The sequence below is a fragment of the Streptosporangium canum genome (assembly GCF_900113865.1).
GTDB lineage: Bacteria > Actinomycetota > Actinomycetes > Streptosporangiales > Streptosporangiaceae > Streptosporangium > Streptosporangium canum.
Window position 1 is genome coordinate 1 of sequence record NZ_FOQY01000024.1, and the last position, 57391, is coordinate 57391.

Below are 57391 nucleotides of genomic sequence, written 5' to 3' on the forward strand. Positions count from 1 at the left end.
CCGGGCGTCCTGACCGGTGGTTCGGCGGGGGTGGAGGTGGGAGGCAGGGGAGGGGGTTCGACGACCTCGGGGGAGACCGAGGGCGACGCGGAGGGCGACGGCGGCGGTGAGAAGGCAGCCGGGCCGGACGGCTCGGGGGAGGGGGAGGGGGAGGTGGACGGTCCGGCGGCGGCGATCTCGATCCGCTGGACCTCCGGTGGCCGCGCACCGGCCAGCACGTACACGCTGACGCCGCCCGCGATCACCACCAGCCCCGCCCCGGCCGCGACCCCCGCGGCCCTCCTGCGCAGCGTGCCGAGGACGGTGCGGAACAGCGTGGTCCCGGCCGTCGGATCGGGGTCGCGGAGCCGGAACAGCAGCGGCAGCAGCGCGGCCAGCGCGACCAGTTTGCCCCTGCCCCGCTTCTCCCAGTCCTGGCCGTAGGCGGCGACGGCCACGGCCTCCAGCTCGGCCACGAACCCGGCGGCGGTGGCCGGCCGGTCCATCGGGTCCTTGGCCAGCCCCCTGGCCACCAGCTCCCTGAGCGGCTCCGGAACCTCTCCCACCGGGATCGGCGCACGGTGGTGCTGGTGCCGCAGCACGGCCGGATCGATCGCCCGGTACGGCCGGCGCCCGGTCAGGCACTCGAAGAAGACCGCCGTCGCGGCGTACACGTCCGTGGCCGGCGAGGCGGGGCCGCTGGCCCACTGCTCGGGCGCCATATAAGGAGGGGTGCCCGCGGGACGGTCCACCGCCCCGGCCGGCACGGCGATGCCGAAGTCGACCAGTTTGCTGGTGCCGTCCGCCTGGACGAGCACGTTCTCCGGCTTGTAGTCCCGGTGCACCAGGCCGGTCCGGTGGGCGGCGGACAGGCCCATGAGCGAGCCCTTGAGCACGAGGAGGGCCGCCTCGGGCCCGGTCGAGCCGTGCTCGCGGAGCAGCTCCCGCAGGGAGACGGCGTCGACGGCCTCCATGACGATGGCGGCGCCCCCCGCCGCCTCGACGTATTCGTAGAGCCGGACCACGTTGTCGTCGGCCAGCTCCACCAGGAGCCTGGCCTCGGCCCGGAACCGGGCGAGGAAGTCCGGATCCCGCCTGAGCCGCTCGGACAGGTATTTGATCGCGACCTGGACGCCCGACCCGTCGTGCCGGGCGAGGATCACCCGGCCGCCGCCGCCCGCGCCGAGCTCCCTCAGCTCGGTGTAGCCGGGGAGGTGCCATCCACTGACCGTCATCGCCGCCCTCCAGCGTTCCGAGTGAAGGTCCTCCCCATGAGACGTGCGCCCCGCGGTCCGGGTTGGCCGGATCGGGCTTACCGAATGGATATGGTTCGGGAGGCGATGTGCGGCGGTACGTCCAGGTCCATGATCGAGGCGGGGTCGGCCTCGGGGGCGCCCCAGGACGAGTGGAGCGGCAGGACCCCCGCCCAGACGGGCAGGGCGTAGTCCTCCTCCTCGTCGACCGGCGGCCCCTGCCGTATCTTCACCGACGCCTCGGCCAGGGAGAGGGCGAGCACGGCGGTCGCGGCGAGCTCCTTCCTGTTCGGCGGGCGCGCGGCGCTCCACTGGCCGGGGGCGAGCTGCTCGGTGATCGCGCGCAGACCGGCCAGGCGCTCCTCGTCGTCCTCGACGAGGCGGGGGCGGCCGTAGATCATGGCGGAGCGGTAGTTGACCGAGTGGTGGAAGACCGAGCGGGCCAGCACGACGCCGTCCACGTGGGTCACCGTGACGCAGACCTCGCCGGTGCCGCGCAGGGACCTGGAGCCGGTGGATCCGTGCAGGTAGAGGGTGTCGTCGATCCGGCCGTAGCCGGTGGGGACCACCATCGGGGAACCGCCGGCCACGACGCCCAGGTGGCAGATCAGCCCGGCGTCCAGCACCGCGTACAGGTCCTCGCGGTCGGTCCGGGCCCGTTCCTTCGAGCGGCGGAGAGTGGTGCGGGGAGTCGGAGAGAGCATGGCTCTAACCTAGGAAGAAGTGGACATCGAGCACACATCCACTTCCTGTCGCTTCCGGGGGACCACTTTGCCGCGCACCTACGTCGACCTGCCCGTCTCGCTCGACCGCGGGGCTCCCGTGGCCCTCACCGTCCAGCTCGGCGACCGGCTCCGTACCGCCATGCGCGACGGCACCCTCAAATCCGGCGAGCGCCTGCCCTCCACCCGCGCCCTGGCCCGCCAGCTCTCCATCAGCCGCACCGTCGTCACCGAGGCATACCAGCAGCTCTACGCCGAGGGCTGGCTCGACGGCCGCCACGGCTCCGGCACCTACGTGGCCGACCTGGTCATCCACGCCCCCGTCACGGCGCGGAGCGGCTCCGCCGTATCCGGTTCCGTGCCCGCCCTCGCCGGGGGCGGGTCCGCGCCGTCCGGCGGCCCGGCCGTACCGCTCCCGGCCGGCGCGTGCGGGCGCGGCGAGCGGGTGATCGATCTGCGGCCCGGACACCCCTGGGTCCGCGACTACGACCAGGCGGCCTGGCGCAGGGCGTGGCGGAAGGCCGCCGATCTGCCGCCGGGGGACAGGTCCGACCCCTACGGCGTCCCGAGGCTCCGCGAGGCCCTGGCCGAGCACCTCCGCAGGACCCGGGCGATCGCCGTCGGCCCGGAGGACATCATGGTCACCCGGGGCACCGGCAACGGCCTCGACCTCGTCGCCGCCACGCTGCTGAGCGCCGGGGACCGGGCGGGCGTCGAGGACCCCGGCTACCGGGTCGCCAGGAACGTCTTCGCCGCGCGAGGCGCCGAGATCGTGCCCTGCCCGGTCGACGAGGACGGTGTCGTCGTCGACGGGCTCCCCGACGACCTGCGCGTCCTCTACACCACCCCCGCCCACCAGTACCCCCTGGGGGGACGGCTGCCCATCTCGCGAAGGGAACGCCTTCTGGACTGGGCCCGCCGTACCGGGGCGATCATCGTGGAGGACGACTACGACGCCGAGTTCCGCTACGACGTCGCCCCGCTGCCCGCGCTCCACGGTCTCGACCCGGACCGGGTGGTCCTGCTCGGCACGCTGTCCAAGTCCCTCGCCCCCGACATCGGCGTCGGCTGGCTGGTCGCCGCGCCGGACCTGCTCACCGCCATCGTCGCAACCCGCCAGGATCTGAGCGACCGCACCAGCGGCCCGGCCCAGCAGGCGGTGGCCGTCATGATGGAACGGGGCGACCTGGACCGCCACCTGCGCCGCATGCGGCTGGAGTACGCCCGCCGCCGCGCCGCAGTCGTGGACGTCCTCGGCCCCCTGGTCACCGGCGACACCGCGGGGCTGCACGTCATGGTCGAGCTCCCCGGCGAGATCATCCCGTCCCTCCTGGAGGAGGCGAGGGAGCGCGGCGTGCTGCTGGATTCGACGTTGGACCGGCACCACCACGGAGAGGTGCGCAGGCACGGGCTGGTGATCGGATACGGCTCCGCCTCGCTGGCCGAGGTCAGGCAGGGGGTCGCGGTGGTCGCCGAGCTGATCGGTCCCCGGCTGGCGGATGAAAGCCGAGTGGCGTTCTAATGGTGGGCTATGAGCACGCCTGGTATCAACTGGTCCCGCCTGGTCGCCTGGATGGCGGCCAACGTCGCCGAGGTGGGGGAGCCCACCGGCGTCTCCCTCATCTCCGGAGGCAGGTCCAACCTGACCTACCGGATCGAAACGCAGGCCCGTCCCCTGGTGCTGCGCCGCCCCCCTCTCGGCCACGTCCTGCCCACCGCCCACGACATGCGCCGGGAGTGGCGGGTCATCTCGGCGCTGGCGGAGACGGAGGTGCCGGTGCCCGAGCCGGTGGCGCTCTGCACCGACGAGGACGTGATCGGCGCGCCCTTCTACCTGATGGGGCACGTCGAAGGCGCGGCCGTCCGCAGCCGTGACGAGACGGAGCTGTCACCGTCCCAGGCCAGGACGCTGTCGGAGCGGCTCGCCGAGGTGCTCGCGGCCGTCCACGCCGTGGACTACGGCGCGGTCGGCCTGGGCGACTTCGGCCGCCCCGACGGCTACATGGCCCGCCAGCTCGAACGCTGGGGCCAGCAGTGGACGCGTTCGAAGACCCGTGAGCTCCCCGAGTACGACCGGCTCGCCGCCCGCCTGCTGCGGCGCCTGCCCGACCGCTCCCCGGCCACCCTCCTGCACGGGGACTACCGGCTCGACAACACCCTGGTACGGCTGGCGCCGGGCGCCGACCCCGAGATCCGGGCGGTGGTCGACTGGGAGATGTCGACCCTGGGAGACCCGATCGCCGACCTGGGCCTCACCCTGACCTACTGGCAGGACCCGGGAGACGCCGAGCGCTCCTCCATCCCGCTGGCGGGCGACATCACGCTCACCCCGGGTTTCCTCGACACCGGGGAGTTCGCCGAGCACTACGCCCGGGTGTCCGGGGCGGACCTGACCGACCTGGACTTCTACGTGGCGTTCGGGAACTTCAAGCTGGCGGTCATCGTCGAGGGGATCCACGCCCGCTTCATGCAGGGCAAGACCGTCGGTGAGGGCTTCGAGCACGTCGGCGCCTCCGTGCCGACGCTGATCGCGAGGGCGCACCGGGCGCTCGACGGGCGCGGCTAGGCGCCCGGACCGGCCGGCCCGGGGAACCCACCGGCGGGCGGGGGCTCGGCGAAGGCGCCGGCGGACGCGGCGAGGGCGGCGGTCCTGGCCGCGTGGTCGGGCAGGTGCGGGTCGGGTGGCGTGCGGAGAAGCACCAGCTGGTGGTAGAGCGGCGCGGTGGCGGCGATGAGCAGTCGCCGCGCGTCGGTGCGCGGCGGCAGTTCGCCGCGCCGGACGGCTCGGCTGACGATGATCTCGCAGCGGGCGTACCGGTCCTCCCAGAGCCGCCGCTGGGCGCGGTCGGCCTGCTCGGAGCGGAACGAGGCGGCGATCAGGGCCGCGACGATCGGCGGCTGGGCGGTCAGGGCCGCCTGGATCTCATGGTTCAGCGCCGCCAGGTCGCCTTGCAGGGAGCCGGTGTCCGGGGGTTGCCAGTCGTCGTCGCCCGCCGCGTCGAGGACGTCGGCGAGCAGGCCGCCGACGTCGCCCCAGCGCCGGTACACCGTTGCGCGGTGCACGCCCGCGCGGGCCGCGACGGCCGCCCCGTCCTCGGCAGCAGCGCCCGCACTTCGAGGACGCCGGCGAAAAGACAGGGGTGGCCCCTGACTTTCGTCAGTGTCGACCGCCATGAACGGGTCAGTACGGTCCGATCATGACCAGAATCGCCCGCGGCGTCCTAGCCGCTCTGCTTGCCGCCACTCTGCCGATCAGCGCGGTGGCCACGACGTTCGCCGCGCCCGCGGCCGCCGAGAGATCCGCGCCCGTCGCCGGGACCCGGCTCGCGCTGCCCGTCCCGACGGGGCCGAACGCGGTGGGCCGCAGCACGCTGCATCTCGTTGACAAGGACCGCCGGGACCCCTGGGTGCCCAAGGCGGGTGCGCGGGAGCTGATGGTGTCGATGTTCTACCCGGCCCGCCGGGGATCGGGCCGAGCCGCGCCCTACATGGGCACCGAGGAGGCCCGGCTGCTGCTCAAGTTCCAGAAGCTGGACAGAGCGGTCCCCGCCGAGAAGGTGCACGCCGTCCGCACGAACGCGCGCGCCGACGCCCGGCCCGCCGTCGGCAGGCACCCGCTGGTCGTGCTGTCTCCCGGTTTCACGCTGCCGCGCGCCACCCTCACCCTGGTCGCCGAGGACCTGGCCAGCAGGGGATACGTCGTCGCGGCGGTCGACCATGCCTACGAGTCATCCGGTACGGCCTTCCCCGGCGGGCGGATGACCACCTGCGTCGCCTGTGAGCGGGTCGAGGACGACAACCGGGGCATCGGCACCGTCGCCACGGGCCGCGCCAAGGACGTGTCATTCGTCCTCGACGAGCTGACCGGCCGCCATCCGGCCTGGAAGCACGCCAAGATGATCGACCGCAACCGGATCGGCATGGCCGGGCACTCCATCGGCGGCAACAGCGCCGCGCGGACAATGGAGACCGATCGCCGGGTGCGGGCCGGGGTGAACATGGACGGCACGTTCTTCGCCCCCGTGCCCGCCTCCGGTCTGGACGGCCGCCCCTTCATGATGCTCGGTACCGATTCCCTGCACCGACCGGGCGGCAAGGACAAGTCCTGGGACCGGGACTGGGCGCGCCTGGACGGCTGGAAGCGCTGGCTGACCGTGGCCGATTCGGGGCACTTCACCTTCATCGATCTGCCGGTGCTCGGCGGCCAGCTCGGCCTGACCACTCCCGAGGCGCCGCTGTCCGGCCGGCGCTCGGGAGAGATCACGCGTGACTATGTCGGCGCCTTCTTCGACCTGCACCTGCGGGGTATCCCGCAGCCCCTGCTCGACGGGCCTTCGACGGCCAATCCCGAGGTCACGTTCCAGAACCCCTGACCGCGTTCATGCCCAGAGGGCCCGGCCTCGCCGGCCGGGTCAGCCGTTGTAGGGAGCGGTGACGTCCAGGACCCAGGTGACGCCGAAGCGGTCGGTGAGCATGCCGTACAGCGGCGCCCACTGTGCGGCCTCCAAGGGGCGCACCACCGTCGAGCCCTCCGACAGCGTCTGCCACAGGGCGCTGATCTCGTCGGCGTCGTCACCGCGCACAGAGACGAAGAAGGGGTTCTCGCCCTGGTTCCAGGGCAGATGGGAGGGCACGTCGTAGGCCATGACGTGGAATCCGTTGTCCCCGGCCACCTCGCCCCACATCACCCAGTCCGCCTCGTTCTCGTGCTGCGTGGTGCCTGCGTCCTTGTAGGTGACGGCCACGGTGTGTCCGCCGAAGACGGACTGGTAGAAGTCCAGCGCCTGACGCGCGTCGCCCCGGAAGTTCAGGTGGGTGGTGGTCGTGACGGGCATGACTGCTCCTTGCTTTCGGTTCGTCGAATGTGCGCCGCCGCGCTGAAACCCGGGCGCGGTGCGGCGGCGAGGCCACCGTGACCTGGGGCATTGCTCCCCGGTGGCATTGATCCCACCATCGCAGAGGTAGCGGACAGGTTGTGGCCTGTACTGCGGGCGGAATGATGGACACGCACAGAACGTCCTCGCGACCGCTCGCGCTGCTCTCACTGCTCCGGACGCGTCCTGACCGGTCCGGCGAGGACCTCGCCGAGCGGCAGGAGCCGACCGACGGAGTATCGGCGAAACCACCATCCGCCCGACCGTTCAGGGCCGGCTAGTGTGCGCGCCCGGTGGGGCCGCGCCGGGCGCGCCGCGCGGTGAGCAGCGCGGTGAGCAGCGCGCCCAGGGCCGCCGCCGAGGTGACGGCGGCCAGCGCCGTCACCGCCGCGGGCACGGTGAACGTGCCGCTCAGGAAGAACGCCTCGCTCACGATCACGCCCGCCGAGACGCTGAGCGCCACCGTCAGCGCCACGCTCTCCATGGCGTCCCCCGTGTGGTCGCGGCGGCCGAGCAGGGGGCGGGCCAGGGCCAGCAGGGCGGCGCCCGGACAGGTGAGCAGGAAGGCCACCGACACGGTGACGCGCAGCGGTCCGGCACCCGCGACCTGCGTCACGAGCAGCGCGAGCCACCCGGACGCGGCGAGCAGCAGCAGAGGCAGGCGTGAGGTGTTCATCGGGTCCCCGGGACGAGTTCGTAGACGACGCCGCCGGAGTTGCGCGCCAGCACCCTGAAACGGCCCGACGCGGCGACCTCCCGGCCCAGCCGGTCGACCGTCCCCGGCGGGAAGATCCCCGCGGTCTCGGTGGCGCTCCGCTGCGCGCGGTTGAGCACCAGGTACGACCTGGCCCCCGGCGGCACCTTCGACATGAGGCCGACCAGTGACGGCAGCGGATCGCGGACCAGCTCCGGCAGGGTGGGAACATGCCGCGGCAGACCCCGTACGGCGGTGCGCGACGGCGGCAGCTCGTCCAGCCAGGTGTGCTCGTAGCGCTCGTAGTAGTCGTAGGCCGCGGGGAGGAAGAACGTGGGCGCCACGATCAGCGAGCCGGACGGCGCCACCCGATGGACCTCCCGGACGAGCCGGACCTCGTCCGCGGTGAAGTAGTTCGACTGCTCCTTGCCGTAGTTGCCGAAGAAGAAGCCCGTGACCATGAGCAGCAGGACAGGGAGCAGGACCAGCGCGCGGACCCAGGCCCGGCGGGAGGGCAGGAAGAAAGCCGCGGCCAGGAACGCCGTCAGCGGCAGCGTGAAGAGGTAGACACGGAAGATGATCTCACCGCCGTAGCTCCCCGCGGCGAGGAACAGCAGGGGGCTCAGCCCGATCACGAGAAGGGGCAGTCCCGACCGCCTGAGCCACCCGCGGCGTACGGCGGCGCCGGCGAAGGCCAGCAGCCACACCCCGCCGGAGAGGGCGCGATCGGCGTAGGCGACGATCACCTGACCGGGGGAGACCGAGCCGAGGGTGATGAAACCGTCGTCCAGATTGCCGCCCGCGTCGCCGAGCGAGGCGACGATGTCGCCGAACCTGCTCTCCAGAAGCCGCCAGGCGGCGACGGCGTCCCAGGTCGCCACGGCGAGGCCGGTGACGAGCAGGATGCCCAGGTTCCGGTGCCGCCGCAGCAGGAACAGGGCGACGAGCCCGGCCGTCAGCACCAGCGGCGTGAGCTGGTGGGACGAGGCGATCGCGACGATCGGGACGACCAGCACGCACGTCCAGACCAGGCGGGTGAAGACGCCGGAGACGGGCGGGGGCTCCGCGGCCAGCCCTCGCGGATCGTCGCCCGTCCGGACCGGCCCCCGCCGGAAGCGCCGCACCACGACCGCGAGGACGGTCAGGTACAAAACCAGCGTGGTGGCCTGGGGGGAGAAGTAGTCCTGCCCGACCCAGGAACAGGAGAAGTAGACCCATACCGCGCCCCAGACCAGCTGGCGGTTGCGTGTCACCGTCCGGAAGAGCAGCAGCAGCGGCAGGAGGATCGCGGCGTTGAAGGCGGCCGGTCCCCAGACGGCGATGCCCAGCGCGTCGTCCAGCCCGGCCATCTCCGTCATCATGGAGAAGAAGGAGAAGAATCCGGGCCACTGGTGATAGGCGGACAGCGGCCCGACCTCCGGGTCGGTCGCGCCGTGCCGGATCAGGTAGTCGATGACCGAGACGTGTTTCCAGGCCCACGAGTAGCGCAGGGACGGATACAGCAGGGCGGGCGTCGCGTGCAGCACGGCGATCAGCGCCAGCACGTATCCCGCGTGCCAGAGTTCGAGGGCACGCCGGTCGCCGAGCAGGGCGACGAACCCGACGACCAGGACCACGACCGCGCCCCAGAAGGCGGCGGGCAGGACGGTGAGCAGCCCCAGATCGGTCATCCGGTCGAGGTCGACCTGACGCAGTGACAGCCCCCAGAGCACGACGGCGACCGGCAGCGCCGTACGGGAGAGGAACCACGTCCAGGCGCTCGCCCGCCGGGCCGTCCCGTCGGTCCGCGTCGCGCGCAGCCGCTCGGCCGCGTAGCCGGCGCGGGCCGCCACCAGGCCGAGGAGCATGACCAGCAGGGCCTTCCAGCCCTTGACGTCGACCGGCCCGGTGAAGGTGACCGCGCGGAACACGGCCCTGGGCAGCCCTTTCCTGACCGGGGACAGGTGGGCCCGCAGCCCCTCCCGCCCAGCGGCCCGCTGCGGGACGCCGGCCTGTGATCGGCCCTCGGCCGCGCACCGGGCCAGGAAACAGGACAGCCGGGCCTGGTGCGCGGGCACGTCCAGCCGCACGATCGCCGAGGGTTGGTGGAGCAGTTTCGCGTCGGGGCGCAGCTTCCGCAGCCGGGAGCGGAGCTCGGTCGCCGCCCCACCGGCGGGCCCGGTCACGACGCCGGGCCGCCGGCCGGGCCTCTCCGGGAAGCCGTCCGCGTTCTCCGGGAAGCCGCCCGCCTCGGCGAGCGCCGCACGGCGGAAGGACAGCGCGCCGCCGTACAGGTCGTCGATCTGGCCCGTCTCCGCGGGGGAGCCGGTGCACGGCACCCCCAGCACCCACGCCAGCTCGGCGGGGAACCAGTCGGGCTTGCCCGTGCTCCAGCGCACCGCGACCCGGCCGCGCACCCCGATCACGTCGTCGTCGGCGTAGGGCGCCAGCAGGGACTCCGTCCACCCGGGGCCGGGAGAGGAGTCGTCGTCGAGAAAGGCGACCACGTCGCCCCGCGCGCTCGCCAGCCCCAGGTTCCGCGCCGCGGCCGGGCCGGCGACCTCCTGGTTGTGCACGACCACGACGCCGTCGAGCGTGGCTTCGGCCCACGCGACCAGCTCGGGGCCGTCCTCGACGACCAGCACGATCTCCTCCGGCGCCGGCCGCTGGGCCCGTAACGCCTCGACGATGACGGGAAGGCGGGCACGTGAGCCGGGGGAACCGCCGACGATGACGACCGACAGGGACGGTCCGGCGGCCTTCCCGGCGGGAGGCGCCTCGTCGCGCATGGGGATGCGCCAGGTGATGACGGCCGAGATGTCCTCGACAGGCGGCGGGGCGGTCGTCGTGTCGTCGGCGATCGCGCTGTCCGCCGTCTTTTCCGCGGCGTCGGGCCGGACGCGTCGGATGGGCGTGGTGGGGGAGTCGTCGGCCTTCTCCTGGGGGGCCGCTCCGGCGGTTCTCCCGAGGCGCCCGGTCTCCTCGGAGCCGGCGGCCCCGGCGAGATCTTCGGGCGTCCCGGGGGCGACGGCCGGATCTTCGGGCGTCCCGGGGGCGACGGCCGGATCTTCGGGCGTCCCGGGGGCGACGGCCGGATCTTCGAGCGTCCCGGGGGCGGCGGCCGGATCTCCGGGATCGTGCGGCTCTCCCGAACCCTCGGGGACCCGGGGTCTCAGGGGGCGGTCGCCTCCGGGGAGCGGGGCCGGGGTGGAGGCCGGTCGTCTCATCGGGCGGGTGATCGATCCGTCGATCACCTCTTCGGCCTCCCTGCCCTCCACGCGCATCCTTTCCTGGTTTGGTCGATGCGAATGTCTGGCGCTGACTTTACTCCGCGGGATTCCTCCCCGCCCCCTGTCGGCTGAGGCCTTTGCCAGAGGGGGCCCGCACTGTTCCGCACTGTTCGGAACAGCAATGATCTTGCGGCCTCTTCCGTTTATCGCGCACTATCTATCTTGTTTCTCTCCATTCGGCGGCATGTCGCTCTTAGGGCATAAAGCGGAGGTTTCATCTGAAGGGATCGTCCACACGGGGGCGTGCCGGGGCTCTGCTCGCCGCCACCGTCGGCGCATGGGCGACGGCGGCGGTGCCGCAACCGGCGACTGCGGCGGTCACGGGGCCACCGCCGCAGGCGTCTTCGTTCGATCGGAGATGCCGGGCGCGGACCCCTGGCTTCGGCCATGGGGGTACGTCCGGTGCGGGAAGGCGCTCCAGCGCCTGAGCGTGCCTTGACCGGAACGGGCTGCGGCAGCGCACCATGCGCTGGTACGGTCGGTCGCGGTCGAACACGTGAGCGATAGCCAAGCTCGCGGCTTTGGCCGTTACTCACCGCCGGGAGGGCGGAGCCCGCGTCACTCGGAACGGGATCGTGGGCTGGGGCGTGGAAACCCGGGTAAACGGGGCCGGAAGGTGAATCGCCAAGCAACAGCGTCGCGACCGTGCGCAAAGCCGCACGGTTGGGACGGCTGGAATCCCCGGATTCATCCCTGGGGAGCGCTTCAAGATGAACATCGCCATGCACGATGCGGACTGGCCAGCCGCACCGAGGACCTGTCTGCCCAGGATCACGCAGCGGAATTCGAACGACTCGATCGAGGCGACCATGGACGCCGCCGCGCACGGCGTCCTGGAAAGCCTTTCCCCGACTCTGTTTCGCCCGGCTCTGCTTCTCCCGATTCCGCTTCTCCCGGCCCCGCTTCCTCCGGTCGTGATGCCGCCGGTCCGCCTTTTTCCGGTTCCGATCCATCCAAATTTCGGGCAGACCTGAATTCCCGCGACCTTGCCTCCGCCGGATCGGATTCCCGCATACGCGAATTCACCGGATCGAATTCCCGCGACCTTGACCCCGTCCCGGATCCCGCAGGTCCGGGTCCCGTCGTCCCGGCGGGGCGGCCGTGGTGGCGACGGCCCCCGGTGGCGGTGGTGGTCGCGGGGATCGCGGCGGTGCTGGTCGTGATCAGCGTCACGGTGGCGGCCCTGGAGGGCGCCCTGGCGACCGGTCCTCCGGCGGTGCGGACGCCGGACCCCGTATCGGCGGGATCCGTGCTCGCCGACGGCCGGTACCGCATGGTCCCCTCCCATGTCGCCGATCGCGACCTGTGCGTGGGAGAGGGACGTGAGCGCAACGGCCGTACCACCCGGGAGCTGGCCGTCCAGCGGCCCTGCCGAGGGGTTTCCCCCGACACCTACATGACGGCCGTCGGGCGCGACATCTACCAGATCGAGTGGCACCACCCCGTCCACGGCGTCGGCTGCCTGACGGTCGACCAGGCGGCCGGCGGTGCCGAGGCCCTGATCGGACCGGCGGACTGCACCGGGGCCGCCCACCAGCGCTTCCTCCTGGAGCGGGCCGGTCCGCGAGCGTCCGGCGGTTTCGTGCTCCGGCCGGTGCACAGCAGCCTGTGCGTCGGCGCCCTGTACGGCGTGGCCGACGTGGACGTCGGGGCCGAGCTGGCCCAGCAGACCTGCACCGGCCAGGCCGACCAGGTCTTCCTCTTCCGCCCCGCCCCGGAGCCGGGATCGGGCGGATAGGCGCCCGGTCCCGGCTCCTCTCCTCAGCCGGCCGGCTGCGAGGCCATGGGCTGCCGGAAGTAGGGATCCCTGCCCGCCTCGGCGAACGATTCCAGGACACCCGGGCCGGTGAGGGAGAAGTCGCAGTTGTCCGCGTCGGTGTTGTTCCACTGGACGATCGCCTTGAGGTTGGGCATCGCCTTCATCGCCTCGGGGATGTCGCGGTACCACTCGGCGCGCGCGGAGGTGTCGTTCTGGTGGCTCTCCGTGCCGTACTCGGCGAGGATCAGCGGCTTGGCGGCGAAGCCGTTCTGCTGGAACCACTCGTAGGTCGGCTGCACGGTCTCCTTGAAGTCCTGCCAGGCGGCGCCGCGGCAGATCGCGAAGTTGTAGGGGTCGTAGCTGATCCAGTCGACGTAGTCGTCACCCGGGTAGTAGGCCTTCCACCGGTCCCGGAACGGGTAGTAGCCGGTGACGCCCCAGACCCAGAGCGCGTTGGCCGCGCCCGCCTGCCGGAAACCGTCGACGATGCGCTTGTACGCCGCGATGTACTCGGCCGGGGTCTGGCCGCTCTCGTCGCGGTCCTTCTCCCCGTCGAAGCCGACCAGGACGGGTTTGCCGTACTCCCTCACCCGGGCGGCCTGGTCGGCGATCGCCCGGTCGTAGTGCCCGGCCGCGATGTCGCGCCAGGCGATGTCGACGTCCTCGTCCCAGATCCGCGACTCCCAGCCGAGGAACAGGATGCGGTCGGCGCCGAGATCGCTCTCGTCGTCGCGGAGGAACCGCCCGGCGTCGCTGTTGGACATGTCGTGGTAGCTGATGGTGATGTCGAGCCTGCGCCCGATCTTCTGCTCCATCGCGGTCACGTCGGGAACCAGCCTGCGGTCGCCGTCCGGCGGCACGTGCATGCCCCACCAGGCTCCGCAGGGCGGCACGAGCTTGGAGGTCGGGGCGCACGATCCGGGCGTGCTCCGGGCCCCCGGCACCACCGGCGCCCCGCTGCCCGAGGTCTGCCGTCCGGAGGAGGTGCACGCGTAGATGCTCGTCGTGGCCATGAGGGCGCCGGCCAGACCGATGAGAATCCATCGCGACACCGAGAGCTTCCCCGCCGTCCGGACGGGCCTTCTCTTACCGGGCAGAGTCATGTGATCATCCAGGCGTCTGGTGCCGGCAGACCGGTTATGGCCAACATGGGGCGCGACTTTCCGCTTGTTTGAATTTTAATTAATTTTTCTACCGGATCGTCGCTGCCGACGGCTATGGTTCGCATAAGGAGAAGCGTCGTCGTCACAGACGGATCACTGTCCGTGACCTTACGCGTTCCGTTCCGGTTCGGTGGCCGGACGGACATTCAGCCTGGTCAGCAGCGTGGCGACACGTTCGGCGCGGAGCGGGTCCACCGGGAGCACGTGGCCCGTCCACCAGCGCGCGATCTCGGGGGTGGGGCCGGGCGCGAGGAGGTCCAGATAGTCGTCCAGCGGCGGGTCGTAGATGAATCCGGGCACGACGCCGTACCGCTCCAGGCGGGCGACGACCTCGTCACGGTCCTCGACCATCAAGGGGACGCGCAGCAGCGGCTGGGGCGGCGCCTCACGCACGCCCCGCGCCGCCCAGGGCAGGCCGCGGAGCAGCTCGACGCCCGCGAGCCTCCGTTCCCGCTCCCGGTCGACCACCCGGAAGCGGGAACGGAGATAGCCGCGCAGCAGCGGCCCCTGCCGCACCCTCCAGTCGTCGAGGTCGATCCTCATCCAGTAGTCGAGCGCGGTGAGGCCCGCCGCCGGTTCCAGGGCGGCCCGCAGCTCCTCCTCCCGGGGAGCGTGGCGGTGTCCGGTCCACTCGATCACGCCGAGCGCCCGCAGCGTCCGCCACACCGGCCGGACCAGCCCGGTCCGGTAGACCGTCTCCCGCAGCATCGGGCGGAGCGTGCCGAGCACCTGCCCGCGCACCCCGCCGTCGAGCAGCAGCCCGTCACGCAGCCCGGCCAGCTCCGGCAGCTCGCAGGGATTCTCCACGGCGAGGAACCCGCCGGACATCGCCCTGCCGTGCTTGGCCAGGCTGAACACCCCCGCCGTGCCGAAGGTGCCCGCCGGGCGGCCGTCCACCGTCGTCAGCATGGCGTGCGCGGCGTCGTCGATCAGGATCAGTCCACGGCGGTCGCACTCGGCCCGTAGCTCGCCGACCCGGTCGGGCTGGCCGTACAGGTGCGTGGTGAGGACGCCGGACAGGCCGCTCCAGTCCACCCGGGACGGGTCGATGTTGCCGTCGAGGGCGGACACCGGCGCGATGACCGGCCGCAGGCCCGCCGCGAGCGCGACGAACAGCACGGTCTCGCAGTTGGTTGGGGCGATCAGCACCCGGTCGCCCGCCTCGAACCAGTGCCGCAGGGCGAGATAGAGCCCGAACCGGGCCGAGGGCACGTGAAGGCACGCGGCGCCGACGCGGTCACGCATGATCGACTCAAGCGCGGCGCTCATCGGGCACTCATCCGAGTGCGCTCAAACGCGGCGCTCATCGGGCCCTCATCCGGGTCCGCAGGCCGCCGTAGCGCTTCATGGCCCGGTCGGCCGCGCCGTACAGGGCCGGGGTGTCGAGGATGAACTGCCGTACCCGCCGGACCGGCGCGCTGCGCAGCCAGTGCGCCGCCGCGCCCGCCGACCGCCGCCGCACGCATCCCTCCGTCACCGGCTCGCCCCGGCTGCGCAGCGCCTCCTTGTACTCCGAACCGGTGCCGACCCCGAGGTCCATCGACCGGATCCCGGCCGCCGCGGCCGCCTCGGCCATCCTCAGGTGCTGGATCAGGCCGGGGGAGTATCTGGCGAAGGCCGGGTCGTAGGCGGGGAACCAGCCGACCAGGGTCGTGTCCGAGCGCAGGCCGAAGTGGCCCGCCACCGGCCTGCCGTCGCAGTAGAGCATCGACAGCGGGCCCGCGAAGTCGGCGGTGTCGATCGCGTGCAGCCGCTCGGCGAGCTCGACCACCCACGGCCTGCCGAACCGGTCCGGGCGGCCCATCCGCAGGTACTGCTCCGACTTCCAGCGGCGCAGCAGGCGGAACTGCTCCTCGTCGCGGACCGCGAAGCCGAAGGTGAGCTCGCCGGCGTCGCGGCCGAGCTTGCGCTCCTTGTAGAGGGTGGACTTGAGGAACTTGGGGGAACGCTCGCGCAGCCCTTCAAGGTAGGCCGGGTAGCCGCCGGCGAGGTCGAGGACGACCGCCTCCTGGCGCAGGACCTCGTACGGCTGGAACCACGGCTGCCCGGCGACCACGCAGCCGAACTCCCACACGTGCAGTCCGCAGCCCCTGAGCAGGGCCTGCGCGCCGAACTCCGCGCCGGGCGCGTGGACCACCCCCTGGCAGAGCGACACCCAGGCGCCCAGCGCGGCGCCCACCCCGCCGGAGTGCCGTTCGAAGGGGAAGAAACCGACCGGCCCGCTCCCCTCGGAGATCACCGCGACCCGCGCCCCGGTGCTGACCTCACCCATCGCGATCACGAAGTCGGGGCTGAGGAACGGGTTGGCCAGGCGCGGGGTGGCGCGCTGCATCGCGCGCCAGGCCGTGACCTCGGCCGGGCCGAGCTCCCCCGGCCGGATGACGTCGATCCTCATATGCCCCGGCCCATCCGGTGCAGCCGGCCGACGATCGCCCCGGCGGGCACCCCGGCGGTGACGGCCAGCGCCAGGTAGGCGCGGGGTTCCCAGGGACGTCGCCGCACGGTCCGGCCGATCCAGCGCAGGGCCTGCGAGCCGCGCCCCAGAGCGGCCTCGGCGAAGGCGATCTTCCCGGCCAGCTGGGCGTAGCCGCCCGGTGCCCCCGCGAACTCCGGATACCGCTCCAGCATCCAGCGCAGCGCCGAGGAGATCGTCTCGCTGGACTCGACGACGGAGAAGTGGGAGGCGTTGTGCAGCCTGACCCGCACCCCCGTCCCGGCCAGGTTGGTGATCGGTCCGTACCGGGCGGCCCGCAGCAGCAGCTCGTAGTCCTCGCCGTACCCGCCGGGCAGCTCCTCGCTGACCAGTCCGAAACCGTCGACCAGCGCCTCGCGGCGCATCAGGTAGGTGGAGGGATGCATCGAGGGGAGCTGCCCGCGCAGCAGGTCCCGCAGGGTCACCGTCGGCGCGGTCACGCATCTGGCGAAGGCGACCTCGTCGTTGAACAGCTCGATCCCGCAGGTCGCGAAGTGGCCGGCGCCGAGCGCGGTCACCTGTGACCGGAGCCTGTGCGGCAGCCACAGGTCGGTGTCGTCGCAGAAGGCGACCAGCTCGCCGTCGTCGAGGAGCACACCGGTGTTGCGGGCCCCGGCGATCCCCGGGCTCCGCGTGTTCGCGGTCACCACGACCCGGCGGCCCGGGGTGTCGAGGGCGAACGACCCGTCCGGCGGGCTCTGGTCGAAGACGGTGACACAGGTCAGATCGCCCGGATAGTCCTGGCCGAGGATCGAGTCGATCGTCTCCTGGAGCAGCCCGGTGCGGTTGCGGGTCGGGATCACCACGCTGATCGCCGGCCAGTCGTCCACGGCGGGTCCTTTCTCTCGTAAGCCGGAGCTCTCGGAAGCCGGAGCCCCCTCACAGGTCAGAGCCCTTGGAAGAAGTCGGGGCCCTGGGAAGATCGGTGCCCTCTCAGAAGTCGAAGCGCAGGCGCCGGACGCCGTTGTCGAAGTTGGAGGGCGGCTGTTCGGGCTCGCCCACGGCCCGGATGCCGGGGAGCCGGGTGAACAGCTCACGGAAGATCACGGTGATCTCCCGTCTGGCCAGGTGGGCGCCGAGGCAGAAATGCGGGCCCGGCCCGCCGAACCCCACGTGCGGGTTGGGCGAGCGGGTGATGTCGAAGGCGTCCGGGTCGGTGAAGACCGACCCGTCACGGTTGGCCGAGACGTAGAGCAGCGCGACCCGGTCCCCGCGCCGGAAGGCGTGGCCGTTCAGGTCGCAGTCCTCGGTCACCGTACGGCGGAACTGCATGATCGGCGTCGCGTGGCGGACGATCTCCTCGACCGCCGTGGGGATGAGCCGGTCGTAGTCGGACAGCAGCAGCTCACGCTGCCCGGGATGGACGGAGAGCAGGTGGAGCCCGTGCGCGATCGCGTTGCGGGTGGTCTCGTTGCCCGCCACGAGGAGCAGGGTGAAGAACGAGCCCAGCTCCCGCGCGGTCAGCCGCTCGCCGTCGACGTTCGCGTGGACCAGCGCGGAGATCAGGTCGTCGGACGGCTCGTCCCTGCGCCGCCGCCCGAGGCGGATCACCAGGCGCTGCAGGCTCATCAGGGCCGAGGCGTTCCGCACCCCCATGCGCAGCGCCCGCAGCACGTCGGAGCGGACCCCGGAGTATTCCGTGGAGGTGTCCACATGCCGGTGCACCTCGCTCCGGAGATCGCCGGGGATGCCCATCATGTCGCAGATGACGGTGATGGGCAGCCGGGCGGCCACGGCCGCGACGAAGTCGCGCGGACGGCGGGCGAGCACGTCGTCCACGATCTCGGTGGCGGTCCTGCGCAGGTCCTCCTCCGCCTTGGCCAGCATCCGGGGGGTGAACGCGCGGGCCACGATCCGCCGCAACCGGGCATGGCGCGGGTCGTCCATGTCGACCATCGCCTCGCCGAACACGTGCCGCACCCATCCGGGAGGCTGCGGGCTCGACACCGAGGGCTCGCTGCTGAAGATCGTGGGGCGCCTGCTCGCCTCCACCACGTCGGCGTGCCTCACCAGGGCGTGGAAACCGGTGCCCGAGCGGAGGAGCGGCACGCGGCGCTCGGCGAAGAACCTCGGTTCCGGCAGCTCGCGCAGCCGGGCGAAGGCCGCGAGCCGGACCTGCGAGGGCTGTGTCCAGAACGCCAGATCGGCCAGGTCGTCGGTGGTCGTGTTCATCTAGGCAGCCCTTCTCAGTGTCCGGTCGTCGTCCGCCGCCGCCTCGGACCGCCGTCGCCGGCCGCGCACCAGGGCCAGGAACAGGGCGAGGGCGCAGACGCCGAGCAGGCAGACCAGAGACGTCTGGATGCGCTCGGCGGGCGCGAGCCAGAGCCCGACCGTCACCAGCATCACCGCCGGCCACTGGACCCGCTCGTCGCGGAGGAGCGCTCCGGCGGCCAGCAGCGCGGGGGCGAGCGCTGCCACGGCGAAGGCGACGGGGGCCCACACCAGCAACGGGGTGGGATCGGTGAGCCCCATGGCGCGGGCGAAGAAGGCGGGCAGGGCCAGGAGCCGGTCCTCGCCGGTGGCCCGCCCGGTGGCCATGATCCGCGTCACCTTCCCGGCGAGGCTCCCGGCCGAGCCGGCCAGGGCCTCCATCCCGTGCAGGCACAGGGTCACGGCGACGAGCTGCGTCCACAGCACCGCCCGCCTGCGGCTCATGGCCAGCTCCGCGACGAAGGCCACGGCCACCAGCCCGGCACCGCCGAGAGCCGTCACGGCGGGCGGCAAGCCCGGCGGTCCGCCGGCCACGGAGGCGAGCGCGACGGCCGCCAGGCCCTCAGCGGTGATCAGCGGGGGCAGCCACCGCCTCGCCCGCACCGGCCACGGCACGCGGGGCCGCGCGGGCTCCGCCACCTCGGGAAGAGGTGTCCTGGCGGGGACGGAGGCCAGGGTGGGCTGCGCGTCGACGATCATCATCACCAGCGTCGGAGTCTCGTCCGGCGTCAGCCCGCCACCCGCCGTCCGCGCCCCTCGCACCACCTTGAGCAGGCCCGGGGCGACGACGGCCATGACGATCAGCTGGGCCGCGAGGGTGCCGAGGCCCACGCCGGTGATGCCGTAGAACTGGAACAGGACGAACGACAGCCCCACCACCAGGACGCACAGCAGCGCCTGGAGCACGAGCAGCGCCCGCGCCCTGCTGCGGACGCGGAGCACCCCCAGGTAGATCTCGATGACCGCGTGCGGGATGGACGCCAGGGCGAGCAGCCGCAGCACGTCCGCTCCGTGCTCGGCGAACGACGGGCCCCAGCCGATCCGGAGGACGAGCGGCGCGGCCAGCGCGGCCACCAGCACCACGGGGACCAGGAGCATCATGGTCCGCCGGAGCGCCAGCACGCACTTGCCGGCCAGCAGCGCAGGGTCTCCCGACCCCTCGATGGTCAGCGAGATGGCCATGTTGAGCGCCAGCATGTCGAAGACGCCGACCAGCGTGACCGCCGCGGCGTAGTAACCCGCCGTCCGCGCGTCCACTCCGGCGAACACCAGCACCGGCATGAGATAGACGCTGGCCAGGATGAACAGCGTGCCGGGGAAGTCTCCGGCGAGGAAGCGGCCTATCCGGCGGAGCCGGGGCGGGGCCCGGTGGGCGTCGCGGGCGGCGGCCCGGGGGACCAGTCTGCCGAAGATCGCGATGCTGACCGGGACGACGGTGAGGGCCACCGGGATCGTCCAGGCCAGGAAGATCCCCGCGCGGGGGAAGGCGGGCGCCAGCACGACCAGCAACCCGATTTTGACCACCCCGACGGCTATTCCGATCAGCGGCACCCAGGTGGCCTTGCCCAGCGCGGTGAGCACCACGTCCTGGACCGTGAACACGCACCACAGGAAGACCGACAGCAGGAACCAGCCGGCCATGCCGGGCCCGTTCAGCCCGCTGAAGTTGGCGCCCCACATGTCCAGTGTGGCCAGGAAGAACACGGTGGCGGCGGCCGCCGCGCCGCCGCCCACCAGGTAGGTGCAGCCGACCAGCCGCCCGGTGGCCCGGCCCCCCTCGGGGAGGAAGCGGGTCAGCGCGCCGACGAACCCGAACGCGGTCAGCGCCGCGAGCAGGCGCATCGCGGCGATCAGCGCGGAGGCGCGGCCGTAGTCGCCCTCGCTGTAGAACCGCACCGCGACCGTCCAGTAGGCCAGGCCGAGCGCGCCGGCGGCCCCGGCGTTGACGATCAGCGAGTAGGCGTTGCGCAGCAGGGGGTCGTTCAGGTCCCTGGGGAGGCGGTTCCACCGGGGCCGCGGCGTCCCCTGCCGCCGGCCGCGCCGGAGACTCCGCCGCCGCTCCCGCCGCCGTTCCGCCGTTCCGCCGGGGAGACCCGTGTCAGTCACCTCCCGGCATCCGTCCGGGCGCGTAGTGCGAGGAGATCCGCCGCAGCGCGTAACGCGTCCGCCGCACCAGCGCGTATCCCTTGGTGAGAGCCCGTTCCCTCATGTAGAGCACCGGCAGCCCCCGTCCGTCGATCGCTCCGCCGAACTTGACCATGGAGGTCTGCTCGGTAACCGTCAAGCGGGGCAGCGCCAGCATCTCGTCGCCCTCCCGGAACGCGTCGTTGGCCACCGCGCAGGCGGTCCAGTAGCCCGCCCTGCGCACCTCCCGGCGGACCCGCGCGCTGGAGTAGCCGTAGGGGTAGGCCATGGTGGCCACCGGGCGGCCGATCCGGTCTTCGAGCAGGGCCTTGTTCGTGCGCAGCTCGTTGCGGAGCTCCCGGTCCGGGAGCTGGTCGAGCTGCGGATGGCTGTGGCTGTGGCCGCCGATCTCCATGCCGCAGGAGACCGCCTCGCGCACCTGGCTCCAGGCCAGCATGGGAGCCGGTCGCCGGCCGGCCGACACGGGGCCGGAGTCCTGCACCCAGCCGCTGGTCACGAAGACCGTGGCCGGATAGCCGAACCGCTCCAGGATCGGCAGCGCCTGGCTGTGGAAGTCGGCGTATCCGTCGTCGAAGGTGATCGCCACGGGCCTGCCGGGCATCGTCGCCGTCCGGTGCATCCCCGCGACCAGGTCCGACAGCGTCATCGGGGTGAAGCCCCGGTCGCGGAGCACGCCGAGCTGCTCGGCGAACCGTCCCGGCGAGACCGCGAGCGGCCGTGTCTCGTCGTTCGGGTGGTCGCTCACCGAGTGGTACATCAGGATCGGGACACGGATCATGCCCGCCTCAGCTTCAGGCGGGCCGTACCCACCGCGTAGCCCCAGGTGGTCCAGGCCAGGCCGACGACGATGGCCGCGGCCCGGCCGAGGCCCGGCAGGTCGCCGCGGAGCGCCTCACCGACGCCGCGCAGCACTCCCAGGGGCAGGGCCCTCATCACGTGGGCCCGCTCGCTCGACAGTCCGGCGCCGGCGCCGACGCTCGACGCCACCAGGGCCTTGGACAGGCCCTCGGCGTAGCACCGGGATCTGAAGTAGGCGAAGCGCGCCCGCTGCGTGGAGACCTTGTGCCCGATCACCGCGCCCGGCTCGAACAGCATCACCGAGCCGGGGCGGCTCTGGGCCAGCCGGATGCAGAACTCCGTCTCCTCGCAGCCGAGGGGGCGGCTCCGGCGTCCTTGGACGCTGCGCCCCATCCCGGTGTGGAAGCCGCCGATCCCGCCGACGGCCTCCCTCCGGAAGGCCGCGTTCCCGCCCATGACATTGCGGATCCGCGCCCGTCGCGTGGGCATGCCCCGATAGGTGCAGCCCACGGTCCAGTCGAACTCGTGCGGGAACCACCGGGGGCGGCGCCCCCCGGCCCACAGCGGCCTGGTCAGCCCGCCCACCCCCACGATGGTCGGGTCCTGGAAGCCCTCCTCCAAAGCCTCCAGCCAGCCCGGCTCCGCCACCGCGTCATCGTCCAGATAGGCCACGATGTCGCCCGAGGCGGTCGCCGCGCCGGTGTTCTTGCCGCCGGACAGCCCTCGCTCGTGCGTGTTCTCCACCACGGTCGCGCCGGGATAGCGCTGCTTGAGCCGCAGGTGGAGGTCCGGGTTGTGGTCGACGACCAGGATGATCTCGTACGGCCTGCGCCGCTGGTTCTCGACCGATTCGACGGCCGCCTGGATGTCCTCCCAGCGTTCCTCGGTGTAAACACATATGACGACACTGCTGTTCATGGTCAGGCCGCGCCCTGGTCCGCCGCCGGGGCGGCGTGGGGTTCCGGCGCCGGGGCGTACGGCCGCTGGCGCCACTCCCGGATGATGGTCCTGAGCACGCGCAGGCCGTCGCGGACCGCGCGCAGGTTGCTCTCGCCGTGGATCCGGCACCGCTCGTGGCTGGGCACCTCGTGGACGCGGAGCCCGGCCTTGGCGGCGCGGATGTTCATCAACGTCTCGACTTCGAAGCCCTCGCAGTCGAGGTCGAGCGCTTTCAGGTGCCGGGCCCAGAAGGCGTTGTAGCCGTAGCACAGGTCGCTGTAGCGGGTGCCGTAGATCAGGTTCACCAGGGTGGTGAGGACCTTGTTGCCGGCCCGGCGGCTGAAGGTCAGGTCGTCGCTGCCCCCGCCGGCGGCGTAGCGGGACCCCTTGACGAAGTCCGCCCCGGTGACCAGGGCGCCCACGAACTGGATGATCTCGCGGCCGTCGGTGGACCCGTCGGCGTCGATCATCACGATGATGTCGCCGGTGCACGCGGCGAAGCCGGCGGCGAGCGCGTCGCCCTTGCCCCTGCCGCTCTGGGTGATGATCCGTACGTTGGGCCGCAGCCGCCTGGCGACGGCGACGGTGTCGTCCACCGAGTGGCCGTCGACGAGCACGATCTCGTCTATCCACTGCGGGAGTGTGGCGAAGACGTGCGGGAGGTTCTCCGCCTCGTTCATCGCGGGCACGACGACGCTGACGGTCGGGGAAATGGCCATGTGAGGGGTGAGCGGGATGAACCGCTCAAGTGGCGGCATGGAACGTAACATGCCGATCTGCTTACCGTTCTGCCTGACGGACTCGGGATTCATGATGGCGGATATTCCTTTTGTCCTTCCGTGCACTCGCCCCCGGCGTGCAATGGGAACGGCGCAACTGTGATCAAGAGAGGCCTTACGTCGGGAGTGAAGGATTATCGGAAGACGCGATCTGAGGGGTTGCGGTTACTGCTGTGAGGAAAGCGGCTACTGCGCCTTGGGTGATTGTTCTGCGGTGTGATGGGATATGGGGCGGGACAGAAGAGTGGATCTCGCTCTGCCGTAGCCCTTGAGGAGCCGGTCCGCGGCTCGGAAAAGGGAGGGGTTGTCCACCACGGCGGTGCGGAGCCTGCTGATGGGGACCCGGCCCAGCCACTGGGCGGCGGCCACTGGAGACGGACGCGAGATGCGTGCCTCGGCGATCATCAAAACGCCGGTTTTAAGCCATTCCTTGTATTCACGGCCGCCTTTTCCCATGTCCACCTGGTGCAGTCCCGCGTTCGCGGCGTGTTCGGCCATGTGCAGGTGGTGCATGATCCCGGGGGAGTAGCGGGCGTAGGCGGGGTCGTAGGCGGGGAACCAGCCCACCAGGGTGTGCGCCGTGCGGAGGCCGAAGTGCCCGGCGACGGGGGTGTCTCCGGCGTAGACCATGGTGAGCACGCCGGCGAAGTCGTCGGACCGCCGGGAGTGCAGCTCCTCGACGAGCCGCACGATCCACGGCTGGGCGAAGCGGTCCACCCGTCCGGTCCGCCGGTACTGGTCCGACTTCCAGGCCATGACCGCGCGCAGCGTCCCGATGTCGGCGGAGTCCCACTCGAACCGGATCTCGCCCCGTTCGCGGCCGAGCTTGCGCTCCTTGTAGCGGACGGTCTTGTAGTTCTTCGCCGAGCCGGCGCGCACCCGCTCGACGTAGGCGTCGAAACCGCCGCTGAGGTCCATGACGGGGGCCGGCCGTACGTCCGTCTCGTAGGGCGCGAACGTGGGCTGGCCGGCGACCAGGTGGTCGAAGTCGATGGCCGACAGCCCGCAGGCCCGGAGCAGGTCACGGGGGTCGATCTTCAGCTCGGGGACCGAGATCAGCCCCTGGCAGGTGGTGAGGTGGCCGCCCAGCGGCCTGCCGACGCCGAAGCCGTGCCGCTCGTGGGGGAGGAATCCCGCGATCTCGCCGCCGTCCTCGATCACCGCGACCCTGACGTGGTCACGGAGCCTCCCCATGGCCAGGGCGAAGTCCACCGAGAGGAAGGGGTTGTCGAGGCTGGGGGAGGCTTTCTGGATCTCGCGCCATCGCTGGGACTCGGCCTCGCCGAGGTCCTGCGGGCGCACAACAGTGATCTTCACCCTGACCCGGCCCCCTGTTCGGTTCGCAAGCTTCCGCTCCCCCGCTGCGACAGGCGTAATACATATATAAAGCCGCCGAGCACCGCGATCGTCGCTACTCCGGCACGGGGCGACCATGATTCAAAGGACAGCATCGCTGTGGCGAGAAGAACGTTCGCGAGCAGGCCGGCCGTCACTCCCACTGATATTGCAGTAAGAGGATCACGATCACGCAACAGTCCCGCCGTCGCGAACCCGGGGACCGCCAGAAGGAACAGCGGGGTAAAGATCATCCGTAGTGGAGATTCGAGGTCGGCGAGTGCGACGACGGCCCCCGTCGCGCACGCAAGGATGAGCGCCCATTTGAGCACCTCGCGGTCTGTCGGCATCTCGCTGCTCCCGGCTGGTGATCGAATCGCTGATCGCATATTCATGTGACCAACCAGCCCGCATGCGCGTCAATGCCGACGCGTGGCATCACCCCACGGTTTACCGGATTGCAAACTTAAGTCATGAAGTTGTCGACGACCCAGTCAGAAGATCATGTTTTCTCCGGTTCTGTACTGGGAGTGGCGGCAGGCGTGGGTGCCTCGGTGGGGAGAGGAGGCGGGTCGCTGGGCGGATCCGAGACCTCCGGCTCGGGACTCTCCCACGAGATCGCGCAACTGGAGCCGCCCCCGGCGGAGGTGAACGCGACCCGTCCCGTGCCGCTCTCCCCGGGGTCGGCGGCGGTGACCCAGATCATGGCCCCGGCTCCGGCCTTGAGCCGCCCCCGCCGGGGATGGACGTTCAGCCCGCCCGAGGTGGTCGCCGACCACGAGAGCGCGGCGTCGCGCGCGGAGAGCCGGATCTGCCCCGCGCCCTCTCCGATGTCGGTGGGGCACGAGACGGCCAGCCGCCCGGCCGTGGGGGTGGGGGCGGCCGGGCGGGTGGGCGTGCGGGTGGTGCGGGGCCGCTCGGGAGCCGGCCGCCGGGTCGTCGCCTGCCTGGCCGGGCCAGGAGTGGGGGCCGGGGTCCTGGCCTTCGCGGTCCTCCCGGCCCTCTCCGGCGCCGGCGTCGGGAGCGGGGCCTGGTCCGGGTCCGCCGGAGAGTCCGGCCCGGGTCCCGGCTCCAGCGTGATCAGCGCGGGCTCCCGGCCCGGCGCGGCCTCGGCCCGCCACACCGGCCCGCCGGCCGGATCCCGCCCGGCGATCACGACCACGACGCAGGTGGCCGCCAGCATGCACGCGGCGGCCGCGATCACGGGCGCTGTCCGCCGTCTGGCCCCGCGCCGCCGCGCCGGCACGGCGGCGCGCCGGGATTCGGTCGTCGCCCGCGGCCCGCTCCCCAGGTCCGGCAGCGTGTGAGGCGGTACGGCCGGTTGTCGCCGGTGGCTTCCCGTGTCCGGGGCCGTGTGAAGCGGTACGGCCGGTTGCCGGCGGTTTCCCCTGTCGCGTCCCCGCTCCGGGCCGGCGTCCCTCGGGCCGGCCCAGCGGCGTCCCTTCGCGCGCCGTTCCGCCGGGGTGGGGAATCCGGCCCGGTCGAAGCGGTCGCCGGCCTCGACGACGGCGGCACGTGCTCCCGCGAGGTCGGGGTTCACACAGGTCTCGATGTAGCGGCGGCGCAGGGAGAGCGGCGGGAAGGCCACCGGCACCATGTCGAGCAGCCGCCCGGCCGAGACGTGCCGGTCCCGCCGTTCGAGGCAGACCTCGCAGCGGCCGATATGGCTGGAGAGCCGCCTGCGCAGCATCGTGGTGAGCGGGCCCTCCCACGAGTCGACCATCGCCGACAGGTCCGGGCAGTGCGCCCGGCCGACCTTGGCCAGCACCACGGCGGCGGCCGCGTTCTCCAGGTGCTCGCGGGCCCGGCCGAGCCGTGTCGCGGCCTGCCGCGAGGACATCCCGAGTACCGCGCCGACCTCGCCGGTACTGAGATCGTGGCGGAGAGACAGCTCCAGGACCTCGCGTTCCTGCCCGCTCAGCTCGGCCAGCGCCTCGTGCACCAGCGCGACCAGCTCGCGCTCCTCGGGGGTGTCGCGGTCGTCGAACTCCGGCGCGGGAGCCGGGCGCCGCGGGGTCCGCGTCCCGGCCGCGCACCGGGTCAGCGCGTACAGCCACGGGCGCAGCCGGCCCGGCTCGCGTAGCCGCTCCACGCGTCCGTGCGCGAGGACCAGGGCGTCGTGTGCGGCGCCGGCGGCGGCGTCGCGGTCGCCCAGCAGCGAATGGGCGTAGTCGTTGAGACGTTCGGCATAGGAGTCGTAGAGCTTCGCGGGAGCCTGAGCATCGGCACGCCGGAGCGCTCCCACAAGTTGTTGGTCGTCGGTTCGGCCGACGGCCGGCCATCCGGGCACGGACATTCCTCCCCGCAACGGGCTCGTTCACGGGCCATGCCCGAGACCCCACACGCGTAGGACGCCACCTGTCCGTGACGGGTTGTCCTAACCGGTCGATACCATGCCGACCTGGTATGAAATGGTAAAACTGAAACGATTGGGGCGTGTGGGACGCCGGCCGTACGGGGCGGGGAGGATCGGCGCTCAGCAGTTGGGCGCGCAGATGCGGCGCTCCATGCCCTTCAGGAAGAACCTGCGGACCTGCAGGATGTCGCGGGCGATGAAGGCCTCGCCGCCGGTCGCCTTGGCCAGCGCGTCCATCTGCTTCTTGCCCGCGGCGGCCTCGGGGCCGAAGGCGATGAGCAGGATGCTGACCGGCTTCTCCGGGTTGTAGGTCTTCTTCAGGTACTGCAGCATCTCCTCGTCGGAGACGCCGCCGTCCGGGTCGTCGTTGCCGGCGCCGTCGGTGAGGATCAGCACCGTGTTGATCTTGTCGCCCTGGTACTCCTTGGTCATCTGCCCGTAGGCGGCCTTGAGCGTGTCGTTCAGGCCGGTGTCCCCGGTGGGCTTGGCCTGGATCGTGGAGAGCCTCTGGGCGAGCAGGTCCTTGCGGAGCACGCCGTCGATGCTCTCGGTCAGCGGGCCGACGGGGACGGTCTTGCGGAAGTCCACGCCCTGGCCGGCGAGGTGCGTGGAGTACTCCCACACGCCGATCTCGCTCTTGGCCGGGAACAGTTGCATGCCCTCGATGGCGATCTTGGAGATCATGCGCATCCGGTCCGCGCCGGTTCCGGGGACCGGTGTCGCCATCGTGCCGGAGACGTCCAGCAGCGCCAGCAGCCGCGTGCCGAGGTTCAGCCGGGACCAGGACTGGGACATCCTCGCCACCGTTCTGACGTCGGGCGTCTTCAGCGCCCGGGGGGCCTCGGCCTGGAAGCCGCCGCTGTCGGCGACCGGCTTGCCGCCCTTGCCGTCCGGGGTGCGGAAGCCCTGGTCCTGGAGCGTCTTCCTGGCGGACTCGGTGCCGAGCTCCTTGCGGAACGCCTCGGCGGCCTTGCGGACCGCGGCGTCCTTGGTGGTGATCACCATGGGGTAGTCGAGGTTGAGCGTGCCCTCGGCCGGATAGAGCGGCACGGCCGGGACCTCCGGCTTCTTGGCGGTGTTGAACGCCCAGACGCCCTGCTCCGAGGCGACGCCGAGCGGGGCCCGGGTGCCCTTGACGCCGAGGCTGGACAGCAGCGCGTCCTGGTCGCGGACCGCCGACCCGGACAGTGTCTTGAGCGCCCCGACCAGTTGCTGCCGGCCGCCGCCCGAGGCCGTGGCCACGCCGGAGGCGGCCAGCAGCGCGCCGAGCCCGGCGGCGTTGAAGGAGGGGTCCAGCGCGAGCACGCGCACCTTGCGGCCCGGACCCTCGACGTTGGCCACGTTGGCGGCGTTGATCATGCCGCCCCAGCTCGCCTCGCCGAAGCTCTTGCGCAGCTTCGGGATCACCGAGCCGGAGGCCACCATGACGATGGGGGACTGGGCCACGGACGCGCCGGCCTCGGGCGCCTGCGGGTTCTTGGCCCGCAGGTTGGCCACCCACAGCCCGGAGTCGGGGATCCACACGTCCATCGCGCCGGCCTTGCCCCCGGCCAGCCCGGAGGCCACGGTCGCCGGGACGCCCTTGGCCACCGTGACGGTGGCGCACCCGCCCTCGACGTCGTGAGCGGCCTTGTTGAAGCGTTCGGCGATCCGGGACACGGCGGGCTGGATGTCGGGGGAGGCGGTGACCCGCAGCGCGATCCCGTCCCCGGCGCATCCCCGGTCCCGGTTGATGATCACATAGGCGGCGACGCCGAGCAGCACCGCGAGGGCCACGGAGCCGGCCAGCGGGACCAGCACCATGCCCCGTCCGCCACGGCGCCGTCTGGGCGGTTCCTTGGAGGAGGTGTAGCCGTCCTCGAGTTCATCCGTCCGGTGACGTCCGCCCACGATGCCCTCTTCGGTGTCGATGTCCTGAGCTAGCGGGTCACCCTATCGGGAGGTTCTCCGCAATATTCACGGAACTGTACTGGGAACACATAGTGTGGCAAAACGTCCCTCTTGGTGCGGGTATCACTGTACGCGACGGTAACTAACGTCTGTGGTGTCCTGGGGAAAGCCGGGATCAGTGGCAGCAGGCGTGTCCGCGCCAGGCCTTCCGGCCTTCCCGTACGGCTACCGCCGCCAGCAGCACCGCCATGACGGGATCCGCCCACCAGCACCCGACGCCGTTCAGTCCGAGCCCGGCCAGAACCCCCGCGGCCAGCAGCGCGCACAGCAGGTTCTGGGTCCCCTCACCCGAGGTCGCCGCCGAGCGCAGCCGGGCGCCGAGCCGCCGTTTGGCCAGGCCCAGGAGCGGCATGCTGACCAGGCTGACCGACGTCACCACGATGCCCAGCACGCTGGGCGCGGCCCGGTGCCCCGCCTCCAGGTCGTGTGCCACGTGGACCAGCAGGTAGGGCGCCAGCAGCCAGAAGCTGACCGCCACCGCCTTGCGGGCCTTGTCCTCGGCGTCCGCCGAGTGGGTCCGCGCCCCGGTGAACCGCCAGACCACGATGAGGCTGGCCAGTGCCTCCACCAGTGACGACACGCCCCAGCCGATCAGCGCGACCGAGTGGGACCCCAGTCCGGCGGCGAGGCCGAGCACGCTTTCGACGCCCAGCCAGGCCAGGGTGGCCAGGGAGAGGGTGCGTGCCCTGCGGGCGTCGCGCAGCCACTCGTCGGCTGCCGCCGGCCGCGCCCACACCATCTGGTCAGCCACAATGCCCTCCGCGCCCCGGTGTCGCAACGCTCAGTAACTTACACGGCACCATGTGTGGTGCCGGTGTGAAGCCGCGAGATCCCGGGGACGGCGGGGACGGCGTAGTCTCCCGGGGAGCGTGTCAGCAGATTCTCAGGGGGAAGCACGTGCCGTTCACGCCCAGCCATGTCGCCGCGGTGCTGCCGCTGGTCTCCTCGGCGCGGATGCGCCGGGTGCTGGACCCCTGGGCCCTCGCCCTGGGGACGATGGTTCCCGATCTGCCGATCTTCCTGTCCTTCCTGCCCTTCATGCCGGACTACATGACCTGGCACTCCTCCCGGGGCGTCCTGACGATCGCCCCGCTCACCGTCGTCGTGCTGCTCGCGGTCTTCCACGGCCTGCTCCGCGACCCGCTGACCGCGCTGTTCCCGCCCGCCCTCGCGGGCCGGATCGCCTCGCTGGCCCCCGCGCCGTACGGCCTGCGGCGGCTGCCCGCGGTGATCGCGGGCGGCGTCGTCGGCGCCTTCACCCACAAGCTCTGGGACTCCTTCACCCACCACTACAGCTCGGCCGTGTGGGGCTGGGACTGGCTGGACACGCGGGTGGCGGGGCTGCTGCCGGTCTTCCGCCTGCTGCAGTACGTCTCCACGGTCGTCGGACTGCTCATCGTGGCCCGGTGGGCCTGGCTCGGGCTGTCCCGGATGGAACCGCGGGCACTGGCGGAGCGCCTGGCGCTCTCCGCCCGGACCCGGCGCGCCGTCCTGCTGGCGGCCGCCGTGGCCACACTTCTGGGCGCGGCGATCTGGCCGGTCGTCTTCCCGCCTCGCGGCTGGGCCGAGACGGTCCACAGGGTGGGGGCGGGCATGGTGGCCGGCTGCTGCGTCCTGCTGTTCGCCTATGCGCTGATGTGGCAGCTCAGGCGGGCCATGGCAGTATTCGAAGGTGTTTAACGCCTCGGATCCCCGCCTCGCCGACTACGCCAACCTGCGCGACGTCGAGCTGCGCAAGAGTCTGGAGGCCGAGCACGGCCTCTTCATCGCCGAGGGGGAGAAGGTGATCCGCCGGGCCGTCGCGGCCGGTTACCCGGTGCGCTCGGTGCTGCTGACCCGGCGCTGGGCCGACCCGCTCGCCGACCTGCTCGACGGGCTCGGCGACCGGGTGTACGTGGTGGACGACGACGTCATGGAGGCAATCGCCGGCTTCCCGGTGCACCGGGGCGCGCTGGCCGCGATGGAACGCCGGGAACTGCCCTCGGTGGACGAGATCCTGCGCGGGGTCCCCCACACGCCCGCCGGCCCCCAGGACGAGGACAGCCCCGTCCGGCCGCCCCGCCGCGTCCTCGTCCTGGAGGACCTCGTCGACCACGGCAACGTCGGGGCGATCTTCCGGTGTGCCGCCGCGCTGGGCGTCGAGGCGGTGGTCCTGTCGCCCCGCTGCGCCGACCCTCTCTACCGGAGGTCGGTCAAGGTCTCGATGGGCGCGGTCTTCGCGATCCCCTACGCGCGGATGACCAACTGGTACGAGGGCCTCGCGGAGCTCCGTACGGCGGGCTTCCAGACGCTGGCCCTCACCCCCGACCAGTCCGCCACGCCCATGGACGAGGTCGGCATGGGCGAGCGGGTGGCGCTGCTGCTCGGTTCCGAGGGCGACGGGCTGTCCTCCCGGTGGCTGCACGAGGCGGACGAGCCCGTGTGCATCCCGATGAGCGCCGCGGCGATGGGGATGGGCGTCGACTCCCTCAACGTGGTCGCCGCCGCGGCGATCGCCTGCCACAGCCTGGTGCGCTGACCGCCCGCGGCCCTACATCGACACCACCCAGCCGCCGTCGACCGTCAGCGTGTGGCCCGTGACATACGCCGAGGCCGCCGACGCCAGGAAGATCACGGCTCCGTTCAGGTCCCGGGGCTCCCCGACACGGCCGAGCGGGACGTGCGTTCTGACGAGCTCGTCCTCGACCTCCTTGGTGGGCAGCAGGTCGGTGGTCATCGCGGTGCGCATGTAGCCGGGCGCGATGGAGTTGACCCGGATCCCGTACCTGCCCCATTCGAAGGCCATGTTCTTCGTCACCTGGACGACGGCCGCCTTCGACGCGTCGTACACCGAGGACCGCTCGCCGTCCACGACGAGACCGCCGATGGACGACACGTTGACGATCCGCCCGCCACCGTGCCCGCTCATCCTCCGCGCGGCGCGCTGGGCGACGAAGTACGTGCCCCGCAGGTTGATGGAGAGGGTGGTGTCGAACTCCTCCGGCGTGGCCTCCAGCGCGCTGTTGCGCAGGGAGACGCCCGCGTTGTTGACCACGATGTCCGGGATCTCGCCGGCGGCGTCGAGCGTGTCGAACGCGCCGTCGATGCTCGCCAGCGACCGGGCGTCGATCTCCAGGGGCAGGCACTCGACGCCGTTCGCCTCCAGGTGGTCGCAGGCCTGCCGGGCGGCCTCCACGCTGACGTCGGAGGCGATGACCTTCGCGCCGGCCGCGCCCAGCGCGAGGGACTGCGCCCGGCCCAGGCCCCCGGCCGCGCCGGTGACCAGGGCCGTCAGCCCTTCCAGGGAGAAGAGGTCGTGCAGGATGGATGGGGTGACCGGCATTTCGCGGAACTCTCCTTCACGGCGCCCGGTCGGGGAGACGTCGAGCGCCTACAGTCCGTAGTTGGTGAGAATGTCGACGATCTGCTGGGAGTCGTGCAGCACGTGCTCGCGGATGTGCCTCCCGGCGGACTCCGGGTCCCCTCCGGCGATCGCCGCGGCCAGCGGCCGGTGGTCGACGCCGGTCCAGTCCGGGGTCTCCACCACCTTCGAGCAGAAGTACCACTGCCGCAGGGCGAGGTTGAAGTGGATCTCGGCCGTGGTGGTGAGGTAGTCGTTGCGGGTCATCCGGTAGATGCCGTGGTGGAACGCCGCGTCGAGGTCGATGCACAGCTGCAGGTCGTCGGTCTCGAACTGCCGCTCCGCGATCGCCATCAGCTGCTCCTTCTCCGCCTTCGACCCCCGGCCGCACGCCAGTTCGGCGGCGAGCCCCTCCAGTTGCAGCCTCAGCTCCATGACGGACCGCGAGTCCTTCAGCGCGATGTCGGTGGCGAACGTGCCGCTGCGCGGGTAGATCACGATCAGCTTCTCGAATTCGAGCCGCCGGATCGCCTCACGCACGGGGGACGTCCCGACACCGAGGCTGGAGCGGAGCTCCGGCTCGCTGAGCCGCTCACCGGGCATGATCTCGACCCGCACCAGACGCGACCGCAACGTGGCGCACGCGGACTCGCTCAGCAGGTGCGGAGCCGACGGTTCGCCGGGGCCCGTCCTCGCGTTGTCGGCGACGTAGGCAGAACACACTTTTGCACGACCTCTCTGCGCGTGGCTCCGCCTGTCCGGCCCGCGAACGCCACCGCATGCACAAACTCTCAGCGGGTATCGATCAGAGCGGGCGGGCCTCGCCGGGGCCTGCCAGCAGGTCGTCGATCACGGTGGAGATGCCGTTCTCGACGGTGCACGCATAGTCGCCCACGGAGTACTCGCCGCCCAGGATCTCGACGACCTTGAGCTGCACGCCGTTGACCGAGAGCCCCGAGCCCAGCTCGACGTCGGCGGGTCCGAAGGACTTCCGTTTGAGCGTGAAGTCCTTCGAGGTGTCGCGGGAGACGATCTCGAAGGTCGTGAAACCGGGCCCGTTGGCCTCGGGCAGCGCGTGGACCTGCAGGTGGGGGTACATCGTCATGTCTGCCCAGGACTCGTTCGAGTGGCCGGCGTCGGGGGTCATCGAGATTCCGAAGATCAGCTTACCGGCTCTCCTCACCGTGCCGGAGACGCCGCTCTCGCCGTCCGTGAGCTCGATCTCCGCGTACTGCTTGGGGTAGCCCCAGACCTCGCGGCCGAAGGCCACGCTCCACGGCTGGTCCTCGTACTCGAAGTAGTAGTTGACGCCCACGTGGTCCTTGTACCGGACCGGGATCACCACGCCGGAGTCGTAGAAGGCGCCCGGCGTCGCGTTGCCGAAGTCGGCGATCTGCACGACGAACCGGTCGTCGGCCAGCTCGAACGGGGTCGGCTCCAGCAGTGCCTCAAGGTTGGCGACATCGCCCCGGCAGTACACCGACAGGCTCCGCAGGTCCTCGCACCAGTACGGCTGGTCCCCGCTCGGATAGCCGAGGTAGCCGAAGAAGTTCTTGACGTCGTAGTTCTGCTTCATGGTCAGTTTTCCCGTGGTTGTGATTCGGTCTCACGTCGGCCGGAGCGGTCAGTCCCGGCCGGCCTCGTGGATCTTGCGGAGAAACGTCCTGAGTTCCGGCGCGCGGGGCGCGCCGAAGATCTCCTCTGGACGCCCCTGCTCCAGGATCGAGCCCTTGTGCAGGAAGCAGATCTTGGAGGAGATCTCGCGGGCGAAGGGCATCTCGTGCGTCGTCATCATCATCGTGATGCCGTCGGCCGCCAGCTCGCGGACCAGGTTGAGCACCTCGATCACCAGCTCGGGGTCCAGAGCCGAGGTGATCTCATCCAGCAGCAGCACCTGCGGCCGCATCAGCATGGCGCGGGCGATGGCCACCCGCTGCTGCTGCCCGCCGGAGAGCTGGTCCGGGTAGGCGCCGACCTTGTCCTTCAGCCCCACCCGTTCGAGCATGACGCGGGCGTCGGCCTCGGCCTGGTCCCTGGTCGCCACCCCCGCGCGCACCGGGGTGAGCGTGCAGTTCCTCAGCACCGTCATGTGCGGGAACAGGTTGAAGCTCTGGAAGACGATCCCGACCCGGCGGCGGAGTTTGACGAGGTCGACCCCCTCCCCGGAGACGACGTCCCCGTTCAGGGAGATCTGGCCGCCCTGGATCGTCTCCAGCCCGTTGACGCAGCGCAGGAGCGTCGACTTGCCCGACCCCGACGCCCCGATGAGGGTCACGACCTCGTGCCGGTCGACGGCCAGGTCCACCCGGTCGAGGACCGTGTGGTCGCCGTACTTCTTCGTGACCTGGTCGAGCTCCACGAATGCGGTCGACATCGGCTCAGACCCCCTTCTTCCTCGTGCTCGACCGCGCGAGCAGGTAGTCGACGAGACGGGTCTGCGGGATCGTGATGAGGACGAACAGGAAGCACACGGCCGTCACCGCGGAGAGGTTGAAGTCGTTGGCCGAGTAGATCTTCGCCTGGCTGAACGCGTCGATGATGCCGACGACGATCACGAGGGCGGTGTCCTTCTGCAGCCCGATGAACGTGCTCAGCATCGGCGCCGCGATGTTCCGCGACATCTGCGGCAGGATCACGAACCTGAGGACGTCGGGCTGGGACAGGCCCATGGAGAGCGCCGCGGAGGTCTGGCTCTTGTTGATGGACTCGATGCCCGCGCGGTAGAGCTCGGCGTTGTAGGCGCTGTAGGTCAGCGCCAGCGCCACGACCGCGTAGAGGATCGGGTCGCCCTCGCTGAGGATCGGCACCTCGGTGAGCGGGAGCCCGAAGCACACGAGGTAGATCAACACCACGGACGGGATGCCGCGGAAGACGTCGATGTAGGCGATGCAGAGCGCCCGTACGGGCCAGAACCCCTTGCCGGGCAGCAGCCTGCCGACGGCGAGGAGGAGACCGAACACCATCGCGAGGATCTGCGCGCCGATGGCGATCTGCACGTTGATCAGCAGCGCCTTGCCGATGTCCGCGGCGCTCTTGACCATGAACTCGCCGTTGAGGAACGTCTTCTGCACGGCGCCGTCGTTGGTGAAGACGAGCAGGCCGGCCAGCGAGACGATCGCGATGAAGGCGGTCAGTCCCAGCGAGGCGATCGACGCGTTCCTCGACCGCGCGGCGGCCACGCGTGCCGCGACGTGCCGACCGGCCGCCCATTCCTGGTCCGACAGGCTGCTGCCGCGGTAGGCGGCCAGCAGCGGGCCGCCCACGATCACCGCCGGCAGCACGATCCCGAGGAGGATGCGGAGCGGTTGCCCCGCGGGCAGGGCCGCGCCGGCGAACGCGTAGCACACCACGACGGTGAGCAGGGCCAGGACCGCCGCGCCGCTGAGGTATCCGCGCGTGCTCAGGGGACGGGCGGGCTCGGAGGCGTCGTCGCCGGGGGCGGGCCCGCCCGTCGTCCGTGCGCCGGATGCCTGGACGTTCATGATCAGGCCGCCCAGTCAGGGAGCTTGCCGGGGTCCCCGCCCAGAATCGGGTTGAGCCACTTGTCCATGATCGCGTCCAGGGTGCCGTCCTTCTTCATGTCGGCGAGGATCTGGTCCACGACCTGGACGTTCGCCGATCCCTTGGGGAAGAGGGCGGCGACGTCGCCGCCGACGGGGTAGGCGCCGACCACCTGGAGCTTGCCGCCGGAGTTGGCGGCCCGCGGCATCACGGTGGCCGTGTCGTTCAGGGCGGCGTCGATCTGACCGGCGAGGACGGCGTTGAAGAGGTCGTCGTTGGAGCTGAACACCCGGAAATCCTTGGGCTTCAGGGTCTCCTGGACGTACTTGAGCTGCACCGAGCCGGCGAGCACGCCGACGGTGGCGTCCTTGATCGTCGAGGCCGCGAGGCTCGATCCGGTCTTGACCAGCACGCCGGTCCCGTAGGTGTTGTACGGGGTGGAGAAGTCGACGACCTTGCGGCGTTCCGGGGTGTCGTAGATGTCCCAGACCGCGAAGTCGAAGTTGGAGGACTTGGCGGTGACGAGCGCCTCGAACGAGGCGTTGACCAGATTGATCTTCTTCAGGCCCGCACGGTTGGCGATCTCGGCGTCGAGGCAGTACATGTAGCCGCCGTCCACGCTCTCCAAGGTGTTGCCCCGGTAGCCGGCCGGGAACGGCAGCGAGGCCGCCACGGTGAGCACGCCTTCCTTGATCGTGCTCAGCTTGTGGGTGGGCGGGTTCTCGGTGACCTCGCACTCTCCGAAGGACGATCCGCCCTGCGCGGTCGCGGTGGTCTCCTGGCCGCCGCAGCCGGCGAGCGCAACGAGCCCCGCAGTCAGTGCGACGGCGCTGCTGATCTTTAGTGGCCTCTTCACGCTTCACCTTCCTCTGTTGGTCTGCTGCAGCGCCGGAACGGTCCGCACTGAGCCTCGGCTTTTGAAATTCCACTGATATTTCAGTGATGTGTGCGTCACCTTACACAGCCGTTGGGGCTTTGGCTAGAGATGCGGGAAATACTGCGTTGTCCGAGGTGGATCGATGTGCGCGGTCCCTGGTCGCGGGAGATGGGCCGAGGTGTGCGGCCCCTGGCCGCGGGAGGCGGGCGACCCGCGCCGGACGGGACCCCGCGTCACGGCCGGTCCGCTCAGCCGTACCTGCCGGCGGTTGTCAGGTACGGGTGCCAGCATGAACGCATGGAAACCCTCACGACGCGACGCCTCAACCGCGCGACGCTGGCCCGTCAGATGCTCCTCGCGCGGGAAAGAAGCGATGTCGTCACGGCGGTGGAACGGCTCGGCGGCATGCAGGCGCAGGAGGCCAGGCATCCGTTCACCGGCCTGTGGACGCGGCTGGAGGGGTTCCGCCGCGAGGACATGCACCGGGCGCTGCACGACCGCCTCCTCGTGCGCGCCACGATGATGCGCGCCACACTGCACCTGATGAGCGCGGCCGACTACGCGGCGTTCCGCCTGACGCTGGGACCCGCGCTCGCCTCCGCGGCGACCGGCCGCGGCGAGCTGTTCGCGGGAGTGGACCTCGACAGGCTGCTGCCCGTGGCCCACGCGCTCCTCAAGGAACGGCCCCGCGACTTCAACACGCTGCGCGACCTGCTCCAGGCGGAGTTCCCCGAGGCCGGTGACCGCGGGCTCGGCTACGCCGTACGGACACAGCTGCCGCTGGTCATGGTGCCCACCGAGGACCGGTGGGCGTTCCCCCGGACGGCGGACTTCGCGCCGGCGGACGTCTGGCTGGGCGCGGAGCTGTCACGGGAGCCGGTCGAGGCGCTGGTGCTGCGCTACCTGGCGGCCTTCGGCCCCGCCACCGCCGCCGACGCGCAGACCTGGTCCGGGATCAAGGGGCTGCGCGCCGTGCTGGACGGCCTCCGCCCGGGGCTGCGCGTCTTCCGCGACGAGCGGGGCCGCGAGCTGTTCGACCTCCCCGACGCCCCGCGCCCGGACGAGGACGTCCCGGCCCCCGCGCGGTTCCTGCCCGACTTCGACAACCTGGTGCTCGCGCACGCCGACCGCACCCGGCTGATGGCCGAGGAGTATCGCGGGCGGCTCACCACCAAGAACCTCCGCGTGCGGGCCACGTTCCTCTGGGACGGATCCGTGTGCGGCACCTGGCGGATCGACCGCGAACGCGACACCGCCGTCCTGCGGATGACCCCCTTCGAGCCCCTGCCCGGCGGCGCCGTCTCCGACCTGACCGAGGAGGCCGGCGCCCTGCTGCGCTTCGCGGAACCGGACACCGCGACCCTGGACGTCCGGATCGAGGACCCCTGACACCCCGGGACGCCCGCGCCGTACGGCCGCTCGCTAGAGGTCCTCGGTGATGTCGGCCTCACTCGCCACCTGGTCGCCGGCCCAGTCCAGCAGCCGGCCGGCGGTCTGGAAGCGCCGGTCGGCCCGGGTGTCGCCGAGGATGACACCGATGAGCCGGTGGCCGTCGCGGTCGGCGGCGAACGACAGGCAGTAGCCGGCGGCCCGGGTGTAGCCGGTCTTGACGCCCAGGGCGCCGGGCGCCTTGCCGAGCAGCTTGTTGGTGTTGGTCCAGACGTGGGCCCGATGCGCCTTCGACTTGCGTACGACGTGGCGCCGGGTGGAGGCGATGGTCCGCAACACCGGATCGCGGAGCGCGACGTCGGCCAGTTTGGCCTGGTCCTGGGCGGTGGAGTAGCCGGGACTCGGCTTGGGCAGCCCGTCGGAGTTGCCGTAGCGGGTGCCGGCCAGACCCAGGGAGCGGGCGGCGGCGTTCATCTTGGCCACGAACCTGCTCTCGCCCGGACCGTAGACGCGGGCCAGCGCGTGGGTGGCGTCCGCCCCCGAGGGGAGCATCGCCCCGTAGAGCAGCTCCCTGACGGTCAGGCGCTCACCGGCGCGGAGCGCCGCGGCGGTCGCGTCGTTCGTCGCCGCGTGCCGGACGTCACCGGCGTTGATCGTGACGATGTCGTTCAGCCCGGCCTCCCGTAGCACGACGTAGGCCGTCATGACCTTCGTCAGGCTGGCCACCGGCATCCGGCGGGTGGCCTGCTTGCTGAGATGGACCGTTCCCGTGCCGGGGTCGAACAGGTAGGCGGCCCGCGCGGGCACCGCCGGAACGGCCGTTTGGTGGGCGGCCGGCCGGACGAGCTGCTGGGCGCCCCGCTCGGCGTGGGCGGGCGTGGCGAGCCCGGTGGCCAGGGCGGCGAGAGTGGCGCAGACGATGAGACGGATTCCCCCGTTTTGCATGGGGCCATGGTGACAGAGGTGACCGTCAATATGCGGATCTTGGGATTTTGGCTATTGAAACGTTGACATCCGCGCCGGATGGCGGAGATCGGGGTGGAAACCATCCTTACCAGGTTTGCTCGATTCGGGGAGAGATGACATGGCAGGAAAGTTCGTGATCACCAAGGACAAGCGCGGCGAGTTCCGCTTCAAACTCGTCGCGGACAACGGTCAGGCCATCGCGGTCAGCGAGGGCTACAACACCAAGGCGGCCTGTGTGAACGGCATCGAGTCGGTCCGCAGGAACGCTCCGGACGCGAAGATCGACGACTCGGCGCTCACCGCCGCCACGGTCTGAGTTCCGTGAGCCCGGCCCGCGCCACGCGGGCGGGCCGGGCTCACACGTTGGCGAGCTCCTCCGCGCGCTGTGCGGCCCGGCGCCGGCGACGCCGGTGGACGACGACGGCGATCAGGGCGACCGCCGCCACGGCGGCCACGCCCGCTAGGAGCGGCGACTCGGCGGCCAGCCTCAGCCAGCCCCAGATCACCGAGTAGAGGCCGAAGGACGTCACCGGGACCCAGGTCAGGCAGCCGAGCGCGCTGGCCACGACGTACCAGGGGTAGGAGATCCGCAGGGCCCCCGCCACCCAGGGCAGCGTGTGCCGCAGGCCGGGCACCCAGAAACAGCCGTAGACGGCGAGCGCGCCCCACCTCCTGACGGCGTTCTCGACCCTGAGGATGCTCTTCTCGCCGACCTTCCGGCCCAGGCGGGAGGCGTAGATCTTGGGGCCGAGCTTGTAGCCGACCCAGTAGTAGGCCTGGAACGCGCAGAAGAGGCCGATCGCGCCCAGGACCACCCAGAGCCAGAGCGGCATGCCCAGGACGGAGAGGGAGTTGGGGTCGGTGATGTCCGCCGCGAGAAGCCGCATCCGACCATCCCTCCTTCGGTCCGCTGTCCGCATCCGATATTAGGACAGGCTTACCTGAATTAATACTGCGGGATCCCTGCAAGCGGACATCAAGCAGAGATCAACCATCACGGCATACACCTGTGAGTGACGAAGGAGAGGTGTCTGTCATGAGTCCGCGGAGCAGTATCGCGCCGGTGGTGGCGAGTGGGACCGCAAGCGTCGTGAAGCTGCTGGTGGCCACGCTGGCCTTCATCGGAGCCTACGCGGGAGTGGAGACTTCTCACGTCGCCTCCGTCCAGGCGCCGGCGGGCGTGGCGGCGCGGACGCAGCCGGTGACCCTGTCGTCGGAGTCGGTGCCGGCCGCCACGGTGGAGGCCCCGGCCGCCGGCACGATCGCCGTCAGCGCCCTCGGCGTGTCCCGGCCGTGCCACCGGCCCTACCTGATCCGCAGCGTGATCGACAACCCCCGGCCCGACAGCGCCCTCTCGTACGGCTGGCGCCTGCAGCGCTGGAGCACCACCACCCGGACCTGGCGGACCTACCTCACCAGCCACTCCGGCTTCGCCGGCCGGAGCCAGGCCGCCGAGTGGCAGCCGAGCGTGGTCGACAACCCCGGCTGGTACCGCGCGGAGCTGGCGGTGTCCGGCGGCGCCAGGCTGCGCAGCGCGAGATTCCTCGTCAGCTGCTGAGCGAGCGCTGCGCGGCCTCGACCCAGCGCGTCACGCCGACCCGCCGGGCCACCGCGAGCGCCTTGTCGTAGTGCGGCTTCACCGCCTCGGTGAAGCCCAGCCGGAGGGCCAGGTCGCCGAGGGTCAGCGCGACCGGCCACAGCGCCACCACGCCGGTGCCCGCCCCCGCGATCCGCTCGGCGAACGGCTTCAGGGTGTCGTAGGCCTCGACCATCCGCTCCCGGTCGTCCAGCAGCATGCCCGCCAGGGCCCGCCAGATCATCGCCAGCTCGTAGAGGAAGTCGGGGCGGACCGGGGTCTTGACCGCGATGACCGCCCGCGCGTCACGCATGTGCCCGGCCGAGGCCAGGGCCACCGCGTAGGCGTCGAGGGTCCACTTGGCTCCGCGCTGGTGGGCCTCGGCCAGGGGCTCCACCATGTCGGCGGCCCGGCCGTTGACCAGGTGCAGGCAGAACGTGGTGATGAGCGGCAGGTCCTGGCGGCCCTCCAGCATGCCGGCCCGTGCCGTCAGCCGGGCGGCGTCGCGGTAGGCGCGCTCCGCGCCGGTGAAGTCACCGGCGATCATCAGGCGCTGCCCGGCGTACCAGGCGCCGACCGCCGCCGGCGCGGGCAGGCCGTACTGCCTGGCGAGGCGTTCGGCGGCGGCCACGTGCGCGTCGGCGTCGGCGAACGCACCCGAGGCGGCCGCGCACTCCATCAGCACGAGATGGGCCAGGGCCTGCACCGAGACCTGGCCGGTCGTCTTGCCCACCTCCAGCAGCTCCCGGCCGATGACCTCGCGCTCGCCGACCGGGGTGATGCCGTAGGACTGGCGCAGCCGGCCGCTCAGCGCGGTCGCCAGCAGCGCGGGGTCACCGCTCCGCCGGGCCAGCTCCTCGGCCTCCAGCGAGGCCTGCTCGCCCCGGGGGGTGGCGGAGCCCTCCAGCTCCAGCGCGAGCGTGGCCAGCAGGCTCGCCCGTAGCGCCTGCTCGCCGGAGGGCAACTCGACCAGCGCCTTCTCGGCGACGTCGACGATCTCCCACGCGGTGCGGGTGAAGTCGCGCGCCATGCCCTTGTGCGGCACGGCCAGGGAGGCCGCCACCCGGGCGGTGAGCTCCAGGTTTCCCAGCGGCAGGGCCGCGTCCATCGCCTCGCGCCGCCGCATGCGGGCCGCGGCCATGTCGCCGCAGAGCGCCAGCGCCTTGATCAGGCTCAGGGTCAGCAGCAGGCGTTCCCTGGTGCTTTCCGGGGTGTCGGTGACGCCCGACCGGTCGAAGGCGGCGATGGCCTGCTCCCGCAGCGAGGCGGCCTCGCGGTGGGCGAAGCGGCGCTCGGCCTGCTCGGCGGCCAGCCCGGCGTAGTGCACCGCCTTGATGGCCGTCTCGGCGGTGCCCGCCGCGTCGTAGTGGTGGGCGAGCGCGGCCACGTCGCCGGGGTTCCTGCGCTCGATCACCGCGGCCACCGAGGCGTGCAGCCGGGAGCGGCGCAGCCGGGAGGCGTCGGAGTAGAGGGTGTCGCGGACCAGGTCGTGGTCGAAGCGGAGCATGCCGGGGCCCGGCTCGGTGACCAGCCCGGCGAGCAGCGCCGCCTCCACGGCGTCGACCACGGCGTCCTCGTCGCCCGTCACGTCGACCAGCACGTCCACGTCGACGTCACGGCCGATCACCGCGGCCTGCAGCAGGATCTGCTGGGCCGCCGCGGGCAGCCGCGAGATCCGCCGCCGCAGCACGTCGCGGACGCCGGAGGGCACCCCGGAGATCACCTCGGCGGCCGTCGCGCGGTCGCTCACGGCCTCGGCGTCGAGCAGGCGCACGGTCTCCCGGACGAAGAACGGGTTGCCCGCGGTCCGCTCGACGATGCTGTTGACCGCGTCCTCGTCCACCTCGCGCACGCAGGTCGCCCGGACCAGCTCGGCCACCGCCTGGGGATCCAGGCCGGCCAGGCCCACCCGGACCGGCCCCAGCCGGGCCAGCGCGGCCAGCACGTCGGCCTGCTGGTCGCTCAGCTCGCTGTCACGGCAGGTCACCACCAGCAGAACCCGGCTGGTGGCCAGCAGGCTCGGCAGCGCGCGCAGCAGCGCCAGGGTCTGGTCGTCGGCCCAGTGCAGATCCTCCAGCGTCAGCAGGATCGGGGTGTCCTTGGCGACGGCCGCCAGATAGCCGCCCACCGCCCGGTGCAGCCGGAAGCCACCGGAGACCTGGTCGTCGTCGGGCGCGGGGGCCGCGTCGTCCAGCAGCGGGGCGAGCAGCGGGGCGTACTCCCCGGGCCCGGCCGCGTTCACCAGGGTGCGCAGGATCTCCACCCAGGCCCAGCCGGGAGGGGTGGCGCTGCTGTCGGGGCAGGCGCCGGAGGAGGTGCCCCAGCCGTCGTCGGAGAGGCGCTTGGTGAGCTGGCGGACCAGCGTGGTCTTGCCCGCGCCCGCGTCGCCGCTGATCACCGCGACGGTGAAGCGGCCGGTCCGGGCCGCCGCCGTGGTCAGCCGGTTGAGTTCGGCGTCCCGGCCGACGAACGGCTCGGGCTCCAGCGGCGGCAGCTCCACCGGCGCCGCGGTGGGCCGGGGCGGCCAGGTGTCGGCGGGCACCGGAGGGCGCTGACGGCCCGTCTGCGAGACGGCGAGCTGCAGGCCGGGGTCCTGGGCCAGGATGTCGGACTCCAGCTTGCGCAGCGCCGGGCCCGGGTCGATGCCCAGCTCGTCGGCGAGGATCGTGCGGGCCCTGCGCAGCGCGGCCAGCGCGTCGCCCTGCCGTCCGCACCGGTAGAGGCCGAGGGCGAGCAGCCGCCAGCCCTCCTCGCGGAGCGGATGCTCGGTGGTCAGCGCCTCCAGGTCGGGCACCGCCTCGGAGGCCATGCCCAGGCGCAGGCCGCTGTCGGCGTGCCGCTCACGGGCCACCAGGCGCAGCTCGGCCAGCCGGTTGACCTCGGCCTCGGCCCACGGCTGGTCGGCGAAGTCGGAGTAGGGGGTGCCGCGCCACAGGCCCAGGGCCTTCTCCAGGCGGACCCGCGCCGAGGAGGGGTCGTCGCCCTCCAGGTGCTCTCCGGCGGTGCGGACCAGCGCCTCGAAGCGCAGGGCGTCCACCTGGTCGGGGGTGACCCGCAGCGCGTAGCCGGAGGCGACCGTCACCAGCAGCCGGTTGGGGCCCCCGCGCGGGCGGCCGGGTTCGAGGACCCGGCGCAGGCGGGAGATGTAGACCTGCAGGCCCGACTGCGCCCCCTTGGCGGCGTCGTCGTCCCACAGGTCGTAGAGGAGGGAGTCGACGGGCACGACCTGCCCGCGCGCCACCAGCAATCGGGCGAGGACGGCACGCTGCCGCAGCCCGCCTAGGTCGAGCTCGTCCTCATCGGAATGCGCCTCGACCGGACCGAGAACCCGGAACGCCACCATGTCAGCCGCCACGCTATGCGGGCCTTCGAATCGCGCACAAGGTATTTCCCAATCTAGCGGCTGATGGGCTCCTTGTCGGAGGCCGAGGCGGCGTTCTCACGCCGGCGCAGAAGCGCCCACGCGCCGAGCGCCAGGCCGCCGAAGGGGATTTCGACAGTGTAGGTCCAGAAGCCGAAAAGCAGCGCAGCGGCGGTCGCGGAATCGAGCGGCGCACCGAAGAAGACCAGCGCGCCGACGGTCCCCGCCTCCATGATCCCGGTCCCGCTCGGGGTAACCAGGGCGGTGGTCAGCACCCTGGACAGGGCGAACACCGCGATCGACTGCGCCAGCCCCGGATAGGCGCCGGTGGCCTGCAGGCAGCAGACCAGGAGCAGCCACTGCAGCCCGAGGAAGAAGACCATGCCCAGGGTCAGTCCCCGCCAGCGGTGCCGTACGACGTCGGAGGTGTCGGCGCGCAGCTTCTCCAGCGCCCGGGAGAGGGTGTGCTCGGCGGGGCGCACCCCGCGGGGGAGCAGCCGGGCGACGGCGTCGAGGGCGCGGCCGAGCACGGCGGCGGCGCGGTCCCAGTAGAGCGCGGCGGCCACCACGACGACCAGGGCCAGCAGGGAAAGCGAGCCCACCCAGCCCGCGTTGGTCACGGCCGGGCTGAGCTCCTGCCCGCTGAGCAGCAGGGCCACGATGCCCACGGCGGGCAGGACGAACCGGAACATGGTGTTCCAGATGCCGCTGGAGAGCGTGGAGACCACGACGGCCCGTAACGGGAAGCCCCAGCCCTTGGTCATCGCGATCGTCATCGCCACCCCGGCGGCGCCGCCGAACGGGAGCAGGTTGCTCACCGCGCTGCCGGCCGCGTTCAGCGTCAGGGCCTGCGAGTGGGTGAGGCCGGGCAGGGAGGCGGTCAGCACGAACGTGTAGGCCAGCAGGCTCGCCAGCCAGACGACGGCCATCAGGGCGACCATCTGCCAGCTCAGCCTGGCGAACTGGGCGCCGATCTGCGTCCAGGAGACGTGCTTGCCGGTCAGTGCGGCCACGATCTGCGGCAGGAAGCGCACGAGCGTGGCGGCGAGCGCCAGAGATGCGACCGACAGTCCGATCTGGACCCACTTGTTCTTCATGTAACCCCCTCGACCAAGTGTGCCGGTCTGCGGCTCATCCTTTGGGAGGAACTTCGAACGGGTGCCTCAGCCTCGTGCCGGGCGGCAGGCCGCGCCGGACGTACCACTCGGTGCCGAAGACGAGACGGTAGAGGGGCTGGGGGATCTTGAGCATCGCGCCCAGCGTGCGGGTGTCCGCGCCGGTGGCCTGGGAGGCGTGGGCGGCCATGCTCGCCCGCTTCTGGCGGGCGAAGCGCCGCACGCCGACCCGGTGGGTGATGGTCTCGCCGGGGGAGTAGGCCCGCTCGAAGGAGCGGATGTCGAGCTGGGGGTAGAACCTGCTGACCAGGCGGAGCCCCTTGAGCAGGGGGTCGCGGTTGACCGTGGCCTCCAGCACGATCGGGGTGCCCGCGATCTCGGCGGCCCGGCCGCCGACCCGGTGGACCTGGACGTGGTCGGGGTGCCCGTAGCCGCCGGCCGGATCGTAGGTCGTCAGCAGGTCGGCGTCCTCCTCGGTGAGGATCGCGGCCAGGCGCCGGGCCGCCTCCTCGACGTCGGCGTCGATGAACGCGTTGTCCGGCCGGTCCTGCGCCGTCCCGCCGCCGGGGGCCAGGCCGGAGTCGCCGTAGCCCAGGTTCACCACCCGGGCGCAGCCGAGCGCCGCCGCCGACTTGTACAGCTCGGCGATGCGCGCTGCGCCCAGCGCCTCACCGGGTTCGAGGTCGGCCTGGCCGCGCTCCCCGGAGGTCGCCACGACGAGGACCACCCGGTGCCCCTCGGCGGCGAGCATCGCCATGGTGCCCGCCGTCAGCAGGGCCTCGTCGTCGGGATGGGCGTGGAAGAACACAGCTGTCTTGACGGTGTCGATTGCTGCTCACTCCGTTCGGGCGGTCCGTGCCCGCCCCTGCGGACACGCAGGCATGATCTCACGCGGGGCTACGCTGGCACGGTGAGGATCCTCCACGTCAGTGACTGTTACCTGCCGCGCCTCGGCGGGATCGAGGTGCAGGTCGGCGATCTGGTCCGGATGCAGAGGGAGGTGGGTCACGAGGTCGAGGTGGCGACCGCCACCCCGGGCGAACCCCTGCCCGGCGTGCACCGGATCGTGGCGAAACTCCCCTTTGATCTGCCGGTCCACCCGTTCGGGGTGGGCCACCTGCTGCGGTTGATGCGGGCGCGCCGCCCCGACGTGGTGCACGTGCACACGGGGGCGGTCTCGCCGTTCGCCTGGATGGGCGTCCGCGCGGCCGTCCGCCTGGGGCTGCCCGTGGTCGTGACCGTGCACAGCATGTGGGACCCGGTCACCCGGGGCGTCTACCGGGGCCTGCGGCTGCTGTTCGAATGGCACCGCTGGGGGCTGGTGGGCACCGCGGTGAGCGAGGCCGCGGCCCTGCCGATCCGCGCGGTCGCCGGTCGCCGGGTGCCGGTGCACGTGGTCTCCAACGGGCTCGACGTCTCCGGCTGGCGTTCCTCCGCCCCGGTACGGCACGGGCCCGGCGACGGGGCCGTGCACGTCGTCGCGGTGGGGCGGCTGGCGCCCCGCAAGCAGCCGGTCCGGCTGCTCAGGCTGCTGAAGGAGGCCCGCGCCCAGGTGCCGCGGGAGACGCCGATGCGGGCGACCATCGTCGGGGACGGCCCGGCGCGCTCGCAGATGGAGCGCTACCTGCGCGCCAACGGGATGGGCGGCTGGGTGTCGCTGCCCGGACGCTACAGCCGCGAGCGGATCCGCGACCTGCTCGCCTCGGCGGACGTGTTCGTCGCCCCGGCGCCCCGCGAGTCGTTCGGGCTGGCGGCGCTGGAGGCCAGGTCGTCGGGCATCCCGGTGGTCGCGCGGGCCCAGAGCGGGGTGGCCGACTTCGTCCGGCCGGGCAAGGAAGGGCTGCTCGGGGAGAGCTTCGAGGACCTGGTGGCGTCGGTCGCCCGGCTGGTCCACGACCGTGAGCTGCGCGAGGCGATCGCGGAGCACAACCGCGAGACCGAGCCCGTCCGCAGCTCCTGGCCGGCGGTGCTGGAGGGCTTCGAGCAGTGCTACGAGGAGGCCCGCGCGGGCCGTGCGGACGGGCGGTAAAGCGGGCCGTACGGACGGGTAGTAAAGGCGGAGCCCCTGCCGTGCGGGGCAGGGGCTCCGGGAGATGTTCGGCACGGCCGTCGCGCCGCGCTGCCCCCCGCAGGCGGAGCGACGGCCGTGCCGCGAGTGCCTCCTCTCCCCGGGAGGCACAGGTCCTGCTAGGCGCAGGCGCTGCCGAACTTGAGGGTGGCCTCCTGCGACTTCTTGCCGATCTCCTGGATGGCCGCGGCGGAGGCGCCCGGGTCCTTCTCGTCGATCTTGAAGGCGGCCCAGGTGGCGGCGAAGCCGTTGAGCGCGCTGGCCAGTTCGCCGTCAGCCTTGCCGGCCAGAGCCTTGAAGTCGTCGGAGAGCTTCTGGTTCACCTCGTTGTACTTGCCGAAGTCGGCGCCGACGGAGGCCACGGACGTGCTGTAGTCCGTCAACAGCTTCGTCGCGCTGGCGCAGGCCTCGGCGTTGGCGCTACCGCCGCAGGCTGCGGTCATGGAGATAAGAGCGGCTCCCGCGACGGTGACGGCGATACGGCGGGAGGAGAGGGCGCTAAGCATTTCTGCCTTTCATTGCATTTCGTGACAGATCAAACTTTAGGCACCCGCCTTGCGGATCACTTTCATGCCGCTTACAGAAGCAGGTTCTTGTGACGCGATGTGATTAGCTTGCTGCGTTGGGTAAGGGGAGGGTATGGCTGAGGCGATCATTGGTTCTGGTCCGGCCCAGCACTCGCTCAAGCGGGTGATCGGACGCAGGGTCCTGCTGTTGTTCGTGGTGGGCGACATCCTCGGCGCGGGGATATACGCCCTGGTCGGGAAGGTGGCGGGATACGTCGGCGGGGCTCTGTGGCTGCCGTTCCTCATCGCCTTCGTGCTGGCCGCGCTGACGGCGTCCGCCTATGCCGAGCTCGTCGGGAAGTATCCGCAGGCCGCCGGGGCGGCGCTTTATGCGAATAAAGCGTTCAATATTCCCTTTGTCACTTTTATTGTGGCCTTCGCCGTGCTGATGAGCGGGATCACCTCGGCGAGCGCCGCGGCCCGGGCGTTCGGCGGTGAATATCTGGCCGAGTTCGTCACGATGCCGGTGGTCGTGGGCGCGTTCATCTTCCTCGGCATCGTGGCGCTGGTGAACTTCGCCGGGATCTCCGAGTCCATCAAGGTCAACGTCGTGCTGACGGTCATCGAGGCGTTCGGCCTGCTGGTCATCATCGCGATCGGGGCCTACGCGCTGCTGGCCGGTGACGGCGAGCCCGCGAGGGCGCTGGAGTTCCATCCGGCCAACGGCGCGTTCCTCGGCGTCCTCGGCGGCACCGCCCTCGCCTTCTACGCCCTGCTCGGCTTCGAGGACTCGGTCAACCTCGCCGAGGAGTCCAAGGACCCGCAGCGCGACTATCCCCGCGCGCTCTTCGGCGGGCTGGTCGCGGCCGCGGCGATCTACATGGCGGTCGCGTTCACCGCGACCATGCTGGTGGACACCGAGACGCTGGAGAGCTCGACCGGCCCGTTGCTGGAGGTCGTCAAGGTCGCGGGCTTCGCCTTCCCGCCCAAGCTGTTCGCGCTGATCGCGCTGCTCGCGGTGGGCAACACCGCGCTGATCAACATGATCATGGCCTCGCGCCTGGTGTACGGCATGGCGCGCCAGGGGATCGTGCCGAAGGTCTTCGCGGCGGTCCATCCCACGAGGTCCACCCCGTGGGTGGCCATCGTGTTCACCGTCGGCATCGCGGCGGTGCTGGTCGCCACCGGCGACGTGAGCAACCTGGCGGACACGACGGTGTTCCTGCTGCTGTGCGTGTTCGCGCTGGTCAACGTGGCCGTGCTGGTCCTCCGTAAGGACGTCGTGGAGCACGGGCACTACCGGGCGCCGAGCTGGATGCCCGCGCTGGGCGCGGTGGTCTGTCTCGTTCTGGCGCTGCCCGTCACGGGTCGCGGCGGCGACGTCTACATCCGTGCGGGCGTGCTGGTCGCCGTGGGCGTGGTTCTGTGGTTCGTGAACCGGCTGTTCCTGGCGGGGCGGGGTGGCTCCGGGGGCGCCTCAGAACGGCAGGAGCCGTCCTGAGGGCGTGCGCAGGTCGAGAGGGGCGGGCTTGCGGGGCGGACGGGGCCTCTGGACGATTCGAACCTTTTTCATCTCATACTCCCTTTTGTTGGAGTTTGAGAGAGACTACGTCAGCCCACCGACAGTTACGCACGCCTCCCGGAGACGGTGACGCCGTGCGGGGCGCCGAGCCGGACCGGCACCTCCACCCGCCTTCGGTTCGATCCGTCCCAGCGCGGGACCGGCGGCTGCCCCGCCCGGTCGCCGGGGCCGGGTCACCTCACCGGTGGGTGTCGGAATAGTCCCGTATGCCCTGGGCACTTCAGGGAGAAGGGGAGAGATCCTCCGGATCTCGCCGGCCCCGCGGAGCGACGGTCGCGCCGCCTCGGAGGGCGGGGAGCCGTCCGGCGGACTCGGCACGGTGGAGGATGCGGTCGGTCTGTCCCCCGCCGAGAGTTGAATCGGATGGGTCCATGGGGTGCCGTGCGGGGGCCGGAATGTTCCGCGCCCCGGCCTGCCGGAACGACTTGTCCCGTATGAGAAAGTTACATGGCTGGGAGAGGCCGGGGTAGAAGGTTGATCATGTTAGTGGGAAATGAACCGGAGCCGGGTTTCACCGCCACGTCCGGACTGCACGGCACGACGCTCGTCGTGCAGGCCAGTGGTGAGCTGGACCACTACCACACCCCGGTGTTACGGGCGGAGATGAACAGGGCGTGGAGCGCCCTGCAGTCGCGCACCCTCATCCTCGACCTCTCGGCCCTCACCTTCTGTGACTCCTCGGGGATCGGCGAACTGCTCCAGGCGCGCCACCACGGCCAGGTCGAGGGGGTCCGGTTCATCGTCACCGGGATCCGGGGGAACCTGGCGCGGCGGCTCAACCTGGCCGGCCTGACACAGGTGTTCGAGGTGTTCCCCTCCGTCGCCGAGGCGCTTGAGGCCGCCTAGGAGACCGGGGCCGTCCGGCCTATGCCGGCACCTCGCCGAAGACGTCGCGGTGGGCGATGGACAGGGCGGTGAGAAGGGCCCCGTGCAGGATCGCGTTGCCTTCCACCGTGCTCGGGCGGACCTGGGTCGAGACGGGGGAGAGCGCGGCGAGACGCTCGCCGACCAGGGCGGCCAGCGTGTCCCCGCCCGAACGGCCCGTCTCCCCGCCGAGGACGACGAGCCCGGGATCGAGGACGGCGACCGAGGCGAAGGCGCCCTCGGCGATCCTCGCCGCGAGGGAGTCCCGGTCGAGGCCGCCGATGAACTTGGTGCTCACCAGGTCGCAGAACGACCCGCCCCGCAGGCCGAGGGTGCCGACCTCGCCCGCACCCCCGGAGGCTCCCCGGCGCAGCCTTCCGTCCAGGGTGACCGCCGCTCCCACCCCGTCGTCCAGCCAGAGCAGGACGAAGTCCTTGCGTCCCCGGGCGGATCCGATCCGGTGCTCGGCGACGGCGGCGAGGTTGACCTCGTTCTCCAGGGTGACCGGTGCGTCGATCCGGTGGCGCAGGGCCTGCAGCAGGTTCGGCCGCCAGCCGGGCACGCCGTTGTCCGTGGCCGGCTCCCCGCTGTGCGGGTTCACCATTCCCGGGGCGCCCACGACGACCGCGTGCAGACTCCTGTGGCCCGCCGCCTCCGCGACGGTGCCGGCGATGATCGTGACCAGGTCGTCGCCGGGCTCCCCGGAACGTCCGGGCTCTACGGACTGGCCCGCTCCGGCCGGGCGTCCGGCCCCGGCGGGGCCTGCGGCGTCCAGCGGGCCCACGGTGTCCAGCGGGCCTGCGGTCTTCAGTGAGCGTCCGGTCTCCTGTGAGCGTCCGGCGTCCAGTGGGCGTGCGGCGGAGCCGACGGTCCGGCCGGTGATGTCGGCGACGGTCACGTTGACCGTGTCACGCCGTACGTCGACCCCGGCCACGTGGGCGCGGTCGGCCACGATGCCGTAGACGCGGGCGTTCGGCCCCCGCCGGTCCTCGCCGCTCTCGCCCACGACCGCGATCAGCCCGTTCACCCGCAGGCGCTCGATGAGGTCCGACACGGTCGGGCGGGACAGCCCGGTGAGCGCCCGTAGCTGGGGAGCGGTCAGGGTCCCGTGCTCCAGCAGCAGGTCGAGGGCGAGGCGGTCGTTGATCGCCCGGGCCATCTGTGGGGTCGCGGTCTTCATCCGTCCTCTTTTAATCAGGTAGCCTTCCTGTTAATTTCTAGCATCATGCGCAACGACAATCAACGTGCCCGCATCGCGATCACGGCCGTGTTCGCCGCCCACGGCGCGGTCTCCGGAAGCATGGCGACCCGTATCCCATGGCTGCAGGAGCATCTCCAGCTCGGCCCGGCCGCGCTGGGACTCGCCCTGTTCTGCCCCGCCGTCGGCGCCTTCGTCGCCATGCCGATGGCCGGGCGGCTGGTCCACCGCTACGGGGGCCGTGCCGCCACGCGGGTCCTGATCGCCCTGTGGTGCGCGGCGCTGGCCCTTCCCGCTCTCTCTCCCGGGCTGCCCTGGCTGTGCGCCGCGTTCCTCGCGTACGGCGCGGCGGCCGGCATGTGCGACGTCACGATGAACGCGCAGGGAGTGATCGTCGAACGGCGCCTGGAGCGCTCGATCATGTCCGGGCTGCACGGCATGTGGAGCGTGGGCAGCCTGGCCGGTGCGGGACTCGGGGTGGTCGCGGCGCACGCCGGGATCGACGCGCGTGTCCACCACTCCGTGGCGGCGCTGGCCCTGCTGGTCTTCGGAGTCATGGCGAGCCGTGGCCTGCTGGACACCCGGCCCGAGCCGGGCGAGCAGGCGCCGCCCCGGTTCGCCGCGCCCTCGCGGGCGATCCTCGCCATCGGAGCCGTCGGATTCTGCGCCACCTTCGCCGAGGGCGCGAGCATGAACTGGGCCGCCGTCTACGTCAAGGATGTCACCGGCGCCGGTCCCGGCGTCGCCGCCGCCAGCTACGCGATCTTCGCTCTGGCCATGGCGGTCACCCGGCTGGCCGGGGACCTGACAGTCCGCAGGCTCGGACCGGTCGTGACCGTCCGCGCCGGCGGCCTGCTCGCCACCCTCGGCGGAGCCGTGATTGTCATGGCCCGCACCCCGGTGCTGGGAATCATCGGGTTCGCCCTGCTCGGACTGGGAGTGGCCGTGATCGTGCCGCTGTGCTTCGCCGCCGGGGGCAACGCCACCGCGACGCCCAGCCTGGGAGTCGCCGGAGTCGCGACGATCACCTACCTGTCCGGGCTCATGGCCCCCGCCGTCACCGGCTGGATCGCCGACGTGACCTCGCTGCCCGCCACATTCGGCCTCATCGCGGTCATCACCCTGGCGGGCACCCTGCTCGCCGGAGCCCTACGCCCCGCCGCCGTCGCCCCCGTGGGAGCGGGACCGCGCCCGTGACCCGCATGACGCGTCGCACGGACGACGGCGACGGCCGGGCCGCCGACCGCCAACCGGCGGCCATCCGGCGGCGCATCGCGGCCATGTTGCGGTTGTGAGCAGGTCGCGGCCTCGCGGATGATCCATGGACAGGGCCGATCGCGCGAACCGGCACTACCGTCTTCCCAGAGGTGAGTGACATGGTGCTTCATCTGAATCCTTTCAGCGTGGAGCCCCCCGGTTTCAGCCGTGGGGAGGAAGTCAACCGAACATCGATCCCGAACTGGCGGCGGCCCTCGCGAAGTCCCCGCTCCAACCGAGAACGGCCTCCGCCCGTGCGATGCGCGCGGCCAGCGAGCTGTGATGCAGGTGCACGGCGGCGGCCGCCCGGCGCACCGACCCCTCCGCGCAGAGGGCCCGCACCGCCTCCAGCGCCTCCGCCCCGTACGGCCTGCGGGAGAGCTCCTCAACGGCCCGCACGTCGGCGAGGCCGACGGGGCACTGCGTCAGCCGTGCCGTCGCCTGGAGGAGCACCGAGACGCTCGCGTGGTTGCGCACCAGCGAGTCGAAGTACGCGATGACGCGGACGGCACTCTCCGCGTCGGCGTCCAGAGTCGACAGGCGCAGCAGTAATCCCTGCACGGCTCCAGGTTAGGCTCCGCCGGGGCCGGAGGGCATGCCGGTCTCCCTCCCGTGCCTGTCGCCGAGTTCACGGTCAAGGGACGGCTGGACATCCGCGGCATACTCGCGGACCGTCTCGGCCAGCGTGCCCGGCGTGCGGAACCGGACGGCCTGCCATCCGTGCCGGCGGGCCGCCGCGACATTGGCTCCGCTGTCGTCGATGAAGACGATGTCCCCGGGAACCACGCCCAGTCCCATGGTCACGGCCGCGAAGGCGGCCGGGTGAGGTTTGCGGTGCCCGAGCCGGTGACTGAAGAACAGCCGGTCGAAGGGCGCGAACGCCTGAGAGTGAAGCCGGGGCAGGGCGTCCTCCTCCAGCGGCCCGTTGTTGGTGAACACCGCCATGGGCAGCCCGTGCCCGCTGATCAGGGTGTCGATGACGGCGGGGTTGGGCCGATAGGCGGCGCACCAGGCCGCGTCGAGCTCGTCGTCGGTGCCGGGGAAGCCGATGACGGCGCGGATGCGCACCCGGACCTCGGCTGCGGTGGGGTAGCGGCCCTCGTCGCTGCCGGCGCCGAAGTCCGACTCCCACAGCAGGGCGTGGATCCGTTCCGGGGAGCTCCCGCACGCTCGGGCGAGGATCCGCAGCCGGTGGGGGTGATCGAAGTCGAAGAGCACTCCGCCGAGATCGCACAGCAGCACGCGGGCGCTCACCAGCCGATCTCCCTCGCGGCCGCGCGGATCTCGGCGAGCAGGACGGCCAGGTCGTCCTCGGTGGTGGCCGGGTGGAGGAAACAGGCGCGCAGCGCGTCGTCCGTACCGAGACGGGTGCCGGTGATGAAGGCGCCGCCCCGTCGCTGGACGGCGGCGGGGACGGCGCGGTTGAGCGCGTCGAGCCGATCGCCGGTGATCTCCGGCGCCGGGCGGTACCGGAACGCGGTGATGGAGGTGGTGACGGGGGCGAGGAGTTCGAAGTCGCCGGAGTCGTCGACCATGGCGGCCAGGGTGCGCGCGAGCCCTGCCGTGTGGTTCACGAGCCGGCCGACGCCCTGGCGGCCGAGGTGAGACATCGTCGCCCAGGCCTTCAGTGCCCGGAAGGGGCGCGTCTGCTCCGGGCCGTACTCGGAGAACCAGCCGAGCTCGTCGGCGTTCTCGTCGTGCAGGTACGCCGGTACCAGGCTGAACGCGGCGCGGGCCGAGGCCGGATCGCGCAACAGCGCGCATCCGCAGCCCACCGGGACGCCGAGCCACTTGTGCGGGTCCAGCGCCAGTGAATCCGCCCTGTCCATTCCCGCGTAGCAGGGCGCGGCGCCGTCGGCCAGGACGCCGAACGCGCCGTAGGCGCCGTCGATGTGGAACCACAGCCGGTTCTCGGCGGCGACGTCGGCGATCTCGTCGAGCGGGTCGACGGCGCCGGTGTTGACGGTGCCCGCGCTCGCGGCCACGCAGAACGGCCGCAGACCCGCTGCCACGTCCTCGGCGATCATCGACCGGAGGGTGCCGACGTCCATGCGGTACGCGGCGTCGACCGGCACCGTGCGCACCTGCCGTGATCCCAGCCCCAGCAGTTCGGCGGCCTTGCGCAGGCAGCTGTGCCCTTCCGCCGAGACGTACAGGACCAGCGGCGGCCGCCCGGAGAGCCCCTCCTCGCGAGCGTCCCATCCGTCCTGGAGCGCCGCCCGCTGCCTGGCGGCGGCCAGGCAGACGATGGTGGCCATGGACGCCCCGCTGGTCAGCAGCCCGCCACCCGGCGGGTGGGGGTAGCCGACGAGGTCGGCCAGCCAGCGCACGACGGTGCGCTCCAGCAAGGGGCCGGCGTGCTCGCCGCCCGCGCAGCTCGGGTTCAGGGTGGCGGCCAGCGGCTCGACGAGCACGCCCGCCGGGGAGGGCGGGGAGTTCACCCAGCCGAAGAACCGGGGATGCCCGTTTCCCATCGGGTGGCGCATCACCCGGCTCCGCACATCCTCCACCAGCTCGTCCAGCGCCCGGCCGGTCTCGGGCAGCCGCTGGGCGGTCAGCCAGAGGCGATCCTCGGCCGGCACCGGCCGCCAGACCGGCTCCTCGCGGATGTGCCCGAAGTGGTCGGCTATGAGGTCGGCCGCCCTCCCGGCGGCTCGGCGCAGCTCATCCATCGAGCATCCCCTTCCGCGGCCCGTGGTGCGCGGCCGAGGGGCCGCCCAACTCCATGGCCAGGTAGTACACGCAGTCGGTGTCGCCGTCGTTGGCGAAGGCGTGGCGGCGGTCGCCCGGGTAGTAGACCGAGTCCCCGGCGTCCAGGGTGTGCGGCCGGTCGTCGACCGTGAGCCGCAGCCGGCCGGATTCGACGGCCACGTACTCGCGCGAGCCCGGAGAGTGCGGGGCGAACTCGCCCGCGTCGACGCCCGGACCGATGGTCGTCCTCATGAACTCGAACTCCACATCCGGCAGCACGGGCGACAGGATGCGCCGCTCCCACCCGGACGGGTCGCGCAGCACGCGCTGCTCGGCCCGGCGGAGCACCCGCGGTGTCTCCCGCGCGGGCTCGTCCAGCAGCCGTGCGATCGAGGTGCCCAGCGCTGTGGCCAGCCGGTCCAGGACGAGCACGCTCGGCGTCTTGGCCCCCCGCTCGACCTCGGACACCATGCTCCGGCTGATCCCGCTCAGCTCGGCCAGCCGTTCGATGGACAGTCCGCGAGACCTGCGCTCGCCCCGGATCCGTGTGCCCAGCTCGGCCATCGACAGACCGCTGGAGAGAACTCCGTCATCTTCCACGGTCTCCACTATAGAGGTCATATTTCCTCAATAGTGGAGGGGTGTCCCTCGCGCCTTTGCGGTGAGGAGCCCGGCACCAAGAGTGGCGACGCCGATCCACAGCAGCGCGACCAACCGGTTGGGCCCGGCGACCTCTCTGCCGGGGGCGATAGGAAGAACCCCGCCGAAGAACGGGCTTTGACCATGCCTGCGAGGCGCTGCCCGCGCATCCCGCGCCCGGGGCGGCACCGAACCGCTTCTCCGGCTCCTGCGCGCCCGGCGTTCGCGAGACAGGAGTGTCTCCGCGCACACCTTCCGCAAGCACGTGGCCGACCTCCTCACCCGCCTCGGCGCGGCCGGCCGCTGCCCGGCGGCACTCCTGGCCAAGGAGAACGGCTGGCTCCGGCGACGCGCTTCACAGCGTGGAAGGCGCCCAGGGCCGAAGCGTTCTCGGCTGGTGGGACGCACGCGGGCTCGACGAGGCCGGGCGGTGAGGGCACCCCCGGAGTGTGAATGACAAACGCGACCCCCGATGATCGTTGGTTGTCTACGCCAGTCGATCAAGAACAGGGGCCGCGTTCGCGTGCCATCATCCCCGATCGACGTGCTCACCCGCCACCTGGAGCACGTCACCGTCGCCGACCCACCGACCGACCTGCTCGATCTGCCGGCCCTGGCCGAGGTGCTGGATGCGGTGCCCGACCCGCGCAGCCGCCGGGGACGCCGCTACCGGCTCGGCCCGCTACTGGCGTTATCCCTGCTCGCCGTACTCGGCGGAGCAACCTCTCTGGCAAAGATCACCCGGGTCATCGCCGGATACCACCCAGACCTGCGCACCCGAGCTGGGTTACCCGGCACACCACGGCTGGCCGCCAGCACCCTGGGACGGCTCCTCGCCCGCCTGGACGGCGACGCCTTCGACACCGCGACCTGCGGCTACCTGGCCTCGCTCACGGCCGGCACCCCGCCTGCCGGCATGAGCAGCCCACCCTCAGGCCGGGCCGCGCTCGCCGGCCTGGCCGTCGACGGCAAGACCCTGCGCGGCAGCCGCACCACCGACACCACGGTCCATCTGCTGGCCGCCATGCGCCATGACACCCAGATCGTCGTGGCCCAACGGCAGATCGAGGCCAAAAGCAACGAGATCCCCGCCTTCGCGCCCCTGCTGTCCGGCCTGGACCTCACCGGCGTGGTGGTCACCGCCGACGCCCTGCACACCCAGCACGAACACGCCCGCCAGATCATCGCCGCCGACGGCCACTACCTGTTCATCGCCAAGGGCAACCAGCCCACGCTGCACCACCGGCTCAAAGCCCTGCCCTGGCGTGAAGCGGTCCTCAACGACCGCACCGACGAGACCGGACATGGCCGCCGCGAGATCCGCCGCATGAAGATCTGCACGGCCCGCCCGGGGCTACCCTTCCCGCACGCCGCCCAGGCGATCCAGGTAAAACGCCGCCGCACCGACCACAAGACGGGCAAGACCACCATCGTCACGATCTACGCCATCACCAGCCTCCCACCCGGCCGGATCACCCACGCCCAGCTCGCCACGCTCATCCGCGGCCACTGGAGCATCGAAGCCCTGCACCACATTCGCGACGTCACCTACCGCGAGGACGCCTCCAAAATCCGCACCCGCACCGCACCCCGGATCATGGCCAGCCTCCGCAACCTGGCTATCGGCCTGGCACGCCTCATCGGCTGGACCAACATCACCGCCGCCACCGACCACTACCGCAGCCAGCCCGCCGACGGACTCCAGCTACTCGGTCTTACAACATGAGAACGCTTCGGCCCTGGGTGTCCTGCAGGGCCAGCC

At 71.7% G+C, this 57391-nt stretch carries 52 protein-coding genes; 15 read left to right on the forward strand and 37 right to left on the reverse strand.

The window, feature by feature from the left end; genetic code table 11:
* Together BM085_RS28715 and BM085_RS28720 are read right to left on the reverse strand one after the other, a co-directional pair.
* On the reverse strand, window positions 1-1214 hold a 1214-nt coding region (locus BM085_RS28715; RefSeq protein ID WP_143121110.1), incomplete at its 3' end, for a serine/threonine-protein kinase.
* Between the two features lie 77 nt (window positions 1215-1291).
* On the reverse strand, window positions 1292-1936 hold the full coding sequence (locus tag BM085_RS28720) for a pyridoxamine 5'-phosphate oxidase family protein (RefSeq protein ID WP_093890002.1): 645 nt from the start codon (window positions 1934-1936) through the stop codon (window positions 1292-1294).
* A gap of 67 nt (window positions 1937-2003) precedes the next feature.
* On the opposite strand from BM085_RS28720, the gene pdxR reads away from it, so the two are divergent.
* Together pdxR and BM085_RS28730 are read left to right on the forward strand one after the other, a co-directional pair.
* On the forward strand, window positions 2004-3476 hold the full coding sequence (gene pdxR / locus BM085_RS28725) for a MocR-like pyridoxine biosynthesis transcription factor PdxR (protein ID WP_093890003.1): 1473 nt from the start codon (window positions 2004-2006) through the stop codon (window positions 3474-3476).
* A gap of 9 nt (window positions 3477-3485) precedes the next feature.
* A complete protein-coding gene (locus BM085_RS28730; RefSeq protein WP_093890004.1) occupies window positions 3486-4520 on the forward strand; it encodes a phosphotransferase family protein in 1035 nt (344 codons plus the stop codon).
* Here BM085_RS28730 and BM085_RS28735 read toward each other — a convergent pair.
* Window positions 4517-5002 (reverse strand): TetR-like C-terminal domain-containing protein, encoded by a 486-nt coding sequence (locus BM085_RS28735; RefSeq protein WP_245789755.1) that lies wholly within the window; start codon window positions 5000-5002, stop codon window positions 4517-4519. The two genes, BM085_RS28730 and BM085_RS28735, sit on opposite strands and share 4 nt — an antisense overlap.
* Before the next feature lie 149 nt (window positions 5003-5151).
* On the opposite strand from BM085_RS28735, the gene BM085_RS28740 reads away from it, so the two are divergent.
* Window positions 5152-6327 (forward strand): alpha/beta hydrolase family protein, encoded by a 1176-nt coding sequence (locus BM085_RS28740; RefSeq protein WP_093890005.1) that lies wholly within the window; start codon window positions 5152-5154, stop codon window positions 6325-6327.
* A 39-nt stretch (window positions 6328-6366) separates the two neighbouring features.
* On the opposite strand, the gene BM085_RS28745 is transcribed toward BM085_RS28740, so the two are convergent.
* The 3 genes from BM085_RS28745 to BM085_RS28755 all read right to left on the reverse strand — a co-directional run bounded on the left by BM085_RS28745 (window position 6367) and on the right by BM085_RS28755 (window position 10779).
* Window positions 6367-6789 carry a VOC family protein gene (locus tag BM085_RS28745; protein WP_093890006.1) on the reverse strand — a complete coding sequence of 141 codons (423 nt, stop codon included), beginning with the start codon at window positions 6787-6789 and terminating at the stop codon, window positions 6367-6369.
* A 316-nt stretch (window positions 6790-7105) separates the two neighbouring features.
* Window positions 7106-7504 (reverse strand): hypothetical protein, encoded by a 399-nt coding sequence (locus tag BM085_RS28750; RefSeq protein ID WP_093890007.1) that lies wholly within the window; start codon window positions 7502-7504, stop codon window positions 7106-7108.
* Window positions 7501-10779: a glycosyltransferase family 2 protein gene (locus tag BM085_RS28755; protein ID WP_143121111.1), complete on the reverse strand. Its 3279-nt coding sequence runs from the start codon at window positions 10777-10779 to the stop codon at window positions 7501-7503. Before BM085_RS28755 ends, BM085_RS28750 begins: the two co-directional genes overlap by 4 nt.
* A gap of 722 nt (window positions 10780-11501) precedes the next feature.
* On the opposite strand from BM085_RS28755, the gene BM085_RS43495 reads away from it, so the two are divergent.
* The gene (locus BM085_RS43495) at window positions 11502-11765 is read left to right on the forward strand and encodes a hypothetical protein (RefSeq protein WP_143121112.1); all 264 of its coding nucleotides are present in this window, start codon (window positions 11502-11504) and stop codon (window positions 11763-11765) included.
* Window positions 11766-11911: 146 nt separating this feature from the next.
* Window positions 11912-12529 (forward strand): RICIN domain-containing protein, encoded by a 618-nt coding sequence (locus tag BM085_RS28760; protein WP_093890009.1) that lies wholly within the window; start codon window positions 11912-11914, stop codon window positions 12527-12529.
* 23 nt (window positions 12530-12552) lie between these two features.
* Here BM085_RS28760 and BM085_RS28765 read toward each other — a convergent pair whose 3' ends face one another.
* The 14 genes from BM085_RS28765 to BM085_RS28830 all read right to left on the reverse strand — a co-directional run bounded on the left by BM085_RS28765 (window position 12553) and on the right by BM085_RS28830 (window position 29450).
* Window positions 12553-13602 carry a glycoside hydrolase family 26 protein gene (locus BM085_RS28765; RefSeq protein ID WP_177245324.1) on the reverse strand — a complete coding sequence of 350 codons (1050 nt, stop codon included), beginning with the start codon at window positions 13600-13602 and terminating at the stop codon, window positions 12553-12555.
* A gap of 219 nt (window positions 13603-13821) precedes the next feature.
* Window positions 13822-14982 carry a DegT/DnrJ/EryC1/StrS family aminotransferase gene (locus BM085_RS28770; protein WP_218158856.1) on the reverse strand — a complete coding sequence of 387 codons (1161 nt, stop codon included), beginning with the start codon at window positions 14980-14982 and terminating at the stop codon, window positions 13822-13824.
* A 34-nt stretch (window positions 14983-15016) separates the two neighbouring features.
* Window positions 15017-16108, reverse strand: a complete 1092-nt coding sequence (locus BM085_RS28775) for a GNAT family N-acetyltransferase (RefSeq protein WP_093890011.1) — start codon at window positions 16106-16108, stop codon at window positions 15017-15019.
* A complete protein-coding gene (locus BM085_RS28780) occupies window positions 16105-17016 on the reverse strand; it encodes a glycosyltransferase family 2 protein (protein WP_177245325.1) in 912 nt (303 codons plus the stop codon). Before BM085_RS28780 ends, BM085_RS28775 begins: the two co-directional genes overlap by 4 nt.
* Before the next feature lie 103 nt (window positions 17017-17119).
* Window positions 17120-18358 carry a cytochrome P450 gene (locus BM085_RS28785; protein ID WP_093890013.1) on the reverse strand — a complete coding sequence of 413 codons (1239 nt, stop codon included), beginning with the start codon at window positions 18356-18358 and terminating at the stop codon, window positions 17120-17122.
* Window positions 18359-20503: a lipopolysaccharide biosynthesis protein gene (locus tag BM085_RS28790; RefSeq protein WP_093890014.1), complete on the reverse strand. Its 2145-nt coding sequence runs from the start codon at window positions 20501-20503 to the stop codon at window positions 18359-18361. It abuts the gene before it with no gap.
* Window positions 20496-21320, reverse strand: coding sequence for a polysaccharide deacetylase family protein (locus BM085_RS28795; RefSeq protein WP_093890015.1), 825 nt, complete (start codon window positions 21318-21320; stop codon window positions 20496-20498). Before BM085_RS28795 ends, BM085_RS28790 begins: the two co-directional genes overlap by 8 nt.
* Window positions 21317-22258, reverse strand: coding sequence for a glycosyltransferase family 2 protein (locus BM085_RS28800; protein ID WP_093890119.1), 942 nt, complete (start codon window positions 22256-22258; stop codon window positions 21317-21319). Before BM085_RS28800 ends, BM085_RS28795 begins: the two co-directional genes overlap by 4 nt.
* A gap of 2 nt (window positions 22259-22260) precedes the next feature.
* Window positions 22261-23091: a glycosyltransferase family 2 protein gene (locus tag BM085_RS28805; protein ID WP_031158456.1), complete on the reverse strand. Its 831-nt coding sequence runs from the start codon at window positions 23089-23091 to the stop codon at window positions 22261-22263.
* Between the two features lie 153 nt (window positions 23092-23244).
* Complete coding sequence (locus tag BM085_RS28810; RefSeq protein ID WP_093890016.1) at window positions 23245-24375, reverse strand: GNAT family N-acetyltransferase; 1131 nt, start codon at window positions 24373-24375, stop codon at window positions 23245-23247.
* Complete coding sequence (locus BM085_RS28815; protein WP_093890017.1) at window positions 24372-24743, reverse strand: hypothetical protein; 372 nt, start codon at window positions 24741-24743, stop codon at window positions 24372-24374. The genes BM085_RS28810 and BM085_RS28815 overlap by 4 nt, the downstream gene beginning before the upstream one ends.
* 152 nt (window positions 24744-24895) lie before the next feature.
* On the reverse strand, window positions 24896-26683 hold the full coding sequence (locus tag BM085_RS28820) for an RNA polymerase sigma factor (RefSeq protein WP_177245326.1): 1788 nt from the start codon (window positions 26681-26683) through the stop codon (window positions 24896-24898).
* Between the two features lie 186 nt (window positions 26684-26869).
* A complete protein-coding gene (locus BM085_RS28825; RefSeq protein WP_245789756.1) occupies window positions 26870-28639 on the reverse strand; it encodes a substrate-binding and VWA domain-containing protein in 1770 nt (589 codons plus the stop codon).
* 175 nt (window positions 28640-28814) lie between these two features.
* The gene (locus BM085_RS28830) at window positions 28815-29450 is read right to left on the reverse strand and encodes a cation efflux transmembrane domain-containing protein (RefSeq protein ID WP_245789757.1); all 636 of its coding nucleotides are present in this window, start codon (window positions 29448-29450) and stop codon (window positions 28815-28817) included.
* Between the two features lie 146 nt (window positions 29451-29596).
* Between BM085_RS28830 and BM085_RS28835 the strand changes: the two genes are divergently transcribed.
* Together BM085_RS28835 and BM085_RS28840 are read left to right on the forward strand one after the other, a co-directional pair.
* The gene (locus tag BM085_RS28835; protein WP_093890020.1) at window positions 29597-30379 is read left to right on the forward strand and encodes a DUF4184 family protein; all 783 of its coding nucleotides are present in this window, start codon (window positions 29597-29599) and stop codon (window positions 30377-30379) included.
* Entirely contained in the window at window positions 30372-31217 is an 846-nt protein-coding gene (locus BM085_RS28840) for a TrmH family RNA methyltransferase (RefSeq protein WP_093890021.1), read from the forward strand. The genes BM085_RS28835 and BM085_RS28840 overlap by 8 nt, the downstream gene beginning before the upstream one ends.
* Before the next feature lie 12 nt (window positions 31218-31229).
* On the opposite strand, the gene BM085_RS28845 is transcribed toward BM085_RS28840, so the two are convergent.
* The 6 genes from BM085_RS28845 to BM085_RS28870 form a co-directional block, all read right to left on the reverse strand.
* On the reverse strand, window positions 31230-32021 hold the full coding sequence (locus BM085_RS28845) for an SDR family NAD(P)-dependent oxidoreductase (protein WP_093890022.1): 792 nt from the start codon (window positions 32019-32021) through the stop codon (window positions 31230-31232).
* 48 nt (window positions 32022-32069) lie between these two features.
* Window positions 32070-32762: a GntR family transcriptional regulator gene (locus BM085_RS28850; RefSeq protein WP_093890023.1), complete on the reverse strand. Its 693-nt coding sequence runs from the start codon at window positions 32760-32762 to the stop codon at window positions 32070-32072.
* Between the two features lie 82 nt (window positions 32763-32844).
* On the reverse strand, window positions 32845-33615 hold the full coding sequence (locus BM085_RS28855) for an acetoacetate decarboxylase family protein (protein ID WP_093890024.1): 771 nt from the start codon (window positions 33613-33615) through the stop codon (window positions 32845-32847).
* Window positions 33616-33663: 48 nt separating this feature from the next.
* A complete protein-coding gene (locus tag BM085_RS28860) occupies window positions 33664-34413 on the reverse strand; it encodes an amino acid ABC transporter ATP-binding protein (protein WP_093890025.1) in 750 nt (249 codons plus the stop codon).
* A gap of 4 nt (window positions 34414-34417) precedes the next feature.
* Window positions 34418-35521, reverse strand: coding sequence for an amino acid ABC transporter permease (locus BM085_RS28865; RefSeq protein ID WP_093890026.1), 1104 nt, complete (start codon window positions 35519-35521; stop codon window positions 34418-34420).
* A gap of 2 nt (window positions 35522-35523) precedes the next feature.
* A complete protein-coding gene (locus tag BM085_RS28870; RefSeq protein WP_093890027.1) occupies window positions 35524-36396 on the reverse strand; it encodes an ABC transporter substrate-binding protein in 873 nt (290 codons plus the stop codon).
* A 318-nt stretch (window positions 36397-36714) separates the two neighbouring features.
* Between BM085_RS28870 and BM085_RS28875 the strand changes: the two genes are divergently transcribed.
* Window positions 36715-37806: a winged helix DNA-binding domain-containing protein gene (locus BM085_RS28875; protein WP_093890028.1), complete on the forward strand. Its 1092-nt coding sequence runs from the start codon at window positions 36715-36717 to the stop codon at window positions 37804-37806.
* 33 nt (window positions 37807-37839) lie between these two features.
* Here the strand turns inward: BM085_RS28875 and BM085_RS28880 are convergent, their stop codons facing one another.
* A complete protein-coding gene (locus tag BM085_RS28880; protein WP_093890029.1) occupies window positions 37840-38751 on the reverse strand; it encodes a D-alanyl-D-alanine carboxypeptidase family protein in 912 nt (303 codons plus the stop codon).
* A gap of 139 nt (window positions 38752-38890) precedes the next feature.
* Between BM085_RS28880 and BM085_RS28885 the strand changes: the two genes are divergently transcribed.
* Window positions 38891-39088 carry a YegP family protein gene (locus BM085_RS28885; protein WP_093890030.1) on the forward strand — a complete coding sequence of 66 codons (198 nt, stop codon included), beginning with the start codon at window positions 38891-38893 and terminating at the stop codon, window positions 39086-39088.
* 40 nt (window positions 39089-39128) lie between these two features.
* On the opposite strand, the gene BM085_RS28890 is transcribed toward BM085_RS28885, so the two are convergent.
* Window positions 39129-39659 carry a DedA family protein gene (locus tag BM085_RS28890; protein WP_093890031.1) on the reverse strand — a complete coding sequence of 177 codons (531 nt, stop codon included), beginning with the start codon at window positions 39657-39659 and terminating at the stop codon, window positions 39129-39131.
* A 149-nt stretch (window positions 39660-39808) separates the two neighbouring features.
* On the opposite strand from BM085_RS28890, the gene BM085_RS28895 reads away from it, so the two are divergent.
* Window positions 39809-40330, forward strand: coding sequence for a hypothetical protein (locus tag BM085_RS28895; RefSeq protein WP_143121114.1), 522 nt, complete (start codon window positions 39809-39811; stop codon window positions 40328-40330).
* Here BM085_RS28895 and BM085_RS46965 read toward each other — a convergent pair.
* Genes BM085_RS46965 through BM085_RS28910 form a run of 3 tightly spaced genes read right to left on the reverse strand, consistent with a single transcriptional unit; the run spans window position 40320 to window position 45632 of the window.
* Window positions 40320-43703, reverse strand: a complete 3384-nt coding sequence (locus BM085_RS46965; protein ID WP_281249877.1) for an ATP-binding protein — start codon at window positions 43701-43703, stop codon at window positions 40320-40322. The genes BM085_RS28895 and BM085_RS46965 overlap by 11 nt on opposite strands.
* A 41-nt stretch (window positions 43704-43744) precedes the next feature.
* Entirely contained in the window at window positions 43745-44806 is a 1062-nt protein-coding gene (locus BM085_RS28905; protein WP_093890033.1) for a lysylphosphatidylglycerol synthase transmembrane domain-containing protein, read from the reverse strand.
* 34 nt (window positions 44807-44840) lie between these two features.
* A complete protein-coding gene (locus BM085_RS28910; RefSeq protein ID WP_093890034.1) occupies window positions 44841-45632 on the reverse strand; it encodes a PIG-L family deacetylase in 792 nt (263 codons plus the stop codon).
* A 102-nt stretch (window positions 45633-45734) separates the two neighbouring features.
* Here BM085_RS28910 and BM085_RS28915 point away from each other — a divergent pair, with 102 nt between their 5' ends.
* A complete protein-coding gene (locus BM085_RS28915; protein WP_093890035.1) occupies window positions 45735-46853 on the forward strand; it encodes a glycosyltransferase family 4 protein in 1119 nt (372 codons plus the stop codon).
* A gap of 158 nt (window positions 46854-47011) precedes the next feature.
* On the opposite strand, the gene BM085_RS28920 is transcribed toward BM085_RS28915, so the two are convergent.
* Entirely contained in the window at window positions 47012-47398 is a 387-nt protein-coding gene (locus BM085_RS28920; protein WP_143121115.1) for a hypothetical protein, read from the reverse strand.
* A gap of 133 nt (window positions 47399-47531) precedes the next feature.
* Between BM085_RS28920 and BM085_RS28925 the strand changes: the two genes are divergently transcribed.
* Together BM085_RS28925 and BM085_RS28930 are read left to right on the forward strand one after the other, a co-directional pair.
* Window positions 47532-48899, forward strand: coding sequence for an APC family permease (locus tag BM085_RS28925; protein WP_093890037.1), 1368 nt, complete (start codon window positions 47532-47534; stop codon window positions 48897-48899).
* Between the two features lie 561 nt (window positions 48900-49460).
* A complete protein-coding gene (locus BM085_RS28930; protein ID WP_177245327.1) occupies window positions 49461-49826 on the forward strand; it encodes an STAS domain-containing protein in 366 nt (121 codons plus the stop codon).
* 19 nt (window positions 49827-49845) lie between these two features.
* On the opposite strand, the gene BM085_RS28935 is transcribed toward BM085_RS28930, so the two are convergent.
* Window positions 49846-51024, reverse strand: coding sequence for an ROK family transcriptional regulator (locus BM085_RS28935; protein ID WP_093890039.1), 1179 nt, complete (start codon window positions 51022-51024; stop codon window positions 49846-49848).
* Window positions 51025-51069: 45 nt separating this feature from the next.
* Between BM085_RS28935 and BM085_RS28940 the strand changes: the two genes are divergently transcribed.
* On the forward strand, window positions 51070-52239 hold the full coding sequence (locus tag BM085_RS28940) for an MFS transporter (protein WP_093890040.1): 1170 nt from the start codon (window positions 51070-51072) through the stop codon (window positions 52237-52239).
* A gap of 240 nt (window positions 52240-52479) precedes the next feature.
* Here BM085_RS28940 and BM085_RS28945 read toward each other — a convergent pair whose 3' ends face one another.
* The 4 genes from BM085_RS28945 to BM085_RS28960 are packed head-to-tail and all read right to left on the reverse strand — an operon-like array spanning window position 52480 to window position 55590.
* Window positions 52480-52860, reverse strand: a complete 381-nt coding sequence (locus BM085_RS28945; RefSeq protein WP_093890041.1) for a helix-turn-helix domain-containing protein — start codon at window positions 52858-52860, stop codon at window positions 52480-52482.
* Between the two features lie 9 nt (window positions 52861-52869).
* Window positions 52870-53553: an HAD family hydrolase gene (locus BM085_RS44705; RefSeq protein ID WP_177245328.1), complete on the reverse strand. Its 684-nt coding sequence runs from the start codon at window positions 53551-53553 to the stop codon at window positions 52870-52872.
* Entirely contained in the window at window positions 53550-54971 is a 1422-nt protein-coding gene (locus tag BM085_RS28955; RefSeq protein WP_093890042.1) for a pyridoxal phosphate-dependent decarboxylase family protein, read from the reverse strand. The genes BM085_RS44705 and BM085_RS28955 overlap by 4 nt, the downstream gene beginning before the upstream one ends.
* Window positions 54964-55590: a helix-turn-helix domain-containing protein gene (locus BM085_RS28960; protein WP_245789758.1), complete on the reverse strand. Its 627-nt coding sequence runs from the start codon at window positions 55588-55590 to the stop codon at window positions 54964-54966. The genes BM085_RS28955 and BM085_RS28960 overlap by 8 nt, the downstream gene beginning before the upstream one ends.
* 562 nt (window positions 55591-56152) lie before the next feature.
* Here BM085_RS28960 and BM085_RS28965 point away from each other — a divergent pair.
* On the forward strand, window positions 56153-57355 hold the full coding sequence (locus tag BM085_RS28965) for an ISAs1 family transposase (RefSeq protein ID WP_177245329.1): 1203 nt from the start codon (window positions 56153-56155) through the stop codon (window positions 57353-57355).
* The last annotated feature ends 36 nt before the right edge of the window (window positions 57356-57391 follow it).

Excerpts from the sequence above, each read along its gene's own strand:
- BM085_RS28720 (WP_093890002.1), bottom strand. The coding sequence starts at position 1,936 with ATGCTCTCTCCGACTCCCCGCACCACTCTCCGCCGCTCGAAGGAACGG.
- BM085_RS28730 (WP_093890004.1), top strand. The coding sequence starts at position 3,486 with ATGAGCACGCCTGGTATCAACTGGTCCCGCCTGGTCGCCTGGATGGCG.
- BM085_RS28740 (WP_093890005.1), top strand. The coding sequence starts at position 5,152 with ATGACCAGAATCGCCCGCGGCGTCCTAGCCGCTCTGCTTGCCGCCACT.
- BM085_RS28745 (WP_093890006.1), bottom strand. The coding sequence starts at position 6,789 with ATGCCCGTCACGACCACCACCCACCTGAACTTCCGGGGCGACGCGCGT.
- BM085_RS28750 (WP_093890007.1), bottom strand. The coding sequence starts at position 7,504 with ATGAACACCTCACGCCTGCCTCTGCTGCTGCTCGCCGCGTCCGGGTGG.
- BM085_RS43495 (WP_143121112.1), top strand. The coding sequence starts at position 11,502 with ATGAACATCGCCATGCACGATGCGGACTGGCCAGCCGCACCGAGGACC.
- BM085_RS28770 (WP_218158856.1), bottom strand. The coding sequence starts at position 14,982 with ATGAGCGCCGCGCTTGAGTCGATCATGCGTGACCGCGTCGGCGCCGCG.
- BM085_RS28775 (WP_093890011.1), bottom strand. The coding sequence starts at position 16,108 with ATGAGGATCGACGTCATCCGGCCGGGGGAGCTCGGCCCGGCCGAGGTC.
- BM085_RS28785 (WP_093890013.1), bottom strand. The coding sequence starts at position 18,358 with ATGAACACGACCACCGACGACCTGGCCGATCTGGCGTTCTGGACACAG.
- BM085_RS28795 (WP_093890015.1), bottom strand. The coding sequence starts at position 21,320 with ATGATCCGTGTCCCGATCCTGATGTACCACTCGGTGAGCGACCACCCG.
- BM085_RS28800 (WP_093890119.1), bottom strand. The coding sequence starts at position 22,258 with ATGAACAGCAGTGTCGTCATATGTGTTTACACCGAGGAACGCTGGGAG.
- BM085_RS28805 (WP_031158456.1), bottom strand. The coding sequence starts at position 23,091 with ATGAATCCCGAGTCCGTCAGGCAGAACGGTAAGCAGATCGGCATGTTA.
- BM085_RS28815 (WP_093890017.1), bottom strand. The coding sequence starts at position 24,743 with ATGCCGACAGACCGCGAGGTGCTCAAATGGGCGCTCATCCTTGCGTGC.
- BM085_RS28845 (WP_093890022.1), bottom strand. The coding sequence starts at position 32,021 with ATGCCGGTCACCCCATCCATCCTGCACGACCTCTTCTCCCTGGAAGGG.
- BM085_RS28855 (WP_093890024.1), bottom strand. The coding sequence starts at position 33,615 with ATGAAGCAGAACTACGACGTCAAGAACTTCTTCGGCTACCTCGGCTAT.
- BM085_RS28860 (WP_093890025.1), bottom strand. The coding sequence starts at position 34,413 with ATGTCGACCGCATTCGTGGAGCTCGACCAGGTCACGAAGAAGTACGGC.
- BM085_RS28865 (WP_093890026.1), bottom strand. The coding sequence starts at position 35,521 with ATGAACGTCCAGGCATCCGGCGCACGGACGACGGGCGGGCCCGCCCCC.
- BM085_RS28875 (WP_093890028.1), top strand. The coding sequence starts at position 36,715 with ATGGAAACCCTCACGACGCGACGCCTCAACCGCGCGACGCTGGCCCGT.
- BM085_RS28880 (WP_093890029.1), bottom strand. The coding sequence starts at position 38,751 with ATGCAAAACGGGGGAATCCGTCTCATCGTCTGCGCCACTCTCGCCGCC.
- BM085_RS28885 (WP_093890030.1), top strand. The coding sequence starts at position 38,891 with ATGGCAGGAAAGTTCGTGATCACCAAGGACAAGCGCGGCGAGTTCCGC.
- BM085_RS28890 (WP_093890031.1), bottom strand. The coding sequence starts at position 39,659 with ATGCGGCTTCTCGCGGCGGACATCACCGACCCCAACTCCCTCTCCGTC.
- BM085_RS28895 (WP_143121114.1), top strand. The coding sequence starts at position 39,809 with ATGAGTCCGCGGAGCAGTATCGCGCCGGTGGTGGCGAGTGGGACCGCA.
- BM085_RS28905 (WP_093890033.1), bottom strand. The coding sequence starts at position 44,806 with ATGAAGAACAAGTGGGTCCAGATCGGACTGTCGGTCGCATCTCTGGCG.
- BM085_RS28920 (WP_143121115.1), bottom strand. The coding sequence starts at position 47,398 with ATGCTTAGCGCCCTCTCCTCCCGCCGTATCGCCGTCACCGTCGCGGGA.
- BM085_RS28925 (WP_093890037.1), top strand. The coding sequence starts at position 47,532 with ATGGCTGAGGCGATCATTGGTTCTGGTCCGGCCCAGCACTCGCTCAAG.
- BM085_RS28930 (WP_177245327.1), top strand. The coding sequence starts at position 49,461 with ATGTTAGTGGGAAATGAACCGGAGCCGGGTTTCACCGCCACGTCCGGA.
- BM085_RS28935 (WP_093890039.1), bottom strand. The coding sequence starts at position 51,024 with ATGAAGACCGCGACCCCACAGATGGCCCGGGCGATCAACGACCGCCTC.
- BM085_RS28940 (WP_093890040.1), top strand. The coding sequence starts at position 51,070 with ATGCGCAACGACAATCAACGTGCCCGCATCGCGATCACGGCCGTGTTC.
- BM085_RS28955 (WP_093890042.1), bottom strand. The coding sequence starts at position 54,971 with ATGGATGAGCTGCGCCGAGCCGCCGGGAGGGCGGCCGACCTCATAGCC.